The following is a 54,819-nucleotide window of genomic DNA, read 5'->3' on the forward strand; positions in this document are numbered from 1 at the left end:
CAGCATCTCGCCGGAGACCAGCGCCCGGCGGCGGACGACCATGGGCGAGCCCTGGTCGTCCATCAGCACCTGGGAGCCCGGCGGCACCCGGCCGGCCGCCGCAGCGACCGGATCGGCGGTGACGTCGACCATGTGGAAGGAGAGCTTGGCCGTGCGGCCGATGACGTCGCGCAGCCGCTGCGGATCGCTTTCGCCCGGCGCCTGGATGACGATGCGGTTGGCGCCCTGGCGGGTGATGGACGGCTCGCGGGTGCCCAGTTCGTCGATCCGGCGGCGGATGATCTCGATGGACTGGCTGACGGCGTCGCGCGCCTCGGCCTCCATGGCCTGCTCGTTGAACGTCAGTCGTAGCCGCTGGTCGGGCTGAGTCGTGACGTTGACGGCGGCCTGCCCGGTCGCCTGCTGCGGCGCGCCGACGGTGTCGCGCAGGGCGCGGGCGGCGCGGTCCACCTGGGCGGGATCTGTGATCCGCACGGTCACCCGGCCCTCGACCTGTCCCAGGTCGGTGAACGGGATGCGCTCATTCCGCAGGGTGGTGCGGACGTCTTCGACGAGGTTGATGATCCGCTCGGTCCGCAGCGCCGCGGTGTCGACCTCGAGCAGCAGGTAGACGCCCCCCTGCAGGTCCAGACCGAGGTTGACGGTCTTCTGCATGAAGCCGGGCAGCGAGGCCCGGGTCTGCGCCGAGAGGAAGTTCGGGATGGTGAACAGGATGCCGAAAATGGCGGCCGCGAGGACCGCCAGCACCTTCCACCGGGAGAGCGCCATCATGGGCTGAGGGCGCCTTAGACCTTGGCGTCGTTAGCGGCGGCCGGCTCGCCACGCACGCGGACCTCGGAGATCATCGCCTTGACGACCTTGACGTTGACGCCCTGGGCGATCTCGACGCCGACTTCCTTGTCCTCCACGCGGACGACCTTGCCGATCATGCCGCTGGACAGCACCACCTGGTCGCCCCGCTTCACGTTGGCGATCATCTGCTGGTGGGCCTTCATCCGCTTCTGCTGCGGCCTGATCATCAGGAAGTAGAACAGGACGAACAGCGCGATGAGCGGCAGGAATTGCATCAGCAGGCCGGCCGGGCCGGCCCCGGCGGCTCCGTCGGCGGCTTGGGCGTAAGCAGGGGTGGCGAACATGTCGTCTCCGGAGAGCGTCGCCGGCGGGCCCAACCGGCCCCCGGTCTCAAAAGTCGGCGGAAGCTATGCGCTGAGGGGCGGTTTTGCAATGCGCGCGCCCGATGGGCTAATCAGCGCGCCATGAGCGCCGAGCTGCCCCCCCTTCTGGACCGCATCGCCAAGGCGCTCGAGCGCCTCGCCCCGCCGCCGCCCGTCGAGCCGGATTTCTCCGCAGCGCGGCTGTTCCGCCACGAGCCGCAGGGCGGCGCCTTCCATCCGGCGCCGGACTATCCGCTGCCGCTCGAGGCGCTGATGGGGGTGGAACGGCAGAAGCAGTCGTTCCTCACCAACCTCCAGCGATTCGCCCGCGGCCTGCCCTACAACCACGCCCTGCTGTGGGGCGTGCGCGGCACCGGCAAGAGCTCGCTGGCCAAGGCCGCGTTCATGGCCGTCGCCGCCGAGTCGCCGACGCTGAAGCTGGTGGAGGTGGACCGCGACCAGGTCACCGCCCTGCCCGCCCTGTTCGACCAGCTGCGGGCCCGCGATGAGCGGTTCGTGGTGCTGTGCGACGACCTCTCGTTCGAGGAGGGCGCGGCGGCGGCCAAGGCCCTGAAATCGGCGCTGGAGGGCGGCGTCTCGGGCCCGCCCGCCAACGTGCTGTTCGTGGCCACCTCCAACCGCCGGCACCTGATGCCCCGCGGCCACGGGGAGGACCGCGGCCTGATCGCCGCGGCCGAGGACGCCGAGGAGGAGGTCAGCGTCTCCGACCGCTTCGGCCTGTGGGTCGGCTTCCCGCCGATGGACCAGCCCACCTACCTGACCGCCGTGCAGGGCTACGCCGAGCGTTACGGCCTGACGGTCCCCGACCTCGACCGCCGCGCCCTGCAGTGGGCCCAGCTCCGCGGCGGCCGCTCCGGCCGCGTCGCCTGGCAGTTCATCCGCGACCTGGCCGGCGAGCTCGGCAAACCGCTGCCCCTATAGGATAGCCGCTCATCCCGGCGAATGCCGCGATGAGCCGATCCAAGATCAGGACTGCGGCAGCACCAGCTGCGGGTCGATGGGGCGGGCCCGGTCGGCGGGCGTGGGGGCGTAGCGGATCTCGAAGTGGAGCTGGGGCTCGAGGACGCCGCCGGAGCTGCCCACCTGGCCGATCTGCTGGCCCTGGCCGACCTTCTGCTGGATCTTCACGTCCAGGCGCGAGAGATGGCCGTAGGCCGAGACCCAGCCGTCGGCGTGCTTGATCAGCACCAGATTGCCGAAGCCCGGCACCTGGTCGCCCGCGTAGACGACGTCGCCGGCGGCCACCGAACGGACCGTCTCGCCCATCGAGGCGCGGATCTTCACGCCGTCGTTGCGCTGGTTTCCGCCCTTCGGACCGAAGGTCGAGATCACCTCGCCGCGCACCGGCCAGACGAACCGGCCGCGGCCGAGGCTGACGATCTGGGCGTCGGCCGTCGGCGGGGCGCTGGGCACCAGGGCGGGCGCCGAAGGCTGGGCAGGCGCCGGGCGCGCGGCCGGCGGCGGGGCGTAGGGCGGCCGCGCCGGCTGGGCGCTCGCCAGGGTCGTCTGGCGCGACGGCTGAGCCGCCGGAGCCGGCGGAGGCGTCGGAGGCGCCTGGCGGGCCGTCGGCGGCGCGGCCGCGGGGGGCGGAGCCTGGCGCGGGGCGGCGCTCGCGGCGGGCGGCGGGTTCGCGGCCATCGGGGGCGGCAGGGTGGCGGAGCTGGGAACCGAGAGCGAGGATCCGCGGGCGGACGGCGGCGGCGGGCTGGCCGCGGCCAACTGGGTCCTGGGCGGCGCCGGCTCGGGCGGCGGCGGCGCCGGACTGACCGCCGGCGTGAACGCCGGCCGCTGGGCCGGCGGCGGCGCTTCGGCGACCTGGGCGGGCGGCGGCGCGGGCGGGGCCGCGCGGACCACCGTCACCGTCTGCGGGCCCTTGTCCTTGTAGCCGGCGGGGAGCTTCAGCCGCTGGCCGGGACGCAGGCTGGCGGTGGTCTTGATGTCGTTGGCCGAGGCGAGCGCGGTGACGCCGACGCTGAACCGCTGGGCGATCGCTCCGAGGGTGTCGCCCTCGCCCACCACGTAGGCCTTGGTGCGGGTCTTGGCGCCCGGGCCCTTCAGCACCTGGCCGGGCCGGATCACCCACGGCGCCTTCAGGCCGTTCAGCCTGGCCAGTTCCTCCGGCTTCATGTCGAAGCCGAGGGCGATCCGGTAGAGGGTCTCGCCCTCCTTCACCTTGTGGGTCTTGCCGGGGGCTTCGACCTCGATATCGACGACCCGGCCGCCGGTCACCGTGCGGGTGACGGTCTCGCTGCGCGCGCCGGGGGCGGCGGTCGCGCCGTTGGCGACGCGGATCAGCCCGTTCCGGGGCGCTGCGGAGGCGCCCGGCCCGGGCCTGGGCGGCTCGATCGGCCGGGCCTCGACCGGCGCGGTCGGCCGCGCCTGGGGCGGCGGCTCGTCGCCGCCGGGGCCCGGCTCCGCCGCGGCGGCCGGCGCAGCCTCGGCCGGCGTCTGGATCGGGAAATTGGGCGTCGGCGCCTCGAGCTGAGACGTGGTGGTGCAGGCCGCGAGCGTTGCGCCCGCCGCCGTCAGAAGAGCGGTTCGGCTCATCATCTGAATCATTCGCCGCTTCCTAAGCCCCCGCCGGAATCGTCGTGCCCTTAAGGTTAACCGAGGCTGAAGCTCGGCGCCCCTGTCCGCCCAAAAAGCCGCACCTTCAAAGCTCGCGCGCCACCCCGTCGAGGAGCGGCACGAAGCGGACCTCGGTCAGCTCCTCGACCTTGAAACCGCCCTGCCCGTCGCCGGTGTAGCGGCGAAGGCTCTGGACGGGTCCCTTGCCGATGGGCGCCACCAGGACGCCCGTCGGCTTGAGCTGGGCGAGCAGCTTGGTCGGTTCGTTCGGGGCGGCCGCGGTGACCATCACCCGGTCGAAAGGCGCCTGTTCGGGCCAGCCCTCCCCGCCGTCGCCGAAGCGGGTGATGACGTTGGTCAGGCCCAGGACCTTGAATCTCGCCTCCGCCTCCCGCAGCAGCGTGCGATAGCGCTCCACGGTGTAGACCAGCCGGGACAGCTTCGAGAGCACCGTCGTCTGGTAGCCCGAGCCGGTGCCGATCTCGAGCACCCGGGCCCGCGGCTCGAGCTGCAAGGCCTGGGTCATCAGCCCGACGATGAAGGGCTGGCTGATCGTCTGGCCGCAGGCGATCGGCAGAGCCGAATCCTCCCAGGCGCGCTCCTTGAACAGGTCCGGCGTGAAGATCTCGCGCGGCGTCGTCTCGATGGCGTTCAGCACCTTGGGGTCAGTGACGCCCTGGGAGCGCAGCGCCAGGATCAGGCGGGCCATCCGGGTTTCGGGCGTGTCGGTCTCGTCCGCCATCTTCAGGCCCTCGGAGGAGCGCCGCCCAGCACCCCCTTCAATGCGTTCACGGTGGCCATGTGCGTCAAGTCGATATGCAGCGGGGTGACCGAGATCCGGCCCTCGTAGGCCGCCTTAAGGTCGGTGCCGTCGGCCGGGTTCGACCGCTCCTGGCGGTAGCCCATCCAGTAGTACTCGCGGCCGCGCAGGTCGGTGCGCTTCTCGGCGTGGCGGACGGCCACGTCGCGGAAGCCCTGGCGGGTGACCTCGACCTCGGTGATCTCCTCGACCGGCCGGCTCGGGAAGTTGATGTTGACGATCACGTCCTTCGGCCAGCCCACTTCCACCAGCCGCCGGACGATGCCCGGGCCGAACGCCTCGGCCGGGGCGAACTGATGCTCCTGCTGGGGCCAGGAGGTCTGCGACAGGGCGATGCCGGGCACGCCCATGGCCATGGCCTCGATGGCGCCGGCCACGGTCCCGGACATGGTCACGTCCTCGGCCAGGTTCGCGCCGCGGTTGACGCCGGAGAGGACGAGGTCGGGCCTGTCGCCCTCGATCAGTTCGCTGATCGCCAGCATCACGCAGTCGGTGGGCGTGCCGGAGACGGCGAAGCGGCGCTCGCCCACTTTCCGCACCCGTAGCGGCTCGGCGAGCGTCAGCGCCCGGGAGGCGCCCGACTGCTCCCACTCCGGCGCACAGACCCAGACGTCGTCCGTCAGGACCTTGGCGATGTTCTCCAGCGCCACCAGCCCCTCAGCGTGAATCCCGTCGTCGTTGGTGAGGAGGATGCGCATCGTCAGCTCCTTCCCCGCAACGCGGGGAAGGTGGCTCGGCGCGCAGCGCCGAGACGGAAGGGGCGCACGGCGGCAGCACCCCCTCCACCGCTTCGCGGTCCCCCTCCCCCGCTGCGCGGGGGTGGATCTGAACGCCCGTGGATGCTCACGCCTCGCCCCCGATATGCGTGAGGCCCGGCAGGTAGGGATGCAGGGCTTGAGGGATGGCGATACGGCCGTTCTCGTCCTGGTAGTTCTCCATCACCGCCACCAAGGTGCGGCCGACCGCCAGGCCCGAGCCGTTGAGGGTATGGACGAAGCGCGTCCCCTTCTCGCCGGCCGCCTTGCAGCGGGCGTCCATGCGGCGGGCCTGGAAGTCGCCGCAGTTCGAGCAGGAGCTGATCTCGCGGTAGCGGCCCTCCGACGGGATCCAAACCTCCAGGTCGTAGGTCTTGCGGGCCGAGAAGCCCATGTCGCCGGCGCACAGCAGCATGGTGCGGAACGGCAGCTGCAGCGCCTTCAGCACCGCCTCGGCGCACTCCACCATCCGCTCGTGCTCGGCCTCCGACTGGTCGGGCGTGGTGATGGAGACCAGCTCGACCTTCTGAAACTGGTGCTGGCGGATCATGCCGCGGGTGTCGCGGCCCGAAGCGCCGGCTTCCGCGCGGAAGCAGTGGGTGAGCGCCGTCAGCCGCAGCGGCAGCTCCTCCTCCGGCGTGATCGCCTCGCGCACCAGGTTGGTCAGCGAGACCTCGGCGGTGGGCACTAGCCAGCGGATCTCCGGCGCCTCGTCCAGAGCGGTCGGCGCGATCGGCCGGGTGTTCTCGAGACCGGGAATGGCCACGAACTGGTCGTCGGAGAATTTCGGCAGCTGGCCGGTGCCGAACATGGCCTCGCTGCGCACCAGCAGGGGCGGCGAGACTTCCGTGTAGCCATGCTCGCGGGTCTGAAGATCGAGCATGAACTGGCCGAGCGCGCGTTCGAGCCGCGCAAGCTGGCTCTGCAGGACGACGAACCGCGAGCCGCTCATCTTTGCGGCCTTCTCGAAGCTCATCATCCCGAGCGCTTCGCCGAGGTCGACGTGGTCCTTGGGGCTGGCGATGGCGAACGGCTCGCCCCAGCGGCGGACTTCGACGTTGGCGGTCTCGTCCTCGCCGGGGGGGACGTCCGCGGCCGGCAGGTTGGGGAGCGACGCCAGGATGGTCCGCAGGGCCTCGCCGGCCTCGCGCTCGACGGCGGTCTGCTCTTCCAGGGTCTTCTTCAGGGCCTCGACGTGGGCCATCAGGCGGGTCGCCTCGGCCTCGTTCTTCTGGGCCTTGGCCTGGCCGATCTTCTTGGAGGCGTCGTTACGCTCGGCCTGGGCCTGCTGCAGCGCGGTCTGAGCGGCGCGCAGCTTCGCGTCGAGGGCGAGGATCTCTTCGGTGCGTCCGGACAGCCCCTTCGCACTCCAGGCGCGCTCATAGGCGTCGGGGTTTTCGCGAATGGCTCGGATGTCGTGCATGGAGAGGCGCCGGCGGGTGGGTGGGCGGGGCTCTTCCTAGAGCGCGTCGCCCGTCACGCCAAGGTCAGACGGGCCAAGTCAGACCGGGACGATGTCGGTCCCGGACTCCTCACGCTTGCGGCGCAGCTCGATGAGCCGCACGCACCAGATGGAGACCTCGTAGAGCAGCACGATGGGGATCGCGAGCATCAGCTGGCTGATCGGGTCGGGCGGGGTCAGCACCGCTGCGACCACGAACACCGCGACAATGGCGTAGCGGCGGCCGACCGTGAGCTGCTTGGCGGTGACCAGCCCCGCCAGTCCGCAGAGGGTCAGCACCACGGGCAGCTGGAAGCAGAGCCCGAACGCCAGCAGCAGGGTGGTGACCAGGGTCAGGTAGTCCGAGACCTTGGGCAGCAGCTCGACCGCGACGTTGGCGGCGATCACCTGTTGGCTCAGCGAGAACCACAGGACGAACGGCAGGATCACGAAGTAGACCAGCGCCGCGCCAAGCAGGAACAGCGCCGGGGCGGCCAGCAGGAAGGGGAAGAAGGCCTTGCGCTCGCGCTTGTAGAGGCCCGGCGCGACGAAGCCGTAGACCTGCCAGGCCAGCACCGGGAAGGTCACCACCACTGCGCCGAAGCCGGCGAGCTTGAGCTTGGTGAAGAAGAACTCCAGGGGCGCGGTGAACACCAGGCGCAGCTGCTCGGCCGGCGCCGGAAGCTGTTTGAAGCCGGTCAGCACCAGGAAGAGGTCGAAGGGATTGTGGTGGCCGCCGGCCGCCTTCTGGGCCGCCAGCAGCTGGGCCGCCACCTCGAAGGGGTGGAGCAGGAAGATGTAGATCTGGCCGGCGAAGCCGAAGCAGACCGCAAAGCCGATGAACAGCGCCACCAGCGAGACGATCAGCCGCTGGCGCAGCTCGACGAGATGGTCGAGCAGCGGGGCCCGCGAGGCTTCGATCTCGGCGTCTTCGTCGGGAATGCTCACGCCTGGCCAGCCTTCGGAGTGCGCGGGTTGCGGGCGCGCTTGGGGGCGGCCGCCTCGGCCGGAACGGTGGTCGCTTCGGACTTCGGCTTGCGGGCCCGGCGCTTCGGCGCGGCCGGCGCCGGTTCAGCCTCGGGCTCCGCGGGCGGCAGGGGTGCGGGATCGGCGTATTCGTGCCCGGGGTAGGCGATCGCCTCGTCCGCCTTCAGTCCTTGGTCGATCTCGTCGAACACCTTCTCCATGTCCGCCTTGCCGGCGGCCTCGTCGAAGAGCTGGCCGCGGCGCATGGCCTCGACCTCCTTGCGCAGCTCGTCGAGCTCGCTCTGGCGGGCCATCTCGTCGAAGCTGGAGCGGAACTCGGCCGCCATCGCCCGCATCCGGCCGGTGAACTGGCCGATGCGGCGCATCAGGAGCGGCAGGTCCTTCGGCCCCACCACGATCAGCGCGATGGCCGCGATCAGCATGAGTTCGGTGGCGCCGATGCCGAGATCGAGCATGGATGGGCCTTAAGCGACAGCGCCCGCGCCGATCAAGCGGCGCGGGCGCGAATTGCATGTGGAGCGAGCGCTGCGGCTCAGCCGCGGGCTTCGTCCTTCTCGCGCTCGGACGTCAGCGGCTTCTTCTCGGCGGTCTCGGCCTCGTCATTCTTCAGGCCGTCCTTGAAGGCGCGGATGCCCTTGGCCGCGTCGCCCATGATCGAGGAAAGCCGGCCGCGCCCGCCGAACAGCAGCGCGATGACGACCAGAACGATCAGCCAGTGCCAGATCGAAAATGAACCCATAGGGGTCGAACTCCTTAAGATCGCCGGCCTGTCCTAGGCCGCGTCCCCGTGCCTGTCGCGCGGAATATAGTGGCTCGGGGCCGATGAGGCCAACCGAGGGTACGCGGCCTAACGCCCCGCCTCGGCTTCGCCCAGGAAGTCGGTGTGGAACTCGGGCGCCTCGTGCGGGTCCAGCGGGTCTTCCTCGGGGTCGAGCCCGGCCGGGTTGGGCACCGAGAAGTCGGCCGGCAGGTCGAGGGAGAGCAGGCCGGCGGCCTTCATCTCGGCCATTCCCGGCAGGTCGGCGAGGCTGGCCAGGCCATAGTGCTCAAGGAAGGCGTCGGTGGTGCCGTAGGTGACCGGCCGCCCCGGCGTGCGGCGGCGGCCGCGCATGCGCACGAGGCCGAGCTCCAGGAGCACGTCGAGCGTGCCCTTGCTGGCCTGGACGCCGCGCACGGCTTCGATCTCTGCCCGGGTGACCGGCTGGTGATAGGCGATGATCGCCAGGGTCTCCTGCGCGGCGCGGGAGAGCCGGCGCGGCTCTTCACGCTCCTCGGTCATCAGGAAGGCGAGGTCCTGGGCGGTCTGGAAGCGCCAGCGCCCGGCGACCTCGGCGAGTTCGACGCCACGGCCCTCGTAGCGCGCTCTCAGCGCGGCGATGGCCGTCGGCACGTCCGAGCCGGCGGGCAGACGATCGGCGATGTCCTGTTCGCTCAGGGGGCCGGCGGCGGCGAACAGCAGCGCCTCGACCTGGCGTTCGGTCTCGCTCATGCCGCCTCCGCCCGACCCTTGCGGGCCCGCAGGTAGATGTCGGCGAAGGCCTCCAGCTGACGGGCCTCCAGCGAGCCCTCCTTCACCAGCTCCAGGCTAGCCGACAGGGTGGAGGCGACATAGGAGGCGCGGCTCGGCCCCTCCCCTTCCGGGCGGAAGGGCGCAAGTCCGGTCAGCGAGGTCCAGCGGGCGAGCTCGGGCAGCATGTCCCGCAGCCGGTCGCGGGCGGCCTCCAGCGGATAGGCCTGCTGGGGACGGGGCGTGTAGTGCTTGGCCTGCTCCCGGCGGCGCTGCGTGACGTAGGCGCTCATCAGGCCGTAGAGGTCGCCCTCGATGCGGCTGGAGGGGATCACCTTCACCTGGTCGGGATCGCCGCGGACGAACACGTCGCGGCCGAGCTGCGGCCGTTCCTTCAGCGCCTCGGCGGCCTTGCGCATGGCGTCGAGCTTGGCCAGGCGGAAGGCGAGCTGGGCGGCCATCTCCTCGGCCGGGGGCTCGTCGCCCTTGGGCCGCTCGGGCTTGGGCAGCAAAAGGCGCGACTTCAGGTAGGCCAGCCAGGACGCCATCACCAGGTAGTCGGCGGCCAGGGCGAAGTGCAGCCGCCGGGCCTGCTGGACGAAGGCGAGATACTGCTCGGCGAGCTTGAGCACCGAGAGCTTGGTCAGGTCCACCTTCTGGGTGCGGGCCAGGGCCAGCAGGACGTCGAGGGGACCTTCGAAGCCGTCGATGTCGACGATCAGCGCCGCGCCGTCCTCGGCGGCCCGGCTGGCGGCCTCGAAGGACAGGTTGGGCTGAAAGGCGTTCATGCGGCGAAGCGGCCCTGGAAGGCGGCCTCGAAGCGGGCCCGGCCCTCCTCCACGTCGAACGGCTCGGGGACCCTGGCGAGGCGGGCGAGCGCGGCCTTGGCCCGGGCCAAGGAGCGGCCCTGCAGGGACTTGGCCCCGGCGACCACGCCCTTCATCTCGTCCATGTCGCCGTTGCAGTGGAGCGCGACGTCGCAGCCGGCGGCGAGCGCGGCGCGGGTGCGGCCGGCGAAGTCGCCCGAGAGCGCCTTCATCGACAGGTCGTCGGTCATCACCAGGCCGTCGAAACCGATTGCCCCGCGGATCACCCGCCGATGGACGATCCGCGAGGTGGTGCCTGGCCGGTTCGGGTCGATGGCCGTGTAGACGACGTGGGCGGTCATCGCCATCGGCATGTCCGACAGCACCTTGAAGGGGGCGAAGTCCCGGGCCTCGAGCTCCTCGTACGAGGCCTCGACCACGGGCAGCTGCAGGTGGCTGTCGGCCAGCGCCCGTCCATGACCGGGGATGTGCTTGATGATCGGCAGCACGCCGCCGGCGATCAGCCCCTCGGCGGCGGCGCGGCCGAGCAGAGCGACTTCGTCCGCCGTCTGGCCGTAGGCGCGGTCGCCGATGATCTCGTGGCCATCGGGCGCGGGCACGTCGAGCACCGGCACGCAGTCCACGTTAATGCCGACGGCGCGCAGGTCGTGGGCCAGCAGGCGCGCGCCGAGCCGGGCGATCTCGCGCCGATAGAGCGGATCGTTGCCGGGGATTTGGCCGTAGGCGCGGCCCGGCGGGTAGCGCCGCCAGTGCGGCGGCCCCATCCGCTGCACCCGGCCGCCCTCCTGGTCGATCAGGACGGGCGCGTCCTCGCGGCCCACGCAGCCGCGAAGCTCGTCCACCAGCCGGCGCACCTGGTCGGGGCTGTCGATGTTGCGCTTGAAGAGGATGAAGCCCCAGGGCCGCACCTCGGAAAAGAAGCCCCGCTCCTCGTCCGTGAGGCTGGTTCCCGCGCAGCCGAGGATGCAGGCCTGGATGCTCATCGGACGAAGCACTGCTTTCCGGAGGCCTTCAGGGCGTTGCAGAAGGCCTGGGCGTCGGCCCGCGAGGAGAAGCCGGTGACGGCGGCGCGGAACAGCGGCTTGCCGGGGGCCGGCTCGATGCTGCGCCCGCCGGGGTTGCCGCTGACGCCGGCGACCTTCGAGAGCTCGGCCTGCGCCAGCTCGCGGCTGGCGAAGGCGCCGATCTGCACCACGGCCGACCCGGCTCCGGCGGCCGGGGGCGCGGTCTTGGGCGCCGGCGGCGGCGCGGTGGCGACCTTGGGGGCCGGAGCCGGCGGCGCGGGCTTGGGCGCCGGGGCCGCGGGCGCGGTCGCGACCTGCACCGGCGGCGCGGCCTTGGGCGCGGGCGGCAGGGGAACCGGCTGCGAGCTGACGGGCGTGGTCGGCGCGGCCGCCGGCGGCGGCTCGACGGCCACCGGGCGCGGAGCCGGCTGCTCGGGCGGCGGGGCGAAGCGGGGCTCGCCGGCCGGGGCTTCGCCCGCGTCGGTCCGGTAGATCTGCAGGCCGGCGGCCGGATCGACGGCCGCCTGCTCGGCGGGGGCGGCGCCCCGCAGCTCGCCGACCGGCGCGCCGACGGTCTGGGGCGCCTCGCCCGACTGGCGCACGCCGCCCTGGTAGAAGACGTAGATCGCCGCGACGAGGGCGATGAGCACCAGGCCGCTGATGATCAGCGTGAAGGGTACGGGCCGCGCGCCGCGGACCGGCTGGCGGGCGTCGAACGACAGCGGCGCATCGGTGGAGGGCGTATAGGCGCCGCGATCAGCATCTGTCATCGCGAAGGGCTCCCGGGGGAACTGATCGGCGCGGCGATACCGAATCGCGCGCCTGAGGCGGTCAGTCTATCGAAGCGCGCCCCGCTTCGAACCGCCTCCTTCGCCTAATTCCAGACGTCGAGGTGGAAAAGCCGGCGGTGCTCTTCGATGGCGAAACGATCGGTCATGCCGGCGATGTAGTCGCAGACCACACGCGCTCGGCCGGCCTTGTCGCTGTTCTGCAGACGGGCGAACCACTCGGTCGGCAGGACGTCGGGCTCCTCCATAAACAGCTGAAACATCTCGGCCAGAATGCGGCGCGCCTGGCTGCGCGTCCGATTGACGCGCCAGTGGCGGTACATGCGCGTGGAGAGGAATTCCCGGAGCCTGGCCAGCTCCTCCACCCGCTCCCGGGAGAAGGCGACCAGCGCCTGGTCCATCATCCGCACGTCCTCGGCGGACCGGATGTCCGCGGCCCGGGCCCGGCGCAGGGTCTCGGCCATCACGTCGTCGACCATGGCCCCGATCATCCGCCGCACGGCCTCCAGACGGACGATCTGCGGGTCGAGGTCGGGGAAGTCCTGGTAGACGCCGGCCAGGATCGGCCCGATCAGGGGCACGTCCAGCAGCTCCTTCAGGTGGAACAGGCCGGCCTGCACGCCGTCGTCGACGTCATGGTTGTTGTAGGCGATGTCGTCGGCCAGCGCGGCGACCTGGGCTTCGGCCGAGGCCCAGGTGTCCAGGCGCAGGTCGTATTCGCCGCTGAAGGCGGCCACGTCGCTCCAGGCCGGGTCGTCCATCCGGTCGGCCACCGGGCCGTTGTGCTTGACCACCCCCTCGAGGGTCTCCCACGTCAGATTGAGGCCCTGGAACTTCGGGTAGCGCCGCTCCAGGCTGGTGACCACGCGGAAGGTCTGGACGTTGTGGTCGAACCCGCCGTAGGGCGCCATCTGCCGCTCCAGCTCGTCCTCGCCGGCATGGCCGAACGGCGGGTGGCCGAGGTCGTGGGCGAGCGCGATGGTCTCGGCCAGGTCGGCGTCGAGGCCGAGGGCGGTGGCCACCGAGCGGGCGATCTGGGCCACTTCCAGGGAGTGGGTCAGGCGGGTGCGGAAATGATCGCCCTCGTGGGCCACGAAGACCTGCGTCTTCTCCTTCAGCCGGCGGAAGGCGGTGGCGTGGATGATGCGGTCGCGGTCGCGGGCGAAGGGGGTGCGCGTGCGGCTCTCGGGCTCGGGGACCTTGCGGCCGCGCGAGGCGGCGGGATCTTCGGCGTAGGCGGCGCGGAGCGGAAGCATGCAGACCCTTCAGACCTTCGGGCGCCGGTTACCCCTTGGGCGAAGCGGCCGGCGACCTCATATAGTCTAGACCTTAGGCAGTCTTAAGATGATGACCACAGACGTCTCCCTCTCCCCCGCCGCCGCCAGCCGCATCAAGGCGATCAGCCAGGCCGAAGGCCGGCCGCTGATGCTGCGCGTGGCCGTCGAGGGCGGCGGCTGCTCCGGCTTCCAGTACCAGTTCGATCTCGTCGACCAGGCGCAGGAGGACGACCTGAAGGTGGAGCGCGACGGTGCGGCCGCGCTGGTGGACGTCGTCTCCCTGGCCCTGCTGAAAGGCTCGGAGATCGATTTCGTCGACCAGCTGGCGGGCGCCGAGTTCCGGGTGAAGAACCCGAACGCCAAGTCCAGCTGCGGCTGCGGCGTCAGCTTCTCCATCTGAAGTATAGTCACGCTCGTTTCGCAAACCGCCGTATCGGGTTAGCATCGCCTTCGGACTAGAAGCGCGGGTACGGACTTGCGGGCGTGGTTGCTCATCGCAGCGTTGCTGGCGGCGCCGCTCGCGGCTGACGCGAAGGCCGTGGAGAAGGCCGTGGCCGCCACCGGCGCCACGGGCACCCTGCACGGCGTGATGCTGACCCCCTCGGACGTCGCCCGCCCGCCCGTGGTGCTGATCGTCCCCGGCTCGGGGCCGACGGACAAGGACGGCAACAATACGCTCGGCGCCACCGCCGCCAGCTATCGGCGCCTGGCCGAGGCGCTAGTCGACCAGGGCGTCGCCTCCGTCCGCATCGACAAGCGCGGCATGTTCGACAGCGCCGGCGCGGCGGCCGACCCGAACAATGTGACGATCGGCGACTACGCCCGGGACGTGGCGGCCTGGGCCCAGGGGCTGAAGCCGGTGACGGGCGCCGCCTGCGTCTGGGTGCTCGGCCACAGCGAAGGCGCCCTCGTCGCGGCGGTGGCGGCGGCCGAGCGCAGCCAGGACATCTGCGGCCTGGTCCTGGTGGCCGGGGCCGGCCGCCCGCTGGGGCAGCTCCTGCGCGAGCAGCTCAAGGCCAACCCGGCGAACGCGCCCCTGCTCGACGAGGCCTTCGCGGCGATCGAGAAGCTGGAGAAGCGGCAGCCGGTCGACGTCGCGCGCCTGCCTGCGCCGCTCCAGATGCTCTTCCTGCCGGCCTTCCAGCCCTTCCTGATGGACGCGATGTCCTACGACCCGCCGGAGCTGCTGAGGAAGTACCAGGGGCCCGTGCTGGTGGTCCAAGGCACCACGGACCTGCAGATCTCCATGGCCGACGCCGAACGGCTGGCGGCCGCCCGGCCGGGCGTGAAGCTGGTGAAGGTCGAGGGCATGAACCACGTCCTGAAGGCCGCGCCCGCCGACCGGGACGGCAATCTCGCCACCTATCGGGAGCCGCTGAAACCGGTGGACCACAAGGCCGTCGACGCCATCGTCGACTTCGTCAAGGGCGGCCGCTGAGGGTGGCGCCGACGCAGAACGGGGAGAAGCGCTCCGCCGGCATACGGGTGGCGATTGCGATCGGCGCAGCCATCAGCGCGGCCCTGCTGATCCTCGCGACCCTGATCCACTACGTCTACGGCCCCAGAACGCCACTGGTCGTCCTCGGCGCTCTCCTGGGGATCGCCCTCCTCTCTGCCCGCATCCCGCTGGAACGTGAGTGGGGGCGGCCGCGCCGAAACATCCTGCTCGGCGCGGCGGCCTACGGGCTGGTGATCGGCTGCAGCCTCTGGGTGGTCGAAGACGGGTGGTCGCCCGCCGTCCTGCTCTTCGGGCTCGGCCTATCGGCCATCCTGGTCTTCCGCGCCGCGCTCTGGGAGGTGGACTGGCGCACGGACGAGCGCCGCGCGGCCGACGAGGCGGCCGCCGCCAAGGCCGTCGAACTCTCCAGCTTCCCGATCCGGCGCGAGAGGCCGCCCGAGGCCCTTGAGGGCGAGCGGCCGCACCTCTAGCGTCGCGCCCCATGCGCATCGCCACCTGGAACGTCAATTCGGTCAACGCGCGGCTGGAGACCGTCCGCCGCTGGTTCGAGCAGGAGCAGCCGGACGTGGCCTGCCTGCAGGAGCTGAAGTGCGTCGACGAGAAGTTCCCGGCCGAGCCGTTCGAGCGGCTGGGCTACAACATCGCCGTCCACGGCCAGAAGACCTACAACGGGGTGGCGATCCTCTCGAAGACGCCGCTGGAGGACGTCCGCCGCGGCCTGCCCGGCGACGACGGCGACGACCACGCCCGCTACCTTGAGGCGGTGGTCTCGGGACCGACGCCGGTGCGGGTGGCCTCGATCTACCTGCCGAACGGCAATCCGATCGGCACGGAGAAGTTCGCCTACAAGCTGAACTGGCTGAAGCGGCTGAACGCCCACGCCCGCCAGCTGCTGGCGCTGGAGGAGCCGCTCGCGATGGTCGGCGACTACAACGTCATCCCCGAGCCCCGCGACGCCGAGTATCCGGCCCACTGGACCCGCGACGCCCTGTTCCAGACCGAGAGCCGGGAGGCCTTCCGGGCGCTCAAGTGGCTGGGTCTGACCGACGCCTTCATGCAGGCCGACGGCTCGCCGGGCGCCTACACCTTCTGGGACTACCAGGCCGGCTCGTGGCAGCGGAACGACGGCATCCGCATCGACCACGCCCTGCTCTCGCCCCAGGCGGCGGACCGGCTGCGCGGGGTGGCCATCCACCGGGACGTGCGCAGCTGGGAGAAGCCCTCGGACCACGTACCGCTGGTCGTGGAGCTGGAGCTCTAGGCGAGGCTTCGCCTCATTTTCGCCTGCGACGAAGACTCTCTTCTCGACTCGGGCCGAAGCACCGTAGCCTCGCCGTCATGAACGATCTCGCGCGCCTGCTGCTGTGGATCGCCCTGGCCGGAACCGTGGTCACCCTCCTGGGGAGCGCCGCGATCTGGTTCATGGACGAGGAGCGGCGGATTCGCCGGTCCCTCAAGCGGGTGCTGAGGACCACGCCCGAGGCGACGGTGATCGCCCGCGGCCGCGGGCGCGGCGCCGGGTTCTGCTTCTCCACCGGTTCGATGGCGGTCTCCTGGGATGGCGGCGCCTGGTGCCTGGTCTACAAGATCGACGAGCTGGTCGGGGCCGAGCTGATCGTCGACGGCCAGGTGCTGGCGCGGGCCTTCCGGGGCGAGCCGCGCAAGGCCATGGACCAGGTGGTCGGGGCCATGGAGAAGGTCACCCTGCGGCTGGTGTTCGACGATCCCCGCTTCGCCGACTTCGACCTCGACCTGTGGCTGCCCGGCGACGACTCCGGCCGCCGGCCCGCGCCCTCCACCGAGGCGGTCGGCGAAGCCGCCCGCTGGATCACCCGCGTGGAGGCCATCCTGCGCCGCGCACCGCGGGCCGGCGCGCGTGTCGCCCCGCCCGCGCCTTCCCCTGCGCCCGCGGCCGCCGCGGCCGACGAGCAGCCCGGGCTCGACCTGGAACAACCGGGCGCCGCCAACGCGGCTTGACGCCGACTGCGGCGAAGCTCCAACTCCGCCGCGGCATCCGACGGGGAGGCGCGCATGCTCAACCTCATCGCCGCATCGGCGTTCTTCGTCCTCATCCACCTGCTGATCTCGGGCACGAGGGTGCGCGACCGGCTGGTCGGGCGGATCGGCGAGGGTCCGTACATGGGCCTGTTCGCGGCCCTCTCCATCGTTGGACTGGTCTGGCTGGCGCTCGCCTTCGGCCAGGCCCGCGGCGGCCCGGAGAACGAGCCCTACTGGAGCGTCGGCCCGGCGAGCCGGAACATCCAGATGCTGATCCAGCTGCTGGCGGTGACGCTGATCGTCATCGGACTTTCCACCCGCAACCCGACCAGCGTGCGCCAGGAAGGGGTGATCGAGCGGCCGGACGCGGCGCAGGGCATCCTGCGGGTCACCCGCCATCCGTTCCTGTGGGGCGTCGCCCTCTGGGCGCTCGGCCACCTTGTGGTCAACGGCGACCGGGCGAGCCTCATCCTGTTCGGCTCGCTGCTCATCCTGGCTGTCAGCGGCACGGCCAGCATCGACGCCAAGCGCAAGCGGGCCCTGGGCCCGGCCTGGGACAGCTTCGCCGCCCGGACCTCCAACGTGCCCTTCGCCGCCATCGTCGAGGGCCGGCAACGGCTGATCTGGAGCGAGATCGGCGTTTGGCGGATCCTGGCGGCGGTGGCGGTCTACCTGGTCCTGGTGCTGGCCCATCCGCATTTCACCGGCGTGCCGGCGCTGGCGGGCTAGCTTGACCACGCCCGCCCTGCAGCCGTTCGGGCCCGAGATCTGGCTGGCCGACGGGCCGGAAGCCGACGTGGTCGGGTTCCGCTACCCCACCCGCATGGCGGTGATCCGGCTCGACACAGGCGGCCTGCTCATCTGGTCGCCCGTCGCGATTTCGGAGGCTCTCCGTGCGGAGGTGGACGAGCTTGGCGCCGTCAGGGGGCTGATCGCTCCGAACTCGCTGCACCATCTGTTCCTGGACGAGTGGCGGCGCGCCTACCCTGACGCCAGGCTGTTCGCCGCCCCCGGCCTGAGCGGCCGGCGCACGGACCTCGTCATCGATGCGGAGCTGGGCGACCAGCCGCCGGCGGAGTGGGCGAGCAGCCTCGACCAGGTCGCCGTGCGCGGAAACCGCATCACCACCGAAGTGGTCTTCTTCCATCGACGCAGCGGCACGGTCCTGTTCACCGATCTGATCCAGCAGTTCCCGCCGGGCTGGTTTCGGGGGTGGCGGGCGCTGATCGCCCGGCTGGATCTGATGACCGAACCCGAGCCGACCGTGCCGCGGAAGTTCCGCGCCGCCTTCACCGACCGGCGCGCCGCGCGCGCGGCCTTGCAGCGCATCCTGGAATGGCCCGCCGTCCGGGTGGTGATGGCGCATGGCGCACCGGTGGAACGGGACGGCCGGGCGTTCATCGCCAGGGCGTTTCGGTGGCTCGGGGGCTGAGGCCCAGACGGGTCTTCCCTTCCCGCGATGCGCGGGGAACGACGAGGTTCAGGCAAGGCTGAAGTCGACCGCCGCGCGGGCGTGGATCTCGGTGGTGTCGAAGGCGGGCAGGTCCAGTTCGGCCTGGGAGATCAGCAGGCCGATCTCGGTGCAGCCGAAGATGACGCTGTCCGCCCCCTGCCCTTGCGCGGCCGCGATCATCGAAAGGACAGCGGCCTTGGACTTGGCTGAGACCACCCCGACGCAGAGCTCGTCGTAGATGATGGCGTGCAGGCGCTCGCGCTCGGCCGGTTCCGGGACAAGGGCCTCGAGGCCGCGGGCGGCGAGACGCTCGCGGTAGAAGGCCTTCTCCATGGTGAAGCGGGTGGCCAGCAGCAGCGGTCGGCGCGCGCCTGCGGCGGTCAGCGCGTCAGCCGTGGCGTCGGCGATGTGGATCAGCGGGACCGAGACGGCGGCCTGCACGGCGCCCGCCACCAGGTGCATGGTGTTGGCGCAGATGAGCACGGCCTGGGCGCCCGCGGCCTCGAGCGTGCGGGCCGAGGCCGCCAGCAACGCGCCCGCTTCGTCCCAGGCGCCGTCGGCCTGCATCCGGGCGATGGGGGCGAAGTCGAGCGAGGCCATCACCAGGCTCGCGGAATGCAGCCCGCCCAGCCGCTCGCGCACCAGCCGGTTGAGCAGCTGGTAGTAGATGACGGTGCTCTCGGCGCTCATGCCGCCGATCAGGCCGAGGGTCTTCACCTAGATGTCCGCGTAGACGTGCTTCTCCCCGGCGAAGCCGGGGTGGGTGACGGCCCCCAGGTGGGCCGGCCCGACCATCTGGGCGAACTTCCAGATCGCGCCGGAGCCATACTGCGTCTCGCGCGGCTCGAAGTGATGGGCGCGATGCTCCAGCTCGATGGGGTCGACCTCCAGGTCGAGGGTCCCGGCCTCGGCGTCGATGGCGATGATGTCGCCGTCCTTGACGAGGGCGATGGGCCCGCCGACGGCGGCCTCGGGACCGACGTGGCCGATGCAGAGGCCGCGCGTGGCGCCGGAGAAGCGGCCGTCGGTGATCAAGGCGACCTTGTCGCCCATGCCCTGGCCGTAGATGGCCGCCGTGGTCGACAGCATCTCGCGCATCCCCGGTCCGCCGCGGGGCCCCTCGTAGCGGATGACGAGGACGTCGCCCTCCTTGTACTCGCCCCGCTCGACCGCCTCGAAGCAGGCCTCCTCGCCGTCGAACACCCGGGCCGGGCCGCGGTGCCTCAGGTGGGAGAGGCCGGCCACCTTCACGATGGCGCCGTCGGGGGCGAGCGTGCCCCAGAGGCCTTTGACGCCGCCGGTGGGCGAGAGCGGGCTGGAGACCGGCCGGATCACCTCCTGGTCGGCGCGCCAGGTCACGTCGGCGAGGTTCTCGGCCAGGGTCTTGCCGGTGACGGTCAGGCAGTCGCCGTGCAGGTAGCCCCCCTCCAGCAGGGTCTTGAGCAGCATCGGCACGCCGCCGGCCTCGCCCATCTCCTTGGCCACGAACCGGCCGCCGGGCTTGAGGTCGGCGATGTAGGGGGTGCGGTCGCAGATCTCGGCGAAGTCGCGCAGGGTGAACTCGATCCCGCACTCGTGGGCCATGGCCGGCAGGTGCAGCCCGCCGTTGGTGGAGCCGCCGGTGGCGGCGATGACCACGGCGGCGTTCTCGAAGGCCTTGCGGGTGCAGATGTCGCGCGGGCGGATGTTCCGTTCGATCAGCCGCATCACCGCCTCGCCGGAGGCCACGGCGTAGGCGTCGCGGCTCTCGTAAGGGGCCGGCAGGGCCGAAGAGAGCGGCAGGGCCAGGCCGATGGCCTCGGAGACGCAGGCCATGGTGTTGGCGGTGTACTGGCCGCCGCAGGCGCCCTCGCCGGGGCAGGCGTGCTGCTCCAGGTCGGTCAGCTCCTCGTCGGTCATGTTCCCGGCCGAGTGCTGGCCGACGCCTTCGAAGACGTCCTGGACGGTGACGTCCCGACCCTTCCAGCAGCCGGGCAGGATCGAGCCGCCGTAGAGGAAGACGGAGGGCACGTTGAGCCGCAGCATGGCCATCATCATGCCCGGCAGGGACTTGTCGCAGCCGGCGACGCCGACCAGGGCGTCGTAGCTGTGGCCGCGGATGGTCAGCTCGACGGAGTCGGCGATCACCTCGCGGCTGACGAGGCTGGAGCGCATGCCCTCATGGCCCATGGCGATGCCGTCGGTGACCGTGATGGTGCAGAACTCGCGCGGCGTGCCGCCGGCGGCCTTCACCCCCTGGCTGACGGCGTGGGCCTGGCGCATCAGGGCGGTGTTGCAGGGGGCGGCCTCGTTCCAGCAGGAGGCGACGCCGACGAACGGCTGGGCGATCTCCCGGCTGCCCAGCCCCATGGCGTAGTAGTAGCTGCGGTGCGGCGCGCGGGACGGGCCCTCGGTCACGTGCCGGCTGGGCAGGCGGGACTTGTCCCAGCCGCCGTCGGGTTTGCGGTGCATTCGAAGTCTCCTTCCCTCCCCTTCATGGGGAGGGTGGACCGGAGCGAAGCGACGGGACGGGTGGGGAAGTTCCGGGCGGGCGAGGCGCTGGGCCTCCGCCGCCGGGGTGGTTCGGGACTCCCCCACCCGGTCCCTGCGGGACCACCCTCCCCATGAAGAGGAGGGAAAGCCTCGTCAGAAGGCCGCGGCGCTGGAGCGGAGGGCCGCGCCGATGGCGTCCTTGACCATGTCGTCGCGGGGCTCGGTGCGCGGGCCGAAGGCCTTCACCGGCTGGCCGTCCTTGCCAATCAGGATCTTGTGGAAGTTCCAGACCGGCTCGGCCTCGTCGCCGAGGCGCTCCCTCGCCCAGACGTAGAAGGGGTGGGCCCCCTCCCCCTTCACGTCGACCTTGGCGGTCATCGGGAAGTCGACGTCGAAGTTGGTCTGGCAGAACTCCTGGATCTCGGCCTCGGTCCCCGGCTCCTGGCCGGCGAACTGGTTGCAGGGCACGCCGAGCACGACGAGGCCCTCGGCCTTCATGTCGGCGTAGAGGCTCTGCAGGCCCTCGTACTGGGGCGTCAGCCCGCACTTGGAGGCGGTGTTCACCACCAGGATCGCCTTGCCCTTGAAGGTGCTCAGCGGCAGCGGCTTGCCGTCGATGGTGGTGAAGGTGAAGTCGTAGGCGCTGCCCTTGTCGCTCATGGGATCCTCCATCGTTGGAGGAGAGCCTAGAGCCTGTTCGGTTCAGGCGGAACCGCCTGAACCGATCAAACAGGCTCTAAATCAAAAGTGTAGAGCGCGTTCGGGCGGCGGAACCGCTCACACTTCCGCCTAACGCGCTCTAGGCCCTCAGCGGCCGGCTTCCAACGCCTGTTCCACGGCCAGCGCCAGGTCGAGGGCGCGGGCCCCCTCGGCGGCGGTGACGATGGGCCGGGGCGCCTCGCCGCGCACGGCCTTAAGGAACCCCTCGACGCTGGCGGCGAGCTGGTCCTTGGCCGCGGGGGTCTCGTCGTAGTCGGGGTTCAACGGATAGGGCGTGGTGTTGCGGAAGGCGTGGGTCAGGAAGTCGACCTCCACCTCGCCGGAGGGATAGACGATGCGCATCGTGCGTTTGAAGGCCTCGGCTCGCCGCGAGGCGTCGAAGACGGCGGTGAAGCCGTCGTCGAAGGTGATCTCGGCCCGGGCGGTGTCCCAGCCGCCGCTGAAGTCGATCTCGCCCTCGGCCTCGGCGGCGAGCGCCTCCGCCTTGGAGAGCGAAAGGGCCAGGTCCAGGTCGTGGACCATCAGGTCGAGCACCACCGAGACGTCCAGGCTGCGCTCGGACGGCGGACCGTGGCGCAGCGCCTCCAGGCGGAGCGGCTGCTCGGGGATGTCGAACAGGCCCATGGCCTGGAAGACCACCCGCTGCTGGTGGCCGACGGCCACGACCAGGCCGCGGCGCTCGGCCTCGGCGATGATCCTGTCGGCGTCGTCGAGGGAGATTCCGATGGGCTTTTCCACATAGACGGGTTTGCCGGCCCGCAGGGCGGCGAGCGCCTGCTCGGCGTGGTGGGTGGCGGGGGATGCGACGGTGACCACGTCCACGGCCTGCAGAAAGTCATCCAGGCTGGCGGCGGCGCGGCCGCCGAGCGGCTCGGCCAGGGCCGCGGCGCGCTCCGGGTGCGGATCGAAGACCGCGGCGAGCTCGCTGCCGGGCAGGCTGGCGTACTTGCGGGCGTGGTGGCCGCCGAACACCCCGGCGCCGATCACGCCGCCCCGCAATGGTCTACTCATGAGTCGCTCCGGCCAGTTGGGCGCGCCTTACACGAAACGGAGCCCGGGGCGCCACCCGCAGCGCATCGACAGGTCCATCGCCGCTGAACCGTCGGAAGCGTTGGCCCGTTGGCGATTGGCGGGTTAAATGCCCAGCCATCCACCGAACCCGGGAGCTTGCCGTGGCGCGCCTTTTCAGCGCCTTCGTGATCGTCGACTGGAGCGCGGCGGCCAAGCCGTCCACGGGCGCCGACTCCGTCTGGATCGGCGTGCTGAAGCGCGACGTCCGCTTCCGGATGACCTTCGAGTCCTTCAATCCGCCGACGCGGGCGGAGGCGGAGAAACGGCTGACCGCCATCCTCGACGACCTGAAGAAGCGCGGCGAGCGGGCGCTGGTCGGCTTCGATTTCCCGTTGGGTTTCCCGCGCGGCTTCTCCGAAGCGCTGAAGCTGAAGGGCGAGGCGCCCTGGCGCGCGGTCTGGGACCAGCTGGACAGGATGGTCAAGGACAAGGCCGACAACACCAACAACCGCTTCGGCGTCGGCGCGGAGATCAACCGGCGCCTGACCGGCGGCCCCTTCCCCTTCTGGGGCTGCCCGCCGAAGGACACGCTGACGACCCTGCAGCCCAAGCGGGTGCGGGCGCATGGGGACGAGGACCTGCCGGAGTTCCGGTTCGCCGACAAGGCGGCCAAGGGCGCGGCCTCGATCTGGAAGCTCTACTACAACGGCTCGGTGGGCGGGCAGGCGATCCTGGGCATCCCGGCCGTGCGGCGGCTGAAGATCGCCCGCGGCGACGAGGTGCGCGTGTGGCCGTTCGAGACCGGCTTCAAGGCGCTGACGCCGGCCGACCTGGAGGGCGTGCTGGCGGTGGTCGCCGAGGTCTATCCCAGCCTCTACAAGGCCCAGCCCGGCCCCGGCGAGGTCAAGGACCTGGCGCAGGTGCGGGCGACGGCCGAGCACTTCGCCCGCCTGGATGAGGCCGGCAAGCTCGGCCAGCTGTTCGTGGGGCCGAAGGCGCTCGAGCCCGCGGAGGCCGAAGTGGCGGCGCGCGAGGAAGGCTGGATCCTGGGCGCCTAGATCGGCCGGCGGGCCAGCATCCAGAACCGGCCGAGCAGCAGCCCGGCGGAGAGCAGGCTGGCCACGATCACCGCCCAGACCAGGCCCTCGACGCCCAGGCCCATGGGCAGCGCCAGCCACCAGGCGAGCGGCATCATCACCAGCACGTAGCTGGTCATGTGGGTCATGGTCGGCAGCAGGACATCGCCGCGGGCCCGAAGCGCCTGGGCGACCACCACCTGCAGGGCGTCGGCCAGGAAGAACAGGCAGGACAGCACCAGGGCCGGCGCGACGATGGCGATCACCCGCGCATCGGAGGTGTAGCCGGACGCGATCAGCCGGGCCGAGGGCCAGACGATCAGGGAGACCAGCACGCCGAACGCGGTGGTCACCGAAAAGCCGATCAGCGCGGCGCGGACCACCCCGTGCCGGTCCCGCGCGCCATAGGCCCGGCCGACCAGCACCGTGGTCGCGGTCCCAAGGCCCAGCGGCACCATGAAGATCAGCGCAGCGACGTTGAGCACCACGCCCCAGGAGGCCACGGCCAGGCCGCCGACCCAGCCGGCGACGATATTCAGGGACGCGAAGGCTGCGACCTCGAAGAAGTTGGAGGCCCCGGCGCCGTAGCCGACGCGGCGCTGCATCCGCTCCTCGTCCGGGTCCCGGCGCGGCCGGTCGAAGACGCCCCAGGCGCGCGCCTCCTTCATCCGGACGATGTAGACGACGAGGCCCAGCAGCAGGAACAGCCGCGCCCCGAAGGTCGCCCAGGCCGCGCCGACCGCGCCCAGCTCCGGCAGGCCGAAGCTCCCCGGCACCAGCACCAGCAGCAGCAGCAGGTTCACGACGTTGGCGCCCCACATCATCAGCATCGACGGGGTCGCCCGCGACTGCGCCTCCAGCCAGAAGGCGCAGGCCGTAGAGAGGATGATCGGCGGCATGGAGAAGGCGAACACCACCACCGGTCCGGACGCGCCCTGCGCCAGGGCCGGCTCGAGCCCGATGTTCCGAAGCCCGATGGGGCCGAGGATGGCCAGGGCGGCCAGCGCGCCGAGGCTCAGCCAGGCGCCGTAGACCAGGCCGCGCCGCAGCACCGCGCCGCTCTCGTGGCGGCGGCCCTCGCCGATGGCCCGGGCGGTCATCACCTGCACGCCCATCAGAAGCCCGATGCCCAGGGTCAGGACGACCGAGGTCGGGGCCCAGGCCAGGACGTGGAAGGCGAGCTGCTCAGCCGAGTGGCGGCCGACGACGATGGCGTCGGACAGGCCCATGGTCATGATGCCCAGGCGCGACAGCACGACCGGCCCGGAGAGCTTGAGCAGCTCGGCCGTCTCGGTGCGGACGATGTCGGGGCGATCCTCCGTCGGGGAGGTCGCCGGGGCCGGGCTGGCCATGGTGGGACGCCGTTTTCAAGGGGCGCGGAAATTGGCGCCGGTGGGCGGTCAAGGCAAGCCTTCCCTGCTCCCGATCATCCCGGCGAATGCCGGGACCCAGATCCAAGGCTAAGATGTCGCTAGATGGCTTCAGCGGTTCGTGGACCGCGAGTCTGCGCCCGCCATTCTCTGTCCCGGCCTCCGCCGGGATGACCGGTGAGAGATCAGACCGCCGCCCGCCGGGTCAGGTCCACCCGATCGTCCTTCAGCTTCTCGGCGACGAGGAAGGCCAGTTCGAGGGCCTGTTCGCCGTTGAGCCGCGGATCGCAGTGGGTGTGATAGCGGTCGGCGAGGTCGCCTTCCGTCAGCGCCCGGGCGCCGCCGAGGCACTCGGTGACGTTCTGGCCGGTCATCTCCAGGTGCACGCCGCCCGGATGGACGCCCTCGGCCTTGGCGATCTCCACGAAGCTTCGCACCTCGGACAGGATGCGGTCGAACGGGCGGGTCTTGTAGCCGTTGGCGGCGGTCAGGGTGTTGCCGTGCATCGGATCGATGGCCCAGACGACGTTGCGGCCGGCCCGCTTGGTCGCCTGCATCAGACCCGGCAGGCGGGCGGCGATCTTGTCGTGGCCGAAGCGGCCGTAGAGGGTCAGCCGGCCGGCCTCGTTCGCCGGATTGAGCACGTCGCAGAGGCGCAGCAGGTCCTCCGGCTCCATGGTCGGGCCGCACTTCAGGCCGACGGGGTTCTTGATGCCGCGGAAGAACTCCACGTGGGCGCCGTCGAGCTGACGGGTGCGCTCGCCGATCCACAGCAGGTGGGCGGAGGTGTCGTACCAGTCGCCGGAGGTGGAATCGACGCGCGTCATCGCCTCCTCGAAGCCCAGCAGCAGGCCTTCGTGGGCGGTGAAGAACTCCACCATATGCATCTCGGGGTGGCTCTCGGGCGTCACCCCGATGGCGGCCATGAAGGTCAGGGCCTCGCCGATCTTCTCCGACAGCTCGCGGTAGCGGGCGCCCTGGGGGCTGCCCTCGACGAAGCCGAGCGTCCAGCGGTGGATGTTGTGCAGGTCGGCGTAGCCGCCGCCGGCGAAGGCGCGCAGCAGGTTGAGCGTCGCCGCCGACTGGCTGTAGGCGCGGATCAGCCGCTCGGGGTCCGGCGTGCGGGCCTCGGGGGTGAACTCCATGCCGTTGATGTTGTCGCCGCGGTAGCTGGGCAGCGACACGTCGCCGATCTTCTCGACCGGCGAGGACCGCGGCTTGGCGAACTGGCCGGCCATGCGCCCCACCTTCACCACCGGCTTGCCGCCGGCGAAGGTCAGCACCACCGCCATCTGCAGCAACAGACGGAAGGTGTCGCGGATGTTGTCGGCCGAGAATTCCTTGAAGCTCTCGGCGCAGTCGCCGCCCTGCAGCAGGAAGGCCTTGCCCTCGGCCACCTCGCCCAGCAGCGCCTTCAGGCGCCGGGCCTCGCCGGCGAACACCAGGGGCGGCATGCCGCGGAGGGTCTGCTCGACCCCGGCCACGGCCGCCGGATCCGGATAGTCGGCCGGGATGTGCTGGGCAGGCTTGCTGCGCCAGGAGGCGGGCGTCCAGGTCTCGCTCATCGTCACAACTCCGCGCCCACGCCCCCCGGGGCGGCGCTCGAAAACGGCGCCTTCTACTCCAGTCCGCCGCGGTCCGTCGACCCTGGGCGGCCGCCGGCCAGGCGGGCGACGCCGGCTTCCCAGGCGCTGGCGCTGGTCTCGCCCGCGGCCTGCTTCCGCTGAGCGACCGCAACGGCCGCCGGCTGGCGGCGGACGGCGGCGCAGGCCGCGGCGGTCAGCGCGGCCAGCGCCAGCCACCACTCCTGCCAGACGCCGAAGCTGACCGCGCCGATCACGAAGTAGGCCGCCGCCGCCGCCGCCTGGGCCCCGGCGATCAGCCCGGGCCGCGGGCGGGCCAGGCGCGCGAACGTCATCCCCCAGACGATGGCCGCGGCCAGCGCCCCGACCATGCCGAGCTCCATCCAGATCTGCAGGGCCGCGTCGTGGGGGTGCAGCTTGATGCCCGGCGAGAACATCCGGCTGGCGTCGAGGCCCCAGCCGAGGATCGGGTCGGCGGCGGCCCACTTGGCCGCGTTCCCCCAGTAGCCGATGCGGTCGGCCCACGACTGGGAGACCGCCCCCTGAGCGGCCTCGAGCAGGCCCGAGTTGCGGGCGGCCAGCACCAGCCAGGGCGCCAGCAGGATGAACAGGCCCGCCGAGACGGCCAGGACGCGCGGCGCGACCTTGGGCCAGCGGATCGCCGCCAGGCCCGCCACGATCCCGCCCATCGCCGCCAGCAGCGGGGCGTCGGGCCCGAAGGTGAAGGTCAGCAGCGCCAGGGCGGCGAGCAGGAACCCCGCCAGCCACGACGGCCCGCCGACGCGCAGCGCCGCCAGCCCCGCCGGCGCCCACAGGAGGGCCAGGATGAAGCCGGCGTTGCCCACGTTCCGCTGGGCCAGGTCCCAGCGCGGGGCCTCGGGATCGCCGATCGCTATCTTGAGAAGCTGATAGAGCTTCGCGCCGGAAAGGGCTTCAAGACAAAGGATAACTCCGAGGCCCGCCATCCCCCAGACGAGCATCCGCAGGGCGAGCGTCCTGGACGCCGGGCTGGCTTTGCGCGCAGCGCAGACCGCGGCCCAGTAGAGGGGCGCCTGCAGGGCCAGCTTGACCGCCGTCTGACCCTCCAGGTCAGGGGGCCGGTAGGGACTCCAGCGGACCGACAGCATCGCCCAGGCGATCAGGACGAGCACCGCGACCGCGATCGACCAGTCGTCCCGGCGGATATGCAGCGCCGGGAGGGTGAGCAGGCCCGCAAGCGCCACCAGCGGGGCGAAGCCGAGGGGCGCCAGCCAAGCGAGCAGCGGCGTCAGGGCGAACGTCCCCGCCAGCACCCAGCCGCACCAGGCGGCCAGCCAGGGCGGCGTGCGGCCCTCCTGCAGGCTCATGCGACGCGGCCCAGCTCCTGCGGCACGTAGGGCTCGCGCATGGTCACCAGCTCTTCGGCCAAGGTCGGGTGGACGGCGCAGGTGGAATCCCACTGCTGCTTGGTGACGCCCATCTTCATGGCGATGGCGGCCATCTGGATGATCTCCGGCGCGTCGGGACCGACGACGTGGCAGCCGACGACCTTCTGGGTGGCCTTGTCCACCACCAGCTTGATCAGCGCCCGCTCGTCACCGCCGTAGAAGGTCACCTTCATCGGCCGGAAGCGGGAGAGATAGACGTCGATCTTGCCGTAGGCGTGACGGGCGTCGGCCTCGGTCATGCCCACCGACCCGATCGGCGGCTGGGAGAAGACCGCCGAGGCGACCATCTCGTGGTCGAACCTGGTGGGGCGGCCGTAGAACTCGGTCTCGGCGAAGGCCGCGCCCTCGCGGATGGCGACCGGGGTCAGGTTGATGCGGCCGGTGACGTCGCCCACCGCCCAGATGTTCTCGACGCTGGTGCGAGAATAGTCGTCGACGGCGATGGCGCCGTTCTCGTCCAGCTTCACGCCCGCCTTCTCGAGGCCCAGGCCGTCGACATACGGCTCGCGGCCGAGGGCGAAGAGGACCACGTCGGTCTCGACGTCGCTGCCGGTGAGCCGATTGAGGAGCCCGGTAGGGGTCTTCTCGATCGACTTGTGCTGGCAGCCCAGGATGACCTTGATCCCGCGCTTCTCCATCTCCTCGGCGAGGTGGGCGCGCACGTGGTCGTCGAAGCCGCGCAGGATGTTCGGGCCGCGGTAGACGAGCGTGGTCTCCACGCCCAGGCCGTTGAAGATGCCGGCGAACTCCACCCCGATGTAGCCGCCGCCGGCGATCAGGATCCGCTTGGGCAGCTCCGGCAGGTGGAAGGCCTCGTCCGAGGTGATGGCGAGCTCGACGCCGGGCAGCGCCTTCGGGAGCCAGGGGCGGCCGCCGGTGGCGATGAGGATCTTCTCGGCCGTGACCGTGCGGCCGTGGGCGACGAGCTCCACCGTATGGGCGTCGACCAGGCGGGCCTTGGAGTGGATGAGGTCAGCCCCGGCGTTCCTCAGGTTGGTGACGTAGATGCCGGAAAGACGGGCGATTTCCCGGTCCTTGGCGGCCAGGAACTCGGGCCAGTCGAAGGTGGAGGCGGCCGGGCTCCAGCCGAAGCCCTCGGCGGTCTTGAAATGGTGAGCGAACTCCGAGGCGTAGACCATGAACTTCTTGGGGACGCAGCCGCGGATCACGCAGGTGCCGCCGACCCGGTCCTCCTCGGCGACCGCCACCCTGGCGCCGGACATGGCGGCCAGACGGGCCGCGCGGACGCCGCCGGAGCCGGCGCCGATGACGAAGAGGTCGTAGTCGTAGCTCGCCAAATGAGGCCTCCTGACTAAGGTTCGAGGCGCACGACGCCGCCCGGCCCGCCGACCAGCGCCTGGTCGGCGAGATCCAGGAACAGGCCGTGGTCGACGACGCCGGTGACGCTCTTCAGCGCCCGCGCCAGGGCCGCCGGGTCCTCGATGCGCCCGCACGGCGCGTCATAGATGAGGTTGCCGCCGTCGGTTCGCACGGGGGCGCCGTCCTTGACCCTCAGCCGAGGGGCCACGCCCAGGTCGCATTCGGCCAGGGCGTCGCAGATCCTGAGGGCGGTCGTGCGGTGACCGAAGGCGACCACCTCGATGGGCAGGGGGAAGGCGCCGAGCAGCGGGACCTGCTTGGCGGCGTCGGCGATGACGACGCAGCGGCGCGAGGCCTCCCAGACCAGCTTCTCGCGCAGCAGGGCCGCCCCGCCGCCCTTGATGAGCGCCAGGCCCGGGCCGATCTCGTCCGCCCCGTCGACGGTGAGGTCGACCTCGGTGACGTCCTCCAGGGAGATGATGGTGAGCCCCAGTGAGGCGCCCAGGTCGGCGGTCGCCTGGGAGGTGGGCACGCAGCGGACGTCCAGCTTGCGCTCGGCCAGGGCGCGGACGAACCAGGCGGCGGTGGAGCCGGTGCCGAGGCCGACGACCATGCCGGAGTCCACGAGGTCGGCGGCGGCGTAGCCGGCGGCCTTCTTCTGATCCTCGGCGCTCACTTGGCGGCCTTCTTCGCCTGCTTCGACTTGCGGAACTCGGCCGCCCAGCCGGGCTTCTCCACCTGGCGGCCGCGGGCCAGCGCCAGGGAGTCGGGGCTCACCTCGCTGGTGATCACCGAGCCGGAGCCGACATAGGCCCCCTCGCCCACCCGCACGGGCGCGACCAGGGCGGTGTCCGAGCCGATGAAGGCGCCGGCGCCCACGTGGGTCTCGTATTTGTCGAAGCCGTCGTAGTTGCAGAAGATGGTCCCGGCGCCGATGTTCGCGCCCGCGCCGACCGAGCCGTCGCCCAGGTAGGCCAGGTGGTTGGCCTTGGCGCCCTTGCCGACGGCGACCTTCTTCACCTCGACGAAGTTGCCGATGTGGGCCTCCTCGCCGATGTCCGCGCCGGGCCGCAGCCGCGCGTACGGGCCCACCAGGGCGCCGGAGCGGACCCTCGCGCCCTCCAGGTGGGAGAAGGCGCGGATGACCGCGCCGGTCTCCACGGTCACGCCGGTGGCGAAGACCACGAAGGGCTCCACCGTCGCGCCGGCGGCGATCTGGGTATCCCAGGAGAAGTGCACCGTCTCGGGGGCCGGCATGGCCACCCCCTCGGCCAGGAAGTGGGCCCGGCGGCGCTGCTGGAAGATCGCCTCGGCGGCCGAGAGCTGCATCTGGGTGTCGGCGCCCATAACCGCGCTCTCCGGGGCGAAGGCGGCGCGGACCAGCGCCTCCTCGGCCGAGGCCAGGCCGACCACGTCGGTGAGGTAGTATTCGCCCTTGGCGTTGTCGTTGCGCACCTTGGGCAGCCAGCGGAACCAGTCCTTGCTGTGCGCCAGATAGAGGCCGGCGTTGCAGGCCTTCACCGACGCCTGCTCGGGATTGAGCTCCTTGGGCTCGACGATCCGGATCACGTGGCCGTCGGCGCCGCGGATGATGCGCCCGTAGAGCAGCTGGTTCTCGGGCTCGAAGCCCATGATGGCCAGGCGGGCGCCCTGCGCCCTGAGCTGGAACAGCGGCTCCAGGTCCTTGGGCTCGATCAGCGGCAGGTCGCCGTTGGTGACCAGCACCTCGCCGTCGAAGCCCTCCAGCGCCTGGCGGGCGGCGAGCGCGGCATGCGCCGTGCCGAGCGGCTCGTCCTGGACCGCGATCGCCCCCTCGCCCAGCCGCGCCGTGATATGGGCGCGGACCTGCGGGCTGTGGTTTCCGACCACGACCACGATCTTCTCGCAGCCGAGCCCCTCGCAGGCGTCGATGACGCGATCGACGATGGTCCGGCCGCCCACCTTGTTGAGCACCTTGGGGATCGGCGACTTCAGCCGCGTACCGATGCCCGCGGCGAGAATGACGGCGGCTCTGGCGGGCATGGGTCTCCTGACGAGTCGGGTGGCGCGTTGCAATCTTGCGGCTCATAGCCGAAACGGCGAGCGCTTTCGACGGAGCACCTTGCCTTGTCCACCCCCCTCGCCGGCGCGACGCTGGCCTTCGATCTCGACGGCACGCTGGTCGACACCGCGCCGGACCTGGTCGGCACGCTGAACGTCCTGCTGCGCGAGGAGGGGCTGGCGGCCCTTCCCATCGAGGAGGCGCGGCCGTTCATCGGCCGCGGCGCGCGGTGGCTGATCGAGCGCGGCTTCACCGCGGCCGGCTACGACCTGCCGGCCGCCAAGGTCGGCGGCCTGTTCGACCGCTTCATCGCCCACTACCTCGACCACATCGCCGACGAGAGCCGGCCGTTCCCCGGCGTCGTGGAGGCGCTGGAGCAGGTGCGAGCCGCAGGGGCCAAGACGGTCGTCTGCACCAACAAGCGGACCGACCTGTCGCGGGCGCTGCTCGATGCGCTCGACCTCACCGGGCTGTTCGACGCCATCGTCGGGGCCGACGCCGTCCCGGCCATCAAGCCCGACCCGCGGCATCTCATCGCGGCGGTGGAGGAGGCCGGCGGCCAGGTCGCCCGGGCCCTGATGGTCGGCGATGCGGCCACCGACGCCGGCGCGGCCCGGGCCGCCGGCGCCCCGCTGGTGCTGGTCAGCTTCGGCTACACCGAGATTCCCGCGGCCGAGCTTGCGCCCGACGCCCTGATCGACCATTTCGACGAACTGCCCGACGTCGCCGCACGGCTGTTGGGCGCTTGAACGGCGCAGGAGGGCGGGCTATAGGCGCTCCCCTCCCCGGCGGATGCGTAGCTCAGCGGGAGAGCACCTCGTTCACACCGAGGGGGTCACAGGTTCAATCCCTGTCGCATCCACCATTCTTCCCTACCCCAATTCCTTGGCCACCCGGCCCACGACGGACGCCCAGTCGCCCGGCGACGGCTGGCGGTAGAGCCGCATCGAGGGATACCAGGGCGAGTCCTCGCGCCCCCAGAGCCAGCGCCAGTCGTATTCCTGCGCCGGCAGCAGCAGCCGCGTCGGCTTCCCGAGGGCGCCGGCCAGGTGGGCGAGCGCGGTGTCCACGGAGACGATGAGGTCCATCTGCTCGACGAGGGCGGCGGTGTCGGCGAAGTCGCCGCGCGGCTCGGTAAGGTCATGCAGGCGCCCGAACGCGGCGAGCGGCGCGAGGGCCTCGGCCGAAGGCATCGAGCGGCTGCGGTCATTGGGATGTCCCGGGTTGCCGCGCCAGGCGACGCCGATGTTGCAGCCCTCGCCGGCGAATCCGCGCCAGCGCGCGCGGGCCTCGTCGGGCGCGCGCAGGTAGGGGCCCGAGGCCGCCTCCTCCGGGCGGGCGAGACCCAGGCGCGCGGGCAGGCTGAAGCACATCACCCAGGCGTCGGGGTCGGGAAACTCGATCGTCTGGGCCACTTCGACGATCTCGACGGGGAGGCTGGCGCGGAACAGCCTGGCGAGCGGCGGCGGGCAGATCCAGGTCACCGCCATGCGTTCGGCGAGGGCCGCGGCGAAGCGGGCCACCTGGATCTGGTCGCCGAAGCCCTGCTCGGGCCAGACCAGGAGCCGCTCCACCGGCTCACCGGTCCATTCGGGATAAGGCAGCGGCGGTTTGAACCGCCCGAACAGCTCGTGGCGGGCGTCGAGCAGCGGCAGGCCCTCGGCGTAGCGGCCCTGGATCAGCAGCGCCGTGGCCAGCGCCCAGCGGGCGCCGGCGTCGCCGGGCGCAAGGTGCAGGGCGGCCCGGGCGGCCATCTCCGCCTCGGCCAGGCGCCCCTGCGACCTCAGGGTGACGGCCTGCTCGACGAGCTCGGACGGCGGCGGGGCGGCGATCGACATTCCGGCGCATCATAGAGGCGACTGCGCCCGGCGCGCACCGCCGATCGCCAGCTGGGCGGCGTCTACGCCTCCGCCTTGGCGCGCGCCGGCTCCGCCCCCACCTCGGCGAAGGCGGGGTCGCGCTTCTGCATGTTGGCCATCACCGCTTCGATCTGGTTGGGCGAGCCGATCAGGGCGGCCTGCTCCTCGCTCTCCGCCCTGAGGATGGCGTGCTGGTCGCCGCGGGCCGCGACGTCGAACAGGCGCTTGGCGGCGCGGATGGCGTGGGGGCTCTTGCCGGCGATCTCGGCCGCCAGATCGAGGGCGGCGGCCCTGGGATCGGCGGCGGTTCGGGTGGCCAGACCGAGGGCGACGGCCTCCTCGCCGGAGAAGATGCGGCCGGTGTAGGTCAGCTCGCGGGCCAGGTCGTCACGGATCAGGGTGCGCATCAGCACCATGCCGGCCATGTCCGGCACGAGGCCCCACTTGATCTCCATCACCGCCATGCGCGCGTCTGGCGCGACGAGCCGCATGTCGGCGGCCAGGGCCAGCTGGAAGCCGCCGCCGAAGGCGACGCCGTGGACGGCGGCGATCACCGGCACGGGCAGTTCGCGCCAGACCATGACCGCGTGCTGCGCGCGGTTCGAGCCGCCGGGCGTGCGGGGCGTGGCGGTCAGGCCCGAGGCCGGCGAGGACTCCTTCGGCGTTGGCGCGGCCATCCGCTGGAAGTTGCCCATGTCGAGCCCGGCGCAGAAGGCGCGGCCCTCGCCGGAGAGCACCACGGCGCGCGCACCCGGCTCGCTCTTCAGCCGCTCGCCGGCGTCGATGAGGGCCGAGAACATGGCGTCGTCCAGGGCGTTCATCTTGTCGGTCCGCACCAGGCGGACGTCGGCGACTCCGCCGCGCAGCTCAACGGTGACCCGGTCGTTCATCGGCTTCCTCCACGCTTTCCCCCGATCCAGCGTCCGCCTTCCCCTGGGGCTGTCAACCGCCGCTGGTGGCAGAAAATCGCCGAAGGATGTCGGGGCCGCCACGGGTCGATCGTCGTATCATCGGAGCCAGCGATCGGATCGGCCGGGCGGGCTCGGATGAGGAGATGCGAAATGCGTTTCATGGTGATCGTGAAGGCGAACCAGGCCTCCGAAGCCGGGGCCATGCCCTCGACGGAGCTGCTGGAGGCCATGGGCAAGTTCAACGAGGAGCTGGCGAACGCCGGGGTGATGCTGGCCGGCGAAGGCCTGCACCCGAGCGCCAAGGGCGCGCGCGTGCAGTTCTCGGGCAAGGACCGCACCGTGGTGCACGGCCCCTTCCCCAACACCCAGGACCTGGTCGCCGGGTTCTGGATCATCCAGGTCGGCTCGCTGGACGAGGCGATCGAGTGGTTCAAGCGCTGCCCCAACCCCGGCGAAGAGGACTCGGAGATCGAGATCCGCCAGATCTTCGAGGCCGAGGACTTCGGCGCCGAGCTGACGCCGGAGCTGCGTGAGCAGGAAGACCGCATCCGCGACAAGGTGAGCGCCCACTAGGCGCAAAGGCGCGGCCGACAATTCGAACCTCCCTCGGGCCCGCCCGGCGCACGGGCGGGCCCGTTCGCGAGCGCTGGGTCGGCCGTCGATTCGAAACCGGTTGCGTTTCGCCATCACTGCTTTTATACAGCAACTGGTTGCACTTCAAAGACGGAGCTGACGATGAGACGGACCCTGGCCCTTTTTGCTGCGGCGGCGCTGGTCGGCTGCGGCCAGCCGGCGGAACAGGCCCCCAAGTCCACCGAGGCCCCGTCGGCCCCCGCTGCGGAGCCGGCGCCCGTCACGGCGCCGGCCGGCGCCTACACGCTGGACAAGGGCCACACGAGCGTGACCTTCAAGGTCAACCACATGGGGGTCTCGAACTACACGGCCCGCTTCACCGACATTGACGCGCAGATGCAGTTCGACCCGGAGAACCCCGAGCGGACGAGCGTCACGGCGACCATCGATCCGGCCTCCATCGAGACCGACTACCCGGACCCGAAGACCGACTTCGACGCCCTGCTGCGAGGCAAGGACTTCCTGGCCGCGGACCAGTTCCCGCCGATGACCTTCCGCTCGACAAAGGTGGAGCGGACCGGCCCGCGGACGGCGCGGGTCACCGGCGACCTGAGCTTCCGGGGCGTCACCCGGCCGGTGGTGCTGGAGACGACCTTCAACGGCGGCTATCCGGCGGGCGGCATGGATCCCACCGGCGCGCGGATCGGCTTCTCGGCCAAAGGCGCCCTGAAGCGCTCCGACTTCGGGATGAAGACGGGCCTGCCGGCGCCGGGCTCGCAGATGGGCGTCGGCGATCTCGTCGAGGTGATCATCGAGGCCGAGTTCATCCAGCCTGCGCCGGCCGCCCCAGCGCCCGCCGCTTCGTGACGGGAGCGGCCCCATGACCTCCAGCTTCTCGAAGCCGCGCCTGGCCCGCCTCTCGGCCGTGATGCGGTCGTATGTCGAGCGCGGTCAGGTCCCCGGGCTCGTGGCCCTGCTGGCCCGCGGCGAGGCGGTGCATGTGGAGGTCCACGGCGCCCTGGCCTACGGCTCAGCCGCGCCGATGCAGCGCGACAGCCTGTTCCGCATCGCCTCGCTGACCAAGCCGATCGCCGCGGCGGCGGCCATGACGCTGGTCGAGGAAGGGCGGATCGGCCTCGACGAGCCGGTGGCCCGCTGGCTTCCGGAGCTGGCCGAGCCCAAGGTGCTGCGCCGCCTGGAGGGCCCGATCGACGACGTCCTCCCGGCCGAGCGGTCGATCACCCTGCGGGACCTGCTGGCCTTTCGGCTGGGCCAGGGCGCGATCATGGCGCCGCCTGGGACCTATCCGATCCAGGCCGCGCTCGAGGCCGCCGGCGTGGCGGCAGGGCCGGTCCTGCCGAAGATCGGGCCCGACGAGTACGTCCGGCGGCTGGGCCAGCTGCCGCTGCAGCACCAGCCGGGCGCCGGCTGGACCTACAACACCAGCGCGGAGGTGCTGGCGGTCCTCATGAGCCGGATCACGGGCCAGCCGCTGGAGACGGTGCTGCGCGAGCGGGTGTTGGACCCGCTGGGCATGGACGACACCGGGTTCCAGGTGGGCGAGCGCGGGAAGGCCCGGCTGACCACCTGCTACATGGCCGACCCGCGGACGGGGGCGCTCGAGGTGTTCGCGCCCGTGGAGAGCGGCGAGTTCGTGCAGCCGCCGGTCTTCCCGTCGGCGGCCGGCGGGCTGGTCTCCACCGCCGACGACCTGATGGCGTTCAGCAGGATGATGCTGGGCGGCGGCGGCCATCGCGGCGAGCGGGTGCTGTCGCGCGCGGCGGTGGAGCTGATGACCGCCGACCACATCACCGCCGCGCAGAAGGCGGCCTTCCCCTTCTTCCCCGGCTTCTGGGACGCACAGGGCTGGGGTTTCGGGATGTCGGTGACCACGCGCCGGGAGGTGATCGGCCCGTCGGTGGGCAGCTACGGCTGGTTCGGCGGCTACGGGACCTCGTGGCGGGCCGACCCGAGGGAGGACGTCACGGTGATCCTGCTGACCCAGCGGGTCATGGCCGGGCCGGACGATGGGCGGATCACCGACGACTTCTGGACCCTGGCCTACCAGGCGCTGGACGACTGAGGCGCCCTCCCCTGGCGCTCCCGCCTGCGCTATAGCTGCGGTCGTTCGGGGAGAGGCGATGCAACTTCAGGCTTATCTGGACCGGATCGGGTTCGAGGGCGAGGTCCGCCAGGATCTGGCGACGCTGAGGGCGCTGCACCGCGCCCATTTGATGGCGATCCCCTACGAGAACCTGGACGTCCAGCTGCGGCGGCCGGTCAGCACCGATGCGGCCCACTGCTACGACAAGGTGGTGAACCGGCGGCGCGGCGGCTGGTGCTACGAGATGAACGGGGTTTTCGCCTGGGCCCTGGAGGCGGCGGGATTCGACGTGATCCGCCACTGCGGCAACGGGGCCGAGACGGGCACGCACCTGGCGCTCGAGGTGCGGCTGGACCGCCCCTACCTCTGCGACGTCGGTTTCGGCGAAGGGATCGTCGAGCCGGTTCCGCTGGAGGAAGGAAGCTTCGTCCAGCGCGGCTTCGAGTTCCGGCTGGAGAAGCTGGAGCGCGGCTGGCGCTTCCACAACCACCGCTTCGGCCTGGTGCCCGGGTTCGATTTCGCCGGGCCGGACGAGGCGGCGCTGGCCGATCGGTGCGTGGCGCTGCAGTCCGAGCCCGGCTCGGTGTTCGTGCAGAACGCCATCCTGCTGAAGCACGACGACGAGGGCTATACGACGATCCTCGGCCGCGAGCTGCGCCGCATCACCGCCGAGAGCCGGTCCAAGCGCCTGATCGAGGACGCCGACGACTACCTGCAGACGCTGCGGACGGTGTTCGGCCTGGACGTGCCGGAGGCGGTCCGCCTGTGGCCGACGATCTGCCGACGGCACGAGGAGGTCCTCGCTCAGCGGGCGGCGGCCAAAAGCGCTGGCGACCCGGCTCCAGCCTCGCCATAAGGCCGACGGCCGGAAATCGCCGGCGAAAACCTGGAGCGACACCGTGCGCAATCTGTTCAGCGTCGAAGGCAAGGTGGTGCTGGTCACCGGCGGCAGCCGGGGGATCGGCGAGATGATCGCGCGCGGCTATGTCGAGAACGGCGCCAAGACCTACATCTCCTCGCGCAAGGCCGACGTCTGCGACCGGCTGGCCGAGGAGCTGTCCGAGCACGGGACCTGCATCTCCCTGCCCTTCGACCTGGGGAACATGGCCGGGATCGCGGGCCTGGCTGCGGCGATCGCCGAGCGCGAGCCGAAGCTGGACGTGCTGGTCAACAACGCCGGCGCCACCTGGGGCGCGCCGATCGACGAGTATCCCGAGGGCGGCTGGGACAAGGTCGTGGACCTGAACACCAAGTCGATCTTCTTCCTGACCCAGAAGCTGCTGCCGCAGCTGCGGGCGGCGGCGACCCACGAGAACCCGGCGCGGGTGATCAACATCGCCTCGGTGAACGGCATCGAGCCGCCGGCGCTGGAGACCTACGCCTATTCCACCTCCAAGGCCGGCTGCATCATGCTGACCCGGCACCTGGCCAAGCGGCTGGCGCGCGAGCACATCCTGGTCAACGCCATCGCGCCGGGCCCCTTCCCCAGCCAGATGATGGCCGCGACGCTGGCCACCGCGGGCGATGCGATCCGGGCGAACAATCCGCGCGGCCGCACAGGCGAGCCCGAGGACATCGCCGGCGTCGCCATCTTCCTCTCCTCGCGCGCATCGGCCTACACGACGGGGGCGACGATCCCCTGCGACGGCGGATCGGCGGAGCTCTAGGAGGCGCGGCGGAGCATGAGCGGGATCGACCTTCTGCTCTGCTCCGCCTTCGCGCTGATGCTGCCGGCCGGCCAGCTGATGCTCAAGTGGGCGGCCATGCATCCGGCGGCCGCCGGCGCGCCGCTGATGTCGGCCCTGATGCAGCGGTGGCGGCTCGGCGCGGCGCTCGGCTGGTACGGCCTGACCGCCCTCTTCTGGTTCTACATCCTGACCCGCGTGCCGCTGTCGGCCGCCTTCCCCTTCTCGATCGCAGGCTCGGCGCTGGTGCCGCTGGCCGCCGGGCTGGTGTTCGGCGAGCGGCTCTCCTGGCGCTATGCGGCGGGGTACGCCCTGATGCTGACCGGCCTGTTCGTGGCGGTGTCGGGGGCGCCGTGATCGGGCCGGCCGACGAGACCTGGGCCGGCTTCGAGGCGGCGGTGCGGTTGCAGGTCGCCGGTCGGCTGGACGAAGCGGAGGCGGCCTGGCGCTCGCTGCTGGCCCGGGCGCCGGAGATCGCCGAGGCGCACACCAACCTCGGCGGCGTGTTGAAGTCGCTCGGCCGGGTCGCCGAAGCCGCAGAGGCGCACCGGCAGGCGGTGCGCCTCAATCCCCGGTTCGCCCAGGCCTGGTTCAACCTGGGCGTGGTCGAGGCCTGGCGCCGGCGGTGGGCCGAGGCCGAGGCGGCGTTCCGCCGAACGCTGGCGATCGAGCCCCAGCACTCCTACGCGCGACTGCAGCTGGCCTACGTCCTCCTGCTGACGGGCCGCTTCCAGGCCGGCTGGGCCGCCTACGAGGCGCGGCGGGAGATCCCGGGACGTGTCGACCGGCTGGACCTGCCGGAGTGGCGGGGCGAGCCGCTGGCGGGCAAGAGCCTGGCGGTCTGGCCCGAGCAAGGATTCGGGGACCAGATCCAGTTCGCGCGCTATGCGCCGCGGCTGAAGGCGATGGGGGCGCGCGTGCGGCTGATCTGCCAGCGGCCGCTGCTGCGCCTGTTCCAGACCCTGGGCGTGGAGGCGCAGGCGCGGGAGGCGACGACCAGCTTCGAGCGACCGGACTACTGGATCCCGATCGGCTCGTTGCCCGGCCGGCTCGGCGAGGACTTCGCCAGCATCGACGGCGCCCCCTACCTGCTGGTCCCGGACCAGGCCCGGGCGGCCTGGGTCGGACGGGCGCCGGGCGGCGGGGTCGGCGTCGTCTGGCGGGGCAACCCGGACCACCCCAACGACAGGGCCAGGTCCCTCCCCTCGCCGGAGGTGCTGGCGCCGCTGCGCGAGGCGGGCATGGCGCTCATCGACCTGCAGGATCCGCGGGGCGACTTCGCCGACACCGCCGCCATCCTGGAGGGGCTGGACCTGGTGATCACGGTCGACACCTCGATGGCCCACCTGGCTGGCGCGCTCGGCAAGCCCTGCTGGGTGATGCTGGCCTACGAGGGCCAGGACTGGCGCTGGTTCGAGGGACGCGACGACAGCCCCTGGTACCGGTCGGTGCGGTTGTTCCGCCAGCCGGCGGCCGGCGACTGGGCCTCGGTGGTCGCCGCCATGGCGCAGGCCTGGCGGGCCTAGACGCCGCCGAGCGAGGGCGCGGCTCCCCGCCTGTAGCGGCGCAGGCCAAGGGCGAAGAGGCCGGCGGCGACTGCGGCGTAGCCGGCGGCGGCGGCCAGGACGACGGCCAGAACCGGCAGGCCGGGTTCGCGGATGAAACGGACCGGCATGGCGACGACGAAGCCGGCGGGCAGCACCGTGAAGGCGATCACCTTGGTGACGTCGGAGATCAGCGCCGCAGGGTTGCTGGAGAACATCACCGTGAAGTCCGTCAGGTCCCGCGCGAGCGTCCGCGCGCCGGCTGTCCAGAAGGCCATGCAGGCGAAGGAGATGGCGGCCGAGAGGTAGACGGTCAGGCCGGCGACCAGGCCGACGGCCAGCAGCGGCAGGTCGCGCCAGGAGAGGTCGGCGACGGCCAGCACCACCGCGCCGGCGACGATGTCGCCCCAGGCGGCGGCCGAGCTCTCGCGCGCCAGCAGCTGCGGCAGCAGCGGCTTGGGCTGGGTGAGCAGGCCGTCCAGGTCGCCGCGCAGCAGGGCCGCGGCGAGGTCCCGGTAGCCGCCGAGGAACACGCCGGCGAACCCGAAGACGACCATCATCATGCCGACCAGCAGCGCGGTGTCGGAGAGCGTCCAGCCCCCCACGCTGCGGAACCCGGCGAAGAACATCACCCACAGCGCCAGGAAGAAGACGTCGTTCAGCACCATGCCGCCCATCTGCAGGGCGAAGTTGGCCCGGTCGGCGAACGAGGTCCGGACGGCCGCCCAGGCCTGGGCGAGATAGAGCCCGATCATGCGCCGCCCTCCCGAAGCACCTTGGCCAGGCCCGCGCGCCAGAGCGCCAGGCACAGGAGCGTCAGCAGGACGATCCAGAAGAGCTGCCAGCCAAGTGCGGTGACGAAGCCGGCGAGCGAGGGCTCCAGCGCCTGGACGCCGGCCCAGTAGAGGTGGGCGGCGAAGGGCGAGGCCTCGCCCACCTCGCGCAGCATGGTGGGATAGAGGCTGATGGGGGCGAAGAGGCCGCCCAGCAGGAACATGAGCTTCTGCACCACCAGCTGGAACGGCAGGGTCCGCTTGGCCCAGAAGGCCGATAGGCCGGCCAGGGCGTAGAGGAGCACCCCGACCGCCAGGGCCAGGACGCCGACCAGAAGCAGGCCTGCGAACACGCCAAGCGGCGGCCCCTCGCGGCCGGAGACGATCAGCATGGCGATCCCCGTCGCGCCGAGGGCCGCCAGGCGCACGAGCGCGCCGCCCAGGCTGAGGGCCAGGGTGTGGAAGAGATAGGACTTGGGCCGCAGCAGATGCGGCTCGAGCCCGCCGCGGCGGATGTCGTCCTCGAACCGCAGATGCAGGTGCGGCAGCGACAGCGTGATCCATTCGGTGACGCCGACGTAGAGGGCCAGCCCGCCGGCCGGCAGGGCGTGCGCCAGCGTGCCGGGCAGCCGCTCGGCGGCCACCCGGTCCCACAGGGCCGAGATCACCAGCATGATCAGGACATAGAAGACGCAGCGGCCGAGCAGCACCGGCCAGCCCGCCATGGCCTGGCCCGCGCCGATCGCCAGCGCCCCGAAGAAGGCGCGGACTTCGGCTGCAAGATCAGCGGACGGCGGCGTAGATCTCATGGACCACCTCCTCCATGGGGGGATCCTCGATGGTGATGTCCTCGATGCCGCCCTGGGCGAGCGCGGCGGCGATCACCTGCTCCACGCGCGCCTTGGCCGTGTCGACCTCGAGGATGGTGGTGTGGGCCGGCGCGGGGCGCCGCACGACGCCCGGCAGCTCGACGCAGATCGCCTCCCCCACCGACTGGATGGTGACCACCTTGCGCGCCAGGAACCGCCGGCGGAGCTGGTCCACCGGCTGGTCGACGACGATGCGGCCCTGGTTGACGACGATCACCCGCTCGCAGACCAGCTCGATGTCGCGGGTGTCGTGGCTGGTCAGAAGCACCGTCTGGCCGTGGTCGCGGGCGTGCTCGCGGACGAAGTCGCGGATCGCCGCCTTGGCGGTGACGTCGAGGCCGATGGTCGGCTCGTCGAGGAACAGCAGCTCGGGCCCGTGCAGCAGGCTGGCGGTGATCTCGCAGCGCATGCGCTGGCCGAGGCTCATCCGGTGTACCGGCTGGTCGAGGAGGTCGGCCAGGGCGAACCGCTCGACGAGGTCGGAGAGGCGGGCGCGGTGCGCCGCCTCGTCCTGGTCGTAGATCCGGCGCAGGAGGGCGAAGGAGTCGCGGGCGGGCAGCTCGGCCCACAGCTGCGAGCGCTGGCCGAAGACGACGCCGATCCGGTAGGCGAGCCGCTTGCGCTCGCGCCAGGGGACGAGGCCGAGCACGCTGGCCGCCCCGCCCGTGGGCTCGAGGACGCCGGACAGCATCTTCAGCGTCGTGGACTTGCCGGCGCCGTTGGGACCGATGATCGCCACCCGCTCGCCGGCCCGCACCTGGAAGCTGACCCCGGCGACGGCGTCGACCACGACCTCGCGCCGGCCGGCAAGGCCCGCAAAGCCCCGGCCCCGCTTGGTGTAGCGGTACTGCTTAGTGAGGTCTTGGACGGAGACGACGGCTGACATGGGCGGGATCCGGAGAGGTCGGGGGACGAGAGGCGGCGAGCGGGGCGAAACCGCAGGCGAGCGGCAGCGGAAGCTGCGGCTGCATCGGAATGGCCATCTCGCAAACTCGTCCGGACATCGGATCCACGTGGGTCAGCGCGCGCGGGAGATGTCCCGCGAACGGGGGTATCTGTAGCTGGGCGACAGCCTGCGGGCAACCTCAGCCGCGGGCGACGAACCGCAGGTGGTGCAGGGCCAGGGCCGCAGCGACGGCGACGTTGAGGGAGTCCACGCCGCTGGCCATGGGGATGCCCACCCGCCGGCAGCGGGCGAGCAGGTCGTCCGGCAGGCCCGGGCCTTCCGGGCCGACGATGACGGCGGCGCGGGCCGGGCGGGCGAGGTCGGCCAGGGCGGTCTCGGCGCGGGGGCTCAGGGCCAGCGGCTCGAACCCCTGGGATCGCAGCAGGCCGACCAGATCCTCGCCGGGGGCCAGGCGCGCGAACGGCGTCGTCAGGGCCGCGCCGACGGAGACGCGGATGGCCTTGCGGTAGAGGGGGTCGCAGCAGCCGGCGTCGAGCAGCACGGCGCCCGCCCCGAACGCCGCCGCGTTGCGGAACAGCCCGCCCATGTTGTCGTGGTTGGCGATCCCCACGAGCGCCAGGACGAGCGCGGGCGTCGGCTGGGCGGCGAGCAGTGCGGCCGGATCGAGCGGCTCGGCGCGGCGGGCGAGCGCCAGAATGCCTCGGTGGATGGGAAAGCCCACGACCGCGTCCATCACCGCCTGAGGCGCCAGGTAGACCGGCGCCTCAGGCGCAAGGCCGGCGATCAGCGGCTCGAGCTTGGCGAGCCGCTTCTCCGCCAGCAGCAGGGAGACCGGCGCGTGGCGGGTCTGGGCGAGCAGCATGCGCAGCACCACCTCGCCCTCGGCGATGAACAGGCCCTGGCGGCCGACGAGGTCGCGTTCGCGCACCGCCCGATAGGGCTCGAGCCGCACGTCGTCCGGGTCGGCGATCGGGATCAGGGTGGGCAAGCGCCCTCCCCGCCGGTCAGTAGTTGGCCCGGGAGGAGATCGCCCCGTCGACCAGCATGTTGATCCCGGTGGTGAATCCGCTGCGGGGGCTGGCCAGGAAGACCGCGGCCGCGGCCACCTCTTCCGGGCTCGCCATCCGGCCGGTCGGGTTGCGCTTGAGCATGGTCTCGAAGAACTGCGGGCTCTGCGCCTTGACGTTCCCCCAGACGCCGCCCTCGAAGAAGACGGTGCCCGGCGAGACCACATTGGCGCGGATCTTCCTGGCCGCGTTCTCGCGCGCGATGCCCTTGGCCAGGTGGATGAGCGCGGCCTTCATGGCGCCGTAGGCCGAGACCGAGCTCGCCTCGGCGGCCGACACCGAGGAGATGATCACGAAGGCGGCGTCGCCGTGGGCCTGGGCCGCGCGCACGAGGAACGGCTTGGCGGCCTCGAAGGAACGCGTCGCGCCCAGCACGTCGACGTTCAGCAGCGCCTGCCAGTCCTCGTCGCGGCTGGCCGTCGTGAGCGCGCTGGCGTTGGAGACCAGGACATCGATGCCGCCGAGTTGCTCGCCGGCCGCCTGGACGAAGGCCTTCAGCGCCGGCCCGTCGGCGATGTCCACGGACTGGCCCCAGGCCTTGACGCCGCGGCCCTGGAGGGCGCCCACGGCCTCCTGGATCTGGTCGGGGTTGCGCGCGCAGATGGCGACGTCGGCCCCCTCCTCCGCCAGCAGCTCGGCGATCGCCCGGCCGATGCCGCGCGAAGCGCCCGTGACCACCGCCTTCTTGCCCTTCAGCTGCAGATCCATCGTCCGTCTCCCTCCTATGGTGGCCCCGGCATAGCCCGGCGCGGGCGGGATCGCCATGCCGGGCCGCGGAACCGGCCCGCCGGCCGCGCTTTTCCCGACCCGTCATGACTGCCGCCGCAAGCATCTTCCCGACCTTCTTCCTCTCGGGCTTCGAGTGCTCGACATTCGACTGGAAGGATGAGGGCCGCCGCGACCTGGTCGCCGAGACGCGCCACCTGGAGCACGCCCAGGAGGACTACGCCCTGTTGCAGAGGCTGGGGATCGGCGTCGCCCGGGAGGGGATCCCCTGGCCGTTCGTGGACCGCGGCGGCGCCTACGACTTCTCCGGGATCGACCCGCTGATCGAGGCGATGCGGGTGCACAAGGTGCTGCCGATCTGGGACTTGTGCCACTACGGCTACCCGGACGACGCCGACCCGTTCGCGCCGGAGTTCGCCGAGCGGTTCGCCCGCTACGCCCGGGCCTGCGCCGAATATGTGATCCCCAGGCTGCCGGGGCCGCACTTCTTCACGCCGATCAACGAGATCACCTTCTTCGCCTTCATCGGCGGCGAGTGGGGCTGGGCCGCGCCGTTCCAGAAGAGCCGCGAGCAGCGGTTCGCCCTGCGCGAGGCGCTTTGCCGGGCGGACATCGCCGCGGTGAAGGCGATCCGGGAGGTCGATCCGGGCGCGCGCATGGTGCACATCGACCCGCTGGTGAACGTGGTGGCGCCGAAGGACCGGCCGGACCTGGAGGAGGCCGCCCGGCGCGAGACGTTCGAGGACACCTTCCTGGCCTGGGACATGATCGCCGGCCTGGCGCGGCCGGAGTTCGGCGGCTCGCCCGAGATCCTCGATATCGTCGGGGTCAACTGCTACTCGTTCGGCCAGATGGAGTACCGGGAGAGCGGCCCGCACGCGGCCCTGCCGCCGGACGATCCCCGCGTCTGCCCCCTCTGCGACCTGCTGGTCATGGCCTACGAGCGCTACCGTCGGCCGATGCTGGTGGGCGAGACCAGCGGGCTGGAGGAAGGCCGCGAGAATTGGCTGAACGACGTCGTCCACGAGGCGCTGGCGGCGGTGGCCCGCGGCGTCGAGCTGCACGGCGTCTGCCTGTTCCCGGCCGTCGACATGCCGGACTGGCACAAGGGGATCTGGGTCCACAACGGCATCTGCGACCTGATCGAGGACAAGGGCGACCTGCGGCGCATCCCGGTCGAGCCCTACTGCGACGCCCTTCGCCGCTGGCAGCGGCGGCTGAACCGGGTCACCCACCTGGACGAAGACCCGCTCTCCGATCCCGTGAACCTGGCCGACATCGTCCAGGCGGCCCGGGAGATGGAGACCCAGCCCGACCGCGACTGGCACTGAGCGCCCAAGCGTGGCCATCGCAACCGCCCCGCCAAGGGTTCGTTAATCGGCGCAGCTCAAGGTCGCTTCTCGCGAAGTGGCCGGAGGATGCACATGCCGATCATCGCCGCAGCCGTCGGAGCCGCCGCCCTCGCCGCGCAGCCGGCCCCGCAGATCGAGACCGCCGTCCGCCCGATCGAGGGCGGCCAGATCGTGCGGATGAGCTATTCCGAACTGGCGAGCGTCACCTCGCCCGCGCCGGCCGGTCCCTACCCCGCCGGGCTTTCGACGCCCGATCTTCGGCTGTCCGGCTCGGCCTACGCATGGGAGACGGGCATCCGCACCCTTGCGATCAGCAACGGCGCGGGATCGACGTCGCAGGCGTTCACCAACGTGAACGTCCAAGTGACGATCCGGGAATCGTCCAAGTAAAGACACGCGTTCGCCACAGTTGAAGAAGCTCCGCCATAAGCTTTGAGCTTATGGTCAAGCACGTGCGCAAATGCCGCACAGCTGCCAACTGCTTTAAAATACTGAAAGAATCAGCAGCCAGGCGCCCCGCGGGCCGGGGTGCGCTCTCTGCCGCAGAGGTCCGTCCCTAAAGACAGGCTAAGCCACCGACCTCGGCTGAGCGGGGGCGCCAGCTACGAGGGCTCGGCGGCGTGAGTTCGCCAGCTCCCAGGGACGCATCATGGCTGAGATCGATTTTACTAATTGGAAGCTAACCCTACCTACTGACTCCAGCGGTGGATTCAGCGGTACGGCTGTAGAGATCAAGAATCTCGATGGCTATGAGAACCCCAAGTACTTCTACACGGGCGCCGACGGCGCGATGGTCACCGTCGCCCCGGTCGAAGGCGCCACCACGAGCGGCTCGAAGTACGCTCGCTCCGAACTGCGCGAGATGAACGGCTCCGACCGCGCCGCCTGGAAACTGGACCAAGGCGGGCAGATGGTCGGCACGCTGGAGATCGACGTCGCCCCGACGACCTTCGGCGGCGACTCCGGCCGGGTCATCTTCGCCCAGATCCACGGCCAGGATGACGAGCTCGTCCGCTTCTATTGGGAAGGCAACCAGGTCTACTTCAAGAACGACCAGGCCGGTTCCAGCAACAGCGAGCTGCGCTTCGACCTGCTGAACGGGGCCGGCGAGCGTCCGGACATCTCCCTGAACGAGAGGTTCTCGTATTCGATCGACGCCGAAGGCTCGTCGCTGGTCGTCAAGGTGTGGGCGGACGGCGACGTCTACACCTCGTCCACCAAGATCAACGACGTGTGGCAGTCCGACAGCTTCTACTTCAAGGCCGGCACCTATCTCGGCACGAACGAGACGCAGGGCGAAGGCTACGGCCAGACCTCCTACTTCGACCTGCGCTTCACGCACGGCGACGAAGAGCTGACGCCGGTGCTCGGCGGCGGCGCCAAGCCTGCGCCGACCCCCCAGCCGGAACCGGCCCCGGCGCCGGCGCCGGCCCCGACGCCCGAGCCGGAGCCCGCTCCGCAGCCGTCCACGCCCCCGCCGACCGGCGACACGGGATCGGGCGGTCTCGCCAACGGCTGGCCGGTCAACCTGGACGAGCCCACCGCGGGCGCAGGCGCGGTCTTCGGCACCACGGGCGCCGACAACCACATCGGCACCAGCGGCAACGACGTCTTCGTGGCCAGCAAGGGCGCCGACATCTATGACGGCGGGGCCGGCGTCGACACCGTGTCCTACGAGAAGAGCGCCTTCGGCGTCTCGGTCGACATGGACAAGTCCACGCAGTCCCGTCAGAGCGGCGACTCCAGCTACGACAAGCTGAAGAACATCGAGAACCTCTGGGGCTCGGACTACGGCGACCGCTTCTATGGCAATGCGGGCAACAACGTCCTGGCCGGCGGCAAGGGCGACGACCTGCTGGAAGGCGACAAGGGCAACGACACCCTGATCGGCGGCCTGGGGAACGACATCCTGGTCGGCGGCAGCGGCGCGGACCTGTTCGTGTTCACGGCCGACGATGGCAAAGACGTGATCCAGGGCTTCTCGAAGAGCGGCGGCGACAAGCTGGCGTTCATCGACGTGGCCGGGATCGACAGCGTCGCCGACCTCATGGCCAACGCCAAGGCGTCCGGCTCGAACGTGGTCATCACCCTCGGCGACGACGTGATCACGCTGCAGAACACCAACCTCAGCGCGCTGCAGGACTCGGTGTTCGTCTACTGATCGCAAGGGCTCGAAGAGTCCGCCTTCGGGGGCGGCCGCAGCGCGCGGCCGCCCCTTTTTCTTGTGCAGGCGGCGCCTCATTCGCGGGCGCGGCCTGATCGAGTGCGGTCCTGGAGCGACAGCGGAAAAAAGCCGTCGCCGTCAGATGGAACTTTGCCCTCGAACCCCGGTTTAGCGGCGACTTCGGGATCGCGGTTAAGCGGGTGTAACCATGTTCAAGGGCGGGCTGGATCAAGGTGGGGAAGCCGGCCGGGACAGCGGGCCAGAGGTGTCCGCAGGAGCGGCTCCCAGCGCCCCGGGGCGCGCGCCGAAGGGCCGCGCGCCGATCGTTCCGGTCCTCATGTGCGGCGGCGCCGGCAGCCGGCTTTGGCCGCTGTCCAATGAGACGACCCCCAAGCAGTTCCACGCCTTCGCAGGCGATCGCTCGATGTTCCAGCTGACGCTGGAACGGCTCTACACGGACGGCCGGGACGAGCTCTGCGCGCCGATCATCGTGACCGGCGAACGCTACGTGGACCTGGTGCGCGAGCAGTTGGCCGAGCTGGACCTCGAGCCGCTGAGCATCGTGCTGGAGCCGATGGGCCGCAACACGGCCCCGGTGGCGGTGATCGCCTCGCTGCTGGCGCGCGAGCATGCGCCGGAGGCGCGGGTGCTGCTGCTGCCGGCCGACCACATCATCGGCGAGCCCGAGCGGCTCTATGAGCTGATCCAGGGCGCGGCCGGCGTCGAAGACCGGATCATCACCTTCGGCGTCCGGCCGGACCGGCCGGAGACCGGCTACGGCTACATCCGCCGCGGTCGGCGGCTGGACGGCGAGGTGTTCGAGATCGAGCGCTTCACCGAAAAGCCCGACCTGGCGCGCGCCGAGGCCTTCGTGAAGGATCCGGAGTTCTGCTGGAACGCCGGCTTCTTCCTGTTCCCGCCCAGCCTGCTGCTGGCCGAGATGGGCGCCTATCAGCCCGACGTGCTGGAGGCCGCCGACGCCTCCCTGACCGCCGCCCGCCGCGACGGGCCGCTGGTGCGGCTCGATCCGGCCCGGTTCGCCGGCTGCCCGAGCATCTCGATCGACTACGCGGTGATGGAAAAGACCCGCAAGGCGGCGGTGGCGGCCTGCGACGTGCCCTGGTCGGACGTCGGCTCCTGGAAGGAGCTGTGGCGGCTGGGCCCGGCCGACGCCCGCGGCAACGTGGCCCGCGGCGAGGCGCTGGTGCTCGATTCCGACAACTGCCTGGTGCACGCGACCAGCCGCAAGGTGGCCGTGCTGGGCCTGACCGACGTGGTGGTGGTGGAAACCCCGGACGCGGTGCTGGTGCTGCCGATCGACAGGTCGCAGGACGTCAAGGCGGTGGTCGAGGCGCTCGCCTCGGGCGCGCCGCCCACGCCGGCGGTCAGGGCCAGCAACGACGACGCTCGGCTGGCGGAGGCCGCCCGGGAGGTCTCGGCCCATGGCTGAAGGCATCGTCATCCCGCGTGAATATGAGCCGCCGACCCTGGACAGGGTCAGCGCCGACGTCACCCGCTGGCTCAACGAGGCGGCCCTGCCGCTCTGGGCCGAGCGCGGCCAGGACTCCGCCGGGCTGTTCCACGAGCGCCTGGATTTCGACGGCCGGCCCGACCTGTCGTCGATGCGGCGGGTGCGGGTGCAGGCCCGCCAGCTGTTCGTCTTCTCCGAGGCGGCCATGATGGGCTGGCAAGGGGGCGCGGAAGAGATCGTCACCCGCGGCCTGGAGGCCTTCGTCGCCCGCTGCTGGGCGCCGGACGGCGCGCCGGGCTGGGCCCACATCCTGGCCCCGGACGGATCGCTCGCCGACCCCACGCGGGACACCTACGACCAGGCGTTCTCGCTGCTGGCCCTGGCCTCGGTGTGGCGCTACACGCGCTCCGACCTGGCGCTGCAGATGCGCGACCGCACGCTGGCGTTCATCGACGAGGCGCTGACCGACCGGGTGCACGGCGGCCTGCACGAGGGGCTGCCCCGCACGCTGCCGCGCCGCGCCAACCCGCACATGCACATGCTGGAGGCCATGCTGGCCTGGCACGCGGTGACCGGCGATGCGGAGTTCCGCCGGCGGGCGGACCAGCTGGTGCAGCTGTTCCTCGATCGCTTCTACGATCCGTTCTCCGAGACGCTGGGCGAGTTCTACGACGAGGCCTGGCGCGGGCCGGAGGTCACCCAGCGGGTGGTCGAGCCGGGTCACCATTTCGAATGGACATGGCTGCTGCACGAGGCGGCCGACCAGGGCTGCATCAACGCCCGGGCCCAGGCGGCCGGGCTGTATCGCTTCGGGCTGAAGTTCGGCCTGGACCAGTACGGGCTGGCGATCGACGAGCTGCGGGCCAACGGCGCCGTGGCGCGCGCTTCGCGCCGCACCTGGCCGCAGACCGAGCTGATCAAGGCGCTGGTGGTGATGGCGCGCGACGGCGACCTGAAGGCGGCGGCGCGGCTGCCGTTCACGGTCCAGACGGTGATGCGCACCTATCTGGCGACGCCGACGCAGGGGCTGTGGTTCGACCAGTTCGACGCGCAAGGACGCACGCAGGACACCCATGCCCCGGCCAGCACCTTCTACCACCTCGTCATGGCCTTCCGGGAATTGTTGGACGCCATCGAGCAGATGGCGGCCGAGGAGGCCTACGAAATTCCGGCTGTTGCGGTGCAACCTTCGCAGGCCAGCTCAGTTTAGGGGCGGGCTGGGGCTGGGGGCTCTCCTCACCCGTAAACGCAACAGTCCGTCGGGGGCCGGCGGATGCACTTCAACGGGACGTCTCGCGCCGGCGAGGCGCCCTGGCCTGACATCTGGGTGTGGAGCTGAGTAATGGCTGATCAAGAACCGCTTTCCGTCAGCGTCTTTGGCGCGGGCTACGTCGGCGCCGTCACCGCGGCGTGCATCGCCAAGACCGGCGTCAAGGTCGTGGCCGTGGACCTCGACAAGAACAAGGTCGAGCAGATCGCCCGCGGCGTCTCGCCGATCGTCGAGCCCGGCCTGCCGGAGCTGCTGAAGAGCGGCGTCGAAAAGGGCCTGATCACCGCCACCACCGACGCCAAGGCGGCGGTCGCCCAGACCAACCTCTCCATCGTCTGCGTCGGCACGCCGAGCGACGCCAGCGGCGAGCCGAACCTGCGCTACGCCGTGGGCGCGGCCCAGGACATCGGCGCGGCCATCGCCCAGAAGAGCGACTTCCACTCGGTGGTGGTGCGCTCGACCATGCTGCCGGGCTCGATGACGGGCGCCGTCATCCCCGCGCTCGAGGAGGCCAGCGGCAAGAAGGCCCGCGGCGGCTTCGGCATCGCCTACTATCCGGAGTTCCTGCGCGAGGCGACGGCGATCCACGACTACGAGAACCCGTCGGTGATCATCCTGGGCGTCGAGGACGAGCGGACCCTGGCCCGACTGCGGCAGCTGAACGCCCACCTGAACTCGCCGGAGATGCTGGTCGACATCACCACCTCCGAAGCGATCAAGTACGCCAACAACTGCTGGCACGCGACCAAGCTGACCTTCGCCAACGAGATCGGCAACATCGCCAAGGCCTGCGGCATCGACGGCCACAAGGTGATGGAGGCGGTGTGCATGGACACCCGCCTGAACATCTCGCCGGCCTACATGAAGCCGGGGATGGCGTTCGGCGGTTCGTGCCTGCCCAAGGACCTGCGGGCGCTGCGGGCCAAGGGCCGCGCGGTGAACGTGCAGACCCCGCTGCTCGACGGCGTGGCGATCGCCAACGAGGTGCAGATCCAGCGCGCCTTCCAGCTGATCACCGAGTCCGGGCAGAAGGACATCGGCTTCCTGGGCCTGTCGTTCAAGGCCGGCACCGACGACCTGCGCGAGAGCCCGCTGGTGGAGATCGCCGAGCGGCTGCACGGCAAGGGCTACCGGCTGAAGATCTTCGACGAGAACGTCCGCTACACGGACCTCAACTCGAACCACTCCTACATCCGCACCAACCTGCCGCACCTGGCCGACCTGATGGTCGACACGCTCGACGAGCTCCGGGCCCACGCCAAGGTGCTGGTGGTCGGCAATGCGGACCCGAAGTTCCGGGACGTGATGCAGACCCGGCGCGACGACCAGGTCGTGGTCGACCTGGTGCGCATCAACTCGGGCGCCCGAACCAACAATCAGGACTATGCCGGCCTGTGCTGGTGAGGCGCTGAGGGGGCCCGGGGGCGTCCCCTCGAGTGGAGGTGAGTGATGGCGGGGATGGTCATCTACGCGGCCGTCCTGGTGGCGTTGGCGCTGGTTCTGCCGATGGACTGGTGGGACCGGCGCGCGTCCCACGTGCTTCTCGGCATCGGCGCCATCTCCGCCTGGCGCTACAGCTGGGGGATCACCAATCTCACGCGCAGCCTGATCTACAGGTTCGTCGTCTTCCCGCCTCTGCGCCGCCAGTGCGACGCGATGGGCGATGAGGGCATGCCGAGCCACGTCTACCTGCTGCTGACCAGCTTCCGCATCGACACCGAGACGACCCACACGGTCTACCGCGCGGCGATGGTCGAGGCGGCGAACTGCGGCGCGGACGTGACCCTGGTCTGCTCCATCGTCGAGATGGCCGACCAGCGGCTGATCAAGCACCTGTTCGAGTCACTGGAGATGCCGGACCGGGTGCAGCTGGTGTTCGTGCGCATCCCCGGCACCGGCAAGCGCGACGCCATCGCCCAGGGCCTTCGGGCCATCGCCAAGCTGATGCCGCCGCCTGACGCGGTGGTGGCCCTGATCGACGGCGACTCCATCCTGGAGCCGGGCCTGCTGCGCGGCACCCTGCCCTTCTTCAAGATGATGCCGAAGATGGACGCACTGACCACCGACGAGGTCTGCGAGGTGCGCGGGGCCGCCATCTTCCGCGACTGGTACAACGTCCGCTTCGCCCAGCGGCAGATCGGCATGAGTTCGGTGGCGCTGTCGAAGCGGGTGCTGACGCTGACCGGACGGATGAGCGCCTTCCGCGCCTCGGTGGCCACCAGCCCGGCCTTCATCGCGGACGTCGAGGAGGACTACGTCGACCACTGGCGGCTGGGGCGGATCAAGTTCCTGACCGGGGACGACAAGAGCTCCTGGTACTCGATCCTGAAGAGCGGCCGCGAGATGCTCTATGTGCCGGACCGCGTGGTCACGACCATCGAGACGCCGCCGCACCCGGAGTTCCTGAAGTCGGCCACGGTGCTGATGCGCCGCTGGTTCGGCAACATGCTGCGCACCAACGAGCGGGCGCTGAAGCTCGGCACCAAGCCGATGGGGCTGTTCGTCTGGTGGTCGATCTTCGACCAGCGGATGAGCATGTGGACCGGCCTGATCGGGCCGACGGCGGCGATCATCGCCACCCTCGCCTACGGCTGGGGGCCGCTGCTGCTCTACGGCTACTGGGTGCTGCTGACCCGCTTCATCCAGACGCTCGGCCTGCTCACCGCCCGTTCGACGGTGAAGTGGAACTACCCGGCGCTGATGTACTTCAACCAGATCTACGGCGCGCTGATCAAAACCTACATCTTCTTCCGCCAGGACCAGCAGAAGTGGACCCGTCAGAACACCGTCGCCGTGCGCGACGTGAGCTGGCTGAACAGCCGGGTGCTCGCCTTCTCGTCCTGGTCGATGCACGCCGTCGCCGTGCTCACTTTCGTAAGCCTTATCCTGTTCTATCTGGGCCTGGCCCGTAACCCGGTGAGCTCGCTCGCCGCCCTCCTCCCCTGACGCGCTGAGCCCAAGGAGTTCGTCATGGCCACGTCGATGTTCGTGCATGAGGCGTTCACGCAACGCCAGTTCGTGCGGTTGCGCACCCCCCTGCTGGTCACCATCGGCGACAAGACCTATCGCTCGCGCGACTGGTCGGTCGCGGCCGTGCGCGTCGACGGCGTGGATCCGCTGCCCCGGGTGAAGGAGCTGGTCGAGCTGAAGCTCAAGTTCCAGTTCGAGAACTTCGCCCTGGAGATGGAGGCGACCGCCGAGGTCAATCGGGTCGATCCGGCGGAGAAGGCGGCGGTCTATCTGTTCACGGAGCTGTCGCCCACCAACCTGTCGCTGCTCCACTACCTGGTCGGGGCGCTGATCTCGGGCGAATCCCTGACCGCCAGCGACGTCCTGGCGATCGCCCAGCGGGACAACTTCACCGCACCGCGCCGCGCGTCGTCCGCGGTGGCCGAGGACAAGGGCGCGCTGGCCAAGCGCCTGGCCCTGATCGCCGTCCTGTGGCTGGTCGGCCTGGGGCTGGTGGGCTTCGTGCTGATCTCGGCGCTGTCCCGCGCCTTCGTGGTCGATTCCAACGGCGTGCTCACCAGCTCGGCCCCGCAGACCGTGCGCGCGCCCGACACCGGCGCCATCCTGGCCTGGAGCGCCGCCAAGGGCGAGCGCGTCCAGCCCCGCCAGGCCCTGGCCTCGATGGAGACGCTGGAAGGCGCCCGACTGACGGTCGCCAGCCCCTGTGACTGCATTGTCGCAGACCCCAAGGTTGAGCCCGGCGAGGTGCTCGGCCGGGGGGCGCCGCTCTTGACATTGGCGCCCGCCACGGCTCCGCTCGCCGGTGAGTTCGTCGTGCCCCTGGCCGACGCCAAGCGGCTACGCCAAGGGGACAGCGTGCACATCGATTTCTTCGGTCAGCATCCGCCGATCAAAGGACGTGTGAAGACGGTGAACCTGCCCACCTTCCCCGACGAGAGCGCCTATGCGCGCGACCGGAACGGGGCCATGCAACTCACCGCCCTCGTGCACGTGGAACTCGAAGAGAGAGTGCCCTTCACGCTGATCGGCCGCCCCGCGGCGGCGCGAATCAACACCTTGAGGACCCCCTTCTAGATGGCCCGACTGAGCTTCCCAGCTGTCTCCGCGACGGCCCTCCTGCTCGCCAGCGCAAGCGCGCTCGTCGCCAGCCCCGCTGTCGCGCAGAACTGTCCGGAGCCGGGCGAGCGCGCGGAGCGTCCGTCGGCGCCGGCGCGCAGTTCGGCGCCGCAGCGCTCCCGGTCGCGCACGCCGCAGCAGATCCAGATCGATCGCGGGGACGAAGCCTACGACGCCGGCCGCTACGACGAGGCGGCCGCCATCTACGAGCGCCTGTCCCGCTATCCGGCGGACCGGCAGCGCACGGCGGTTCGCGCCAAGGTGAAGCTGGCCCGGACCGAATGGCGGCGCGGGAACACCGGCCGGGCCGAGCAGCTCATCGCCCAGGTGATCGCCAGCGGCGACGCCCGGGCCGCCGCCGAGGCCCGTTCGCTGCGCG

General features: G+C 71.2%; 57 protein-coding genes and 1 tRNA gene (2 of these 58 only partly in view). 27 read left to right on the forward strand and 31 right to left on the reverse strand.

Features of this window, described 5'->3' with window-relative positions:
• Both secD and yajC read right to left on the reverse strand, forming a co-directional pair.
• On the reverse strand, window positions 1-771 hold the 5' portion of the coding sequence (gene secD / locus ACFSC0_RS18360) for a protein translocase subunit SecD (protein ID WP_377284151.1). The gene continues 819 nt to the left of window position 1, outside the view; only the first 771 of its 1,590 coding nucleotides appear in the window; it begins with the start codon at window positions 769-771; its stop codon lies off the left edge, out of view.
• A gap of 14 nt (window positions 772-785) precedes the next feature.
• Window positions 786-1,136: a preprotein translocase subunit YajC gene (gene yajC / locus ACFSC0_RS18365; protein ID WP_377284150.1), complete on the reverse strand. Its 351-nt coding sequence runs from the start codon at window positions 1,134-1,136 to the stop codon at window positions 786-788.
• Between the two features lie 120 nt (window positions 1,137-1,256).
• Between yajC and ACFSC0_RS18370 the strand changes: the two genes are divergently transcribed.
• Window positions 1,257-2,096 carry an ATP-binding protein gene (locus ACFSC0_RS18370; protein ID WP_377284149.1) on the forward strand — a complete coding sequence of 280 codons (840 nt, stop codon included), beginning with the start codon at window positions 1,257-1,259 and terminating at the stop codon, window positions 2,094-2,096.
• A 45-nt stretch (window positions 2,097-2,141) separates the two neighbouring features.
• Here the strand turns inward: ACFSC0_RS18370 and ACFSC0_RS18375 are convergent, their stop codons facing one another.
• From ACFSC0_RS18375 to ACFSC0_RS18430, 12 genes are all read right to left on the reverse strand, one after another.
• Window positions 2,142-3,722, reverse strand: a complete 1,581-nt coding sequence (locus ACFSC0_RS18375) for a peptidoglycan DD-metalloendopeptidase family protein (RefSeq protein WP_377355223.1) — start codon at window positions 3,720-3,722, stop codon at window positions 2,142-2,144.
• Between the two features lie 106 nt (window positions 3,723-3,828).
• On the reverse strand, window positions 3,829-4,485 hold the full coding sequence (locus ACFSC0_RS18380; protein ID WP_377281434.1) for a protein-L-isoaspartate(D-aspartate) O-methyltransferase: 657 nt from the start codon (window positions 4,483-4,485) through the stop codon (window positions 3,829-3,831).
• 2 nt (window positions 4,486-4,487) lie between these two features.
• Window positions 4,488-5,261, reverse strand: coding sequence for a 5'/3'-nucleotidase SurE (surE, locus tag ACFSC0_RS18385; RefSeq protein ID WP_377281435.1), 774 nt, complete (start codon window positions 5,259-5,261; stop codon window positions 4,488-4,490).
• 145 nt (window positions 5,262-5,406) lie between these two features.
• Window positions 5,407-6,741 carry a serine--tRNA ligase gene (gene serS, locus ACFSC0_RS18390; RefSeq protein WP_377281436.1) on the reverse strand — a complete coding sequence of 445 codons (1,335 nt, stop codon included), beginning with the start codon at window positions 6,739-6,741 and terminating at the stop codon, window positions 5,407-5,409.
• Window positions 6,742-6,819: 78 nt separating this feature from the next.
• On the reverse strand, window positions 6,820-7,707 hold the full coding sequence (gene tatC, locus ACFSC0_RS18395) for a twin-arginine translocase subunit TatC (RefSeq protein WP_377281437.1): 888 nt from the start codon (window positions 7,705-7,707) through the stop codon (window positions 6,820-6,822).
• Complete coding sequence (gene tatB, locus ACFSC0_RS18400; protein ID WP_377281438.1) at window positions 7,704-8,201, reverse strand: Sec-independent protein translocase protein TatB; 498 nt, start codon at window positions 8,199-8,201, stop codon at window positions 7,704-7,706. The genes tatC and tatB overlap by 4 nt, the downstream gene beginning before the upstream one ends.
• A gap of 77 nt (window positions 8,202-8,278) precedes the next feature.
• Window positions 8,279-8,485, reverse strand: coding sequence for a twin-arginine translocase TatA/TatE family subunit (locus tag ACFSC0_RS18405; RefSeq protein ID WP_329635060.1), 207 nt, complete (start codon window positions 8,483-8,485; stop codon window positions 8,279-8,281).
• A 108-nt stretch (window positions 8,486-8,593) separates the two neighbouring features.
• Window positions 8,594-9,235 (reverse strand): SMC-Scp complex subunit ScpB, encoded by a 642-nt coding sequence (scpB, locus tag ACFSC0_RS18410; protein ID WP_377281439.1) that lies wholly within the window; start codon window positions 9,233-9,235, stop codon window positions 8,594-8,596.
• The gene (locus ACFSC0_RS18415; RefSeq protein ID WP_377281440.1) at window positions 9,232-10,041 is read right to left on the reverse strand and encodes a segregation and condensation protein A; all 810 of its coding nucleotides are present in this window, start codon (window positions 10,039-10,041) and stop codon (window positions 9,232-9,234) included. Before ACFSC0_RS18415 ends, scpB begins: the two co-directional genes overlap by 4 nt.
• Window positions 10,038-11,063, reverse strand: coding sequence for a beta-N-acetylhexosaminidase (gene nagZ / locus ACFSC0_RS18420; RefSeq protein ID WP_377281441.1), 1,026 nt, complete (start codon window positions 11,061-11,063; stop codon window positions 10,038-10,040). The genes ACFSC0_RS18415 and nagZ overlap by 4 nt, the downstream gene beginning before the upstream one ends.
• On the reverse strand, window positions 11,060-11,854 hold the full coding sequence (locus tag ACFSC0_RS18425) for an SPOR domain-containing protein (protein WP_377355225.1): 795 nt from the start codon (window positions 11,852-11,854) through the stop codon (window positions 11,060-11,062). The genes nagZ and ACFSC0_RS18425 overlap by 4 nt, the downstream gene beginning before the upstream one ends.
• Window positions 11,855-11,958: 104 nt before the next feature.
• Window positions 11,959-13,128, reverse strand: coding sequence for a deoxyguanosinetriphosphate triphosphohydrolase (locus ACFSC0_RS18430; protein WP_377281443.1), 1,170 nt, complete (start codon window positions 13,126-13,128; stop codon window positions 11,959-11,961).
• An 88-nt stretch (window positions 13,129-13,216) separates the two neighbouring features.
• On the opposite strand from ACFSC0_RS18430, the gene erpA reads away from it, so the two are divergent.
• From erpA to ACFSC0_RS18465, 7 genes are all read left to right on the forward strand, one after another.
• Window positions 13,217-13,549, forward strand: a complete 333-nt coding sequence (erpA, locus tag ACFSC0_RS18435; RefSeq protein WP_377281444.1) for an iron-sulfur cluster insertion protein ErpA — start codon at window positions 13,217-13,219, stop codon at window positions 13,547-13,549.
• 138 nt (window positions 13,550-13,687) lie between these two features.
• A complete protein-coding gene (locus ACFSC0_RS18440; protein WP_377355227.1) occupies window positions 13,688-14,587 on the forward strand; it encodes an alpha/beta hydrolase in 900 nt (299 codons plus the stop codon).
• 47 nt (window positions 14,588-14,634) lie between these two features.
• Window positions 14,635-15,078: a hypothetical protein gene (locus tag ACFSC0_RS18445; RefSeq protein ID WP_377355228.1), complete on the forward strand. Its 444-nt coding sequence runs from the start codon at window positions 14,635-14,637 to the stop codon at window positions 15,076-15,078.
• An 11-nt stretch (window positions 15,079-15,089) separates the two neighbouring features.
• Window positions 15,090-15,869: an exodeoxyribonuclease III gene (xth, locus tag ACFSC0_RS18450; RefSeq protein WP_377281447.1), complete on the forward strand. Its 780-nt coding sequence runs from the start codon at window positions 15,090-15,092 to the stop codon at window positions 15,867-15,869.
• Between the two features lie 77 nt (window positions 15,870-15,946).
• The gene (locus ACFSC0_RS18455) at window positions 15,947-16,585 is read left to right on the forward strand and encodes a hypothetical protein (protein WP_377281448.1); all 639 of its coding nucleotides are present in this window, start codon (window positions 15,947-15,949) and stop codon (window positions 16,583-16,585) included.
• 54 nt (window positions 16,586-16,639) lie between these two features.
• Complete coding sequence (locus tag ACFSC0_RS18460) at window positions 16,640-17,335, forward strand: NnrU family protein (RefSeq protein ID WP_377281450.1); 696 nt, start codon at window positions 16,640-16,642, stop codon at window positions 17,333-17,335.
• Window position 17,336: 1 nt separating this feature from the next.
• Window positions 17,337-18,038, forward strand: coding sequence for a DUF4336 domain-containing protein (locus ACFSC0_RS18465; RefSeq protein WP_377281451.1), 702 nt, complete (start codon window positions 17,337-17,339; stop codon window positions 18,036-18,038).
• A gap of 48 nt (window positions 18,039-18,086) precedes the next feature.
• Here the strand turns inward: ACFSC0_RS18465 and ACFSC0_RS18470 are convergent, their stop codons facing one another.
• The 4 genes from ACFSC0_RS18470 to ACFSC0_RS18485 all read right to left on the reverse strand — a co-directional run bounded on the left by ACFSC0_RS18470 (window position 18,087) and on the right by ACFSC0_RS18485 (window position 22,262).
• A complete protein-coding gene (locus ACFSC0_RS18470) occupies window positions 18,087-18,776 on the reverse strand; it encodes an aspartate/glutamate racemase family protein (RefSeq protein WP_377281452.1) in 690 nt (229 codons plus the stop codon).
• Window positions 18,777-20,510, reverse strand: a complete 1,734-nt coding sequence (gene ilvD / locus ACFSC0_RS18475) for a dihydroxy-acid dehydratase (RefSeq protein WP_377281453.1) — start codon at window positions 20,508-20,510, stop codon at window positions 18,777-18,779.
• 174 nt (window positions 20,511-20,684) lie between these two features.
• The gene (locus ACFSC0_RS18480; protein WP_377281454.1) at window positions 20,685-21,191 is read right to left on the reverse strand and encodes a glutathione peroxidase; all 507 of its coding nucleotides are present in this window, start codon (window positions 21,189-21,191) and stop codon (window positions 20,685-20,687) included.
• A 147-nt stretch (window positions 21,192-21,338) separates the two neighbouring features.
• On the reverse strand, window positions 21,339-22,262 hold the full coding sequence (locus ACFSC0_RS18485) for a Gfo/Idh/MocA family protein (RefSeq protein ID WP_377281455.1): 924 nt from the start codon (window positions 22,260-22,262) through the stop codon (window positions 21,339-21,341).
• A gap of 161 nt (window positions 22,263-22,423) precedes the next feature.
• On the opposite strand from ACFSC0_RS18485, the gene ACFSC0_RS18490 reads away from it, so the two are divergent.
• Window positions 22,424-23,320: a cobalamin biosynthesis protein CbiG gene (locus ACFSC0_RS18490; protein ID WP_377281456.1), complete on the forward strand. Its 897-nt coding sequence runs from the start codon at window positions 22,424-22,426 to the stop codon at window positions 23,318-23,320.
• Here ACFSC0_RS18490 and ACFSC0_RS18495 read toward each other — a convergent pair.
• From ACFSC0_RS18495 to glmU, 6 genes are all read right to left on the reverse strand, one after another.
• A complete protein-coding gene (locus ACFSC0_RS18495) occupies window positions 23,317-24,690 on the reverse strand; it encodes an MATE family efflux transporter (protein ID WP_377281457.1) in 1,374 nt (457 codons plus the stop codon). The genes ACFSC0_RS18490 and ACFSC0_RS18495 overlap by 4 nt on opposite strands.
• Before the next feature lie 203 nt (window positions 24,691-24,893).
• On the reverse strand, window positions 24,894-26,273 hold the full coding sequence (locus ACFSC0_RS18500) for a class II 3-deoxy-7-phosphoheptulonate synthase (RefSeq protein WP_377281458.1): 1,380 nt from the start codon (window positions 26,271-26,273) through the stop codon (window positions 24,894-24,896).
• 53 nt (window positions 26,274-26,326) lie between these two features.
• Entirely contained in the window at window positions 26,327-27,637 is a 1,311-nt protein-coding gene (locus ACFSC0_RS18505; protein WP_377281459.1) for an O-antigen ligase family protein, read from the reverse strand.
• Window positions 27,634-29,016: a glutathione-disulfide reductase gene (gor, locus tag ACFSC0_RS18510; RefSeq protein WP_377281460.1), complete on the reverse strand. Its 1,383-nt coding sequence runs from the start codon at window positions 29,014-29,016 to the stop codon at window positions 27,634-27,636. Before gor ends, ACFSC0_RS18505 begins: the two co-directional genes overlap by 4 nt.
• Window positions 29,017-29,030: 14 nt before the next feature.
• Complete coding sequence (rpiA, locus tag ACFSC0_RS18515; protein ID WP_377281461.1) at window positions 29,031-29,714, reverse strand: ribose-5-phosphate isomerase RpiA; 684 nt, start codon at window positions 29,712-29,714, stop codon at window positions 29,031-29,033.
• Window positions 29,711-31,060: a bifunctional UDP-N-acetylglucosamine diphosphorylase/glucosamine-1-phosphate N-acetyltransferase GlmU gene (gene glmU, locus ACFSC0_RS18520; RefSeq protein WP_377281462.1), complete on the reverse strand. Its 1,350-nt coding sequence runs from the start codon at window positions 31,058-31,060 to the stop codon at window positions 29,711-29,713. The genes rpiA and glmU overlap by 4 nt, the downstream gene beginning before the upstream one ends.
• Before the next feature lie 84 nt (window positions 31,061-31,144).
• Here glmU and gph point away from each other — a divergent pair, with 84 nt between their 5' ends.
• Both gph and ACFSC0_RS18530 read left to right on the forward strand, forming a co-directional pair.
• The gene (gene gph, locus ACFSC0_RS18525; protein ID WP_377281463.1) at window positions 31,145-31,828 is read left to right on the forward strand and encodes a phosphoglycolate phosphatase; all 684 of its coding nucleotides are present in this window, start codon (window positions 31,145-31,147) and stop codon (window positions 31,826-31,828) included.
• 41 nt (window positions 31,829-31,869) lie between these two features.
• A tRNA-Val gene (locus tag ACFSC0_RS18530) sits at window positions 31,870-31,944 on the forward strand.
• A 7-nt stretch (window positions 31,945-31,951) separates the two neighbouring features.
• On the opposite strand, the gene ACFSC0_RS18535 is transcribed toward ACFSC0_RS18530, so the two are convergent.
• Window positions 31,952-32,917 (reverse strand): glycosyltransferase family 9 protein, encoded by a 966-nt coding sequence (locus ACFSC0_RS18535; protein WP_377281464.1) that lies wholly within the window; start codon window positions 32,915-32,917, stop codon window positions 31,952-31,954.
• Between the two features lie 62 nt (window positions 32,918-32,979).
• Window positions 32,980-33,828, reverse strand: a complete 849-nt coding sequence (locus tag ACFSC0_RS18540; RefSeq protein WP_377281465.1) for a crotonase/enoyl-CoA hydratase family protein — start codon at window positions 33,826-33,828, stop codon at window positions 32,980-32,982.
• 171 nt (window positions 33,829-33,999) lie between these two features.
• Here ACFSC0_RS18540 and ACFSC0_RS18545 point away from each other — a divergent pair, with 171 nt between their 5' ends.
• The 7 genes from ACFSC0_RS18545 to ACFSC0_RS18575 all read left to right on the forward strand — a co-directional run bounded on the left by ACFSC0_RS18545 (window position 34,000) and on the right by ACFSC0_RS18575 (window position 39,737).
• A complete protein-coding gene (locus ACFSC0_RS18545; RefSeq protein ID WP_377281466.1) occupies window positions 34,000-34,422 on the forward strand; it encodes a YciI family protein in 423 nt (140 codons plus the stop codon).
• Window positions 34,423-34,584: 162 nt separating this feature from the next.
• Window positions 34,585-35,289: a YceI family protein gene (locus ACFSC0_RS18550; RefSeq protein ID WP_377281467.1), complete on the forward strand. Its 705-nt coding sequence runs from the start codon at window positions 34,585-34,587 to the stop codon at window positions 35,287-35,289.
• A 13-nt stretch (window positions 35,290-35,302) separates the two neighbouring features.
• The gene (locus tag ACFSC0_RS18555; protein WP_377281468.1) at window positions 35,303-36,505 is read left to right on the forward strand and encodes a serine hydrolase domain-containing protein; all 1,203 of its coding nucleotides are present in this window, start codon (window positions 35,303-35,305) and stop codon (window positions 36,503-36,505) included.
• Window positions 36,506-36,563: 58 nt separating this feature from the next.
• Window positions 36,564-37,382, forward strand: a complete 819-nt coding sequence (locus tag ACFSC0_RS18560) for an arylamine N-acetyltransferase family protein (RefSeq protein ID WP_377281469.1) — start codon at window positions 36,564-36,566, stop codon at window positions 37,380-37,382.
• Window positions 37,383-37,425: 43 nt separating this feature from the next.
• Window positions 37,426-38,193: an SDR family oxidoreductase gene (locus ACFSC0_RS18565; RefSeq protein WP_377281470.1), complete on the forward strand. Its 768-nt coding sequence runs from the start codon at window positions 37,426-37,428 to the stop codon at window positions 38,191-38,193.
• A gap of 15 nt (window positions 38,194-38,208) precedes the next feature.
• On the forward strand, window positions 38,209-38,568 hold the full coding sequence (locus tag ACFSC0_RS18570; protein WP_377281471.1) for a hypothetical protein: 360 nt from the start codon (window positions 38,209-38,211) through the stop codon (window positions 38,566-38,568).
• A complete protein-coding gene (locus ACFSC0_RS18575; RefSeq protein ID WP_377281472.1) occupies window positions 38,565-39,737 on the forward strand; it encodes a tetratricopeptide repeat protein in 1,173 nt (390 codons plus the stop codon). Before ACFSC0_RS18570 ends, ACFSC0_RS18575 begins: the two co-directional genes overlap by 4 nt.
• Here the strand turns inward: ACFSC0_RS18575 and ACFSC0_RS18580 are convergent.
• The 5 genes from ACFSC0_RS18580 to ACFSC0_RS18600 form a co-directional block, all read right to left on the reverse strand.
• A complete protein-coding gene (locus tag ACFSC0_RS18580; protein ID WP_377281473.1) occupies window positions 39,734-40,510 on the reverse strand; it encodes an ABC-2 family transporter protein in 777 nt (258 codons plus the stop codon). The two genes, ACFSC0_RS18575 and ACFSC0_RS18580, sit on opposite strands and share 4 nt — an antisense overlap.
• A complete protein-coding gene (locus ACFSC0_RS18585) occupies window positions 40,507-41,337 on the reverse strand; it encodes an ABC-2 family transporter protein (protein ID WP_377281474.1) in 831 nt (276 codons plus the stop codon). The genes ACFSC0_RS18580 and ACFSC0_RS18585 overlap by 4 nt, the downstream gene beginning before the upstream one ends.
• A complete protein-coding gene (locus tag ACFSC0_RS18590; protein WP_377281475.1) occupies window positions 41,312-42,283 on the reverse strand; it encodes an ABC transporter ATP-binding protein in 972 nt (323 codons plus the stop codon). The genes ACFSC0_RS18585 and ACFSC0_RS18590 overlap by 26 nt, the downstream gene beginning before the upstream one ends.
• Before the next feature lie 199 nt (window positions 42,284-42,482).
• Entirely contained in the window at window positions 42,483-43,292 is an 810-nt protein-coding gene (locus ACFSC0_RS18595) for a TrmH family RNA methyltransferase (RefSeq protein ID WP_377281476.1), read from the reverse strand.
• Between the two features lie 16 nt (window positions 43,293-43,308).
• Window positions 43,309-44,079 (reverse strand): SDR family NAD(P)-dependent oxidoreductase, encoded by a 771-nt coding sequence (locus ACFSC0_RS18600; protein WP_377281477.1) that lies wholly within the window; start codon window positions 44,077-44,079, stop codon window positions 43,309-43,311.
• A 104-nt stretch (window positions 44,080-44,183) separates the two neighbouring features.
• Between ACFSC0_RS18600 and ACFSC0_RS18605 the strand changes: the two genes are divergently transcribed.
• The 9 genes from ACFSC0_RS18605 to ACFSC0_RS18645 form a co-directional block, all read left to right on the forward strand.
• On the forward strand, window positions 44,184-45,428 hold the full coding sequence (locus ACFSC0_RS18605; protein ID WP_377281478.1) for a glycoside hydrolase family 1 protein: 1,245 nt from the start codon (window positions 44,184-44,186) through the stop codon (window positions 45,426-45,428).
• A 93-nt stretch (window positions 45,429-45,521) separates the two neighbouring features.
• Window positions 45,522-45,839, forward strand: a complete 318-nt coding sequence (locus ACFSC0_RS18610; RefSeq protein WP_377281479.1) for a hypothetical protein — start codon at window positions 45,522-45,524, stop codon at window positions 45,837-45,839.
• Between the two features lie 259 nt (window positions 45,840-46,098).
• Window positions 46,099-47,610 carry a polysaccharide lyase family 7 protein gene (locus tag ACFSC0_RS18615; RefSeq protein WP_377281480.1) on the forward strand — a complete coding sequence of 504 codons (1,512 nt, stop codon included), beginning with the start codon at window positions 46,099-46,101 and terminating at the stop codon, window positions 47,608-47,610.
• Window positions 47,611-47,821: 211 nt separating this feature from the next.
• Window positions 47,822-49,063 (forward strand): mannose-1-phosphate guanylyltransferase/mannose-6-phosphate isomerase, encoded by a 1,242-nt coding sequence (locus ACFSC0_RS18620; protein ID WP_377281481.1) that lies wholly within the window; start codon window positions 47,822-47,824, stop codon window positions 49,061-49,063.
• On the forward strand, window positions 49,056-50,294 hold the full coding sequence (locus ACFSC0_RS18625; protein ID WP_377281482.1) for an AGE family epimerase/isomerase: 1,239 nt from the start codon (window positions 49,056-49,058) through the stop codon (window positions 50,292-50,294). The genes ACFSC0_RS18620 and ACFSC0_RS18625 overlap by 8 nt, the downstream gene beginning before the upstream one ends.
• Before the next feature lie 132 nt (window positions 50,295-50,426).
• Window positions 50,427-51,758, forward strand: coding sequence for a nucleotide sugar dehydrogenase (locus ACFSC0_RS18630; protein WP_377281483.1), 1,332 nt, complete (start codon window positions 50,427-50,429; stop codon window positions 51,756-51,758).
• Window positions 51,759-51,803: 45 nt separating this feature from the next.
• Window positions 51,804-53,300, forward strand: coding sequence for a glycosyltransferase (locus ACFSC0_RS18635; protein WP_377281484.1), 1,497 nt, complete (start codon window positions 51,804-51,806; stop codon window positions 53,298-53,300).
• 24 nt (window positions 53,301-53,324) lie between these two features.
• The gene (locus ACFSC0_RS18640) at window positions 53,325-54,398 is read left to right on the forward strand and encodes an HlyD family efflux transporter periplasmic adaptor subunit (protein WP_377281485.1); all 1,074 of its coding nucleotides are present in this window, start codon (window positions 53,325-53,327) and stop codon (window positions 54,396-54,398) included.
• A protein-coding gene (locus ACFSC0_RS18645) for a tetratricopeptide repeat protein (protein ID WP_377281486.1) crosses the window boundary here: on the forward strand, window positions 54,399-54,819 show its beginning. 1,772 nt of this gene lie beyond the right edge of the window; only the first 421 of its 2,193 coding nucleotides appear in the window; its start codon is at window positions 54,399-54,401; its stop codon lies off the right edge, out of view. It abuts the gene before it with no gap.

Source organism: Phenylobacterium terrae, from assembly GCF_042681205.1.
Classification (GTDB): Bacteria; Pseudomonadota; Alphaproteobacteria; order Caulobacterales; family Caulobacteraceae; genus Phenylobacterium; species Phenylobacterium terrae.

Coding starts and splice junctions, on each gene's coding strand:
- ACFSC0_RS18485 (WP_377281455.1), bottom strand. CDS start 22,262: ATGAGTAGACCATTGCGGGGCGGCGTGATCGGCGCCGGGGTGTTCGGC.
- ACFSC0_RS18635 (WP_377281484.1), top strand. CDS start 51,804: ATGGCGGGGATGGTCATCTACGCGGCCGTCCTGGTGGCGTTGGCGCTG.
- ACFSC0_RS18430 (WP_377281443.1), bottom strand. CDS start 13,128: ATGCTTCCGCTCCGCGCCGCCTACGCCGAAGATCCCGCCGCCTCGCGC.
- ACFSC0_RS18415 (WP_377281440.1), bottom strand. CDS start 10,041: ATGAACGCCTTTCAGCCCAACCTGTCCTTCGAGGCCGCCAGCCGGGCC.
- ACFSC0_RS18615 (WP_377281480.1), top strand. CDS start 46,099: ATGGCTGAGATCGATTTTACTAATTGGAAGCTAACCCTACCTACTGAC.
- ACFSC0_RS18620 (WP_377281481.1), top strand. CDS start 47,822: ATGTTCAAGGGCGGGCTGGATCAAGGTGGGGAAGCCGGCCGGGACAGC.
- ACFSC0_RS18625 (WP_377281482.1), top strand. CDS start 49,056: ATGGCTGAAGGCATCGTCATCCCGCGTGAATATGAGCCGCCGACCCTG.
- ACFSC0_RS18500 (WP_377281458.1), bottom strand. CDS start 26,273: ATGAGCGAGACCTGGACGCCCGCCTCCTGGCGCAGCAAGCCTGCCCAG.
- surE (WP_377281435.1), bottom strand. CDS start 5,261: ATGCGCATCCTCCTCACCAACGACGACGGGATTCACGCTGAGGGGCTG.
- ACFSC0_RS18610 (WP_377281479.1), top strand. CDS start 45,522: ATGCCGATCATCGCCGCAGCCGTCGGAGCCGCCGCCCTCGCCGCGCAG.
- ACFSC0_RS18380 (WP_377281434.1), bottom strand. CDS start 4,485: ATGGCGGACGAGACCGACACGCCCGAAACCCGGATGGCCCGCCTGATC.
- ilvD (WP_377281453.1), bottom strand. CDS start 20,510: ATGCACCGCAAACCCGACGGCGGCTGGGACAAGTCCCGCCTGCCCAGC.
- ACFSC0_RS18505 (WP_377281459.1), bottom strand. CDS start 27,637: ATGAGCCTGCAGGAGGGCCGCACGCCGCCCTGGCTGGCCGCCTGGTGC.
- ACFSC0_RS18555 (WP_377281468.1), top strand. CDS start 35,303: ATGACCTCCAGCTTCTCGAAGCCGCGCCTGGCCCGCCTCTCGGCCGTG.
- ACFSC0_RS18405 (WP_329635060.1), bottom strand. CDS start 8,485: ATGGGTTCATTTTCGATCTGGCACTGGCTGATCGTTCTGGTCGTCATC.
- ACFSC0_RS18585 (WP_377281474.1), bottom strand. CDS start 41,337: ATGAGATCTACGCCGCCGTCCGCTGATCTTGCAGCCGAAGTCCGCGCC.
- ACFSC0_RS18550 (WP_377281467.1), top strand. CDS start 34,585: ATGAGACGGACCCTGGCCCTTTTTGCTGCGGCGGCGCTGGTCGGCTGC.
- ACFSC0_RS18535 (WP_377281464.1), bottom strand. CDS start 32,917: ATGTCGATCGCCGCCCCGCCGCCGTCCGAGCTCGTCGAGCAGGCCGTC.
- ACFSC0_RS18425 (WP_377355225.1), bottom strand. CDS start 11,854: ATGACAGATGCTGATCGCGGCGCCTATACGCCCTCCACCGATGCGCCG.
- ACFSC0_RS18600 (WP_377281477.1), bottom strand. CDS start 44,079: ATGGATCTGCAGCTGAAGGGCAAGAAGGCGGTGGTCACGGGCGCTTCG.
- tatB (WP_377281438.1), bottom strand. CDS start 8,201: ATGCTCGATCTCGGCATCGGCGCCACCGAACTCATGCTGATCGCGGCC.
- ACFSC0_RS18640 (WP_377281485.1), top strand. CDS start 53,325: ATGGCCACGTCGATGTTCGTGCATGAGGCGTTCACGCAACGCCAGTTC.
- ACFSC0_RS18370 (WP_377284149.1), top strand. CDS start 1,257: ATGAGCGCCGAGCTGCCCCCCCTTCTGGACCGCATCGCCAAGGCGCTC.
- scpB (WP_377281439.1), bottom strand. CDS start 9,235: ATGAGCGAGACCGAACGCCAGGTCGAGGCGCTGCTGTTCGCCGCCGCC.
- ACFSC0_RS18630 (WP_377281483.1), top strand. CDS start 50,427: ATGGCTGATCAAGAACCGCTTTCCGTCAGCGTCTTTGGCGCGGGCTAC.
- ACFSC0_RS18540 (WP_377281465.1), bottom strand. CDS start 33,828: ATGAACGACCGGGTCACCGTTGAGCTGCGCGGCGGAGTCGCCGACGTC.
- serS (WP_377281436.1), bottom strand. CDS start 6,741: ATGCACGACATCCGAGCCATTCGCGAAAACCCCGACGCCTATGAGCGC.
- ACFSC0_RS18545 (WP_377281466.1), top strand. CDS start 34,000: ATGCGTTTCATGGTGATCGTGAAGGCGAACCAGGCCTCCGAAGCCGGG.
- ACFSC0_RS18460 (WP_377281450.1), top strand. CDS start 16,640: ATGCTCAACCTCATCGCCGCATCGGCGTTCTTCGTCCTCATCCACCTG.
- ACFSC0_RS18480 (WP_377281454.1), bottom strand. CDS start 21,191: ATGAGCGACAAGGGCAGCGCCTACGACTTCACCTTCACCACCATCGAC.
- ACFSC0_RS18570 (WP_377281471.1), top strand. CDS start 38,209: ATGAGCGGGATCGACCTTCTGCTCTGCTCCGCCTTCGCGCTGATGCTG.
- glmU (WP_377281462.1), bottom strand. CDS start 31,060: ATGCCCGCCAGAGCCGCCGTCATTCTCGCCGCGGGCATCGGTACGCGG.
- ACFSC0_RS18605 (WP_377281478.1), top strand. CDS start 44,184: ATGACTGCCGCCGCAAGCATCTTCCCGACCTTCTTCCTCTCGGGCTTC.
- yajC (WP_377284150.1), bottom strand. CDS start 1,136: ATGTTCGCCACCCCTGCTTACGCCCAAGCCGCCGACGGAGCCGCCGGG.
- erpA (WP_377281444.1), top strand. CDS start 13,217: ATGATGACCACAGACGTCTCCCTCTCCCCCGCCGCCGCCAGCCGCATC.
- nagZ (WP_377281441.1), bottom strand. CDS start 11,063: ATGAGCATCCAGGCCTGCATCCTCGGCTGCGCGGGAACCAGCCTCACG.
- ACFSC0_RS18455 (WP_377281448.1), top strand. CDS start 15,947: ATGAACGATCTCGCGCGCCTGCTGCTGTGGATCGCCCTGGCCGGAACC.
- xth (WP_377281447.1), top strand. CDS start 15,090: ATGCGCATCGCCACCTGGAACGTCAATTCGGTCAACGCGCGGCTGGAG.
- ACFSC0_RS18590 (WP_377281475.1), bottom strand. CDS start 42,283: ATGTCAGCCGTCGTCTCCGTCCAAGACCTCACTAAGCAGTACCGCTAC.
- ACFSC0_RS18495 (WP_377281457.1), bottom strand. CDS start 24,690: ATGGCCAGCCCGGCCCCGGCGACCTCCCCGACGGAGGATCGCCCCGAC.
- ACFSC0_RS18560 (WP_377281469.1), top strand. CDS start 36,564: ATGCAACTTCAGGCTTATCTGGACCGGATCGGGTTCGAGGGCGAGGTC.
- ACFSC0_RS18375 (WP_377355223.1), bottom strand. CDS start 3,722: ATGAGCCGAACCGCTCTTCTGACGGCGGCGGGCGCAACGCTCGCGGCC.
- ACFSC0_RS18580 (WP_377281473.1), bottom strand. CDS start 40,510: ATGATCGGGCTCTATCTCGCCCAGGCCTGGGCGGCCGTCCGGACCTCG.